A 55,676-nucleotide genomic window follows, 5' to 3' on the forward strand; every position below is an offset into this window, starting at 1 on the left:
CGCGCACCAGCTGAGGGGTCAGCCGGCCGCCGCCACGTGCGCGGCGAACAGGCGGTGGTCGGCGCCCTCCTCCGGGTGCCACTGCACGCCCAGGCAGAACCGGCGGCCGGCCGCCTCGACAGCCTCGACCACGCCGTCCTCCGCCCACGCGGACGGCGTCAGCTCCGGCGCGATCCGGTCGACCGCCTGGTGGTGGTGGCAGGCCACCGGCGCGGTCGGGCCGAGGATCCGGTGCAGCGCGGAGCCGGGCTCCGTCCGGACCTCGCGCGGGTGGTACGTGCCGGGGCCGGGGTCGTGCGTGCCGGTGTGCTCTACGTCGGGCAGGTGCTGCACGAGGTCGCCGCCCAGCGCGACGTTGAGCAGCTGCATCCCGCGGCAGATGGCCAGCAGTGGCATGTCCCGGTCGAGCGCGACCTGGAGTGCGATGAGTTCGGACTCGTCGCGCTCCGGCCGCACGACGGCGGTGTGCGGACCGGGCGACTGGCCGTAGCGGGCCGGGTCCACGTCGGCCCCGCCGGCGACGACGAGCCCGTCCAGCCGGCCGACGACCTCGGCGCTGATCGCGCCCGTGGGCAGGAGCACCGGCTCGCCGCCGGCCTCGGCGACGGCGTCCGCGTACGAGGCGGGGAGCAGGACGGCGGGCACGTGCCACGTGCCCCACTTCGCCTGCTCCCGGTAGGTGGTGATGCCGATCAGCGGGCGCATGCCGTCAGTGTGCCGGGTCGGCTACCCGGGCTCCTGCTCGCTCGTCGGGCGGGCCTCCGGGATGTCGGGGGAGAGCTCGTCGTCGTGCGGCGGCTGCTTCCACTCGACCAGGAGCAGCGAGGCGTCGTCGCTGGTGCGCCCCAGCCGGGCGTCCATGAGCGCGTGGGACAGCCGCCGGATCGTCTCCGGTGCCCGCAGCCCTTCGGCCGTGCTCTGCTCGATGAGCTCGCGCAAGCGGTGCTCGCCGAACTGCTCGCCGCCGTCGAGGCGTTCCTCCACCACGCCGTCGGTGAAGAACAGCACGCGGTCACCGGGCTCCAGCTGCACCTTCTCCACGCGGGGCTCCGCCCCGTCGCCGAGCCCGAGGGGACGCGTCGTCGGACCGGGCAGCTCGTCCACCACGCGGCAGCCGCGCACGAGCAGCGCCTCCGGGTGACCGGCGTTGACGTAGGTCAGGACACCGCTGCGGGTGTCGAGCTGCCCGAGGTGGGCGGTGGCGAACCGCCCGGGGCACGAGGTCGCGACGACCTGGTCCATGTCCGCGCACAGCCGGTCCAGGTCGGCGCCGCCGCGGCGGCCGTGGCGGTAGGCGGCGATGACGACCGTCGACATGGTCGCCGCGTCGAGGCCGTGCCCCATCGCGTCGAAGACCGCGAGGTGGAGGGTGTGGTCGTCGTAGGCGTAGTCGAAGCAGTCGCCGCCCACCTCGTACGCCGGCTCGAGGATGCCGGCGAGGTCGAGCTCCGGCGTCTTCATCGACAGCGGGGGCAGGGTCTGCCACTGCAGCTCCGCGGCCAGGCTCATCGGCCGGGTGGTGCGGGTCTGGGCGAAGGTGTCGGTGTACTCGCTCTTGGTCACGACGAGGTCCGCGACGAGCCCGGCCAGCCGCTGAGCGAGCCGGCGGTCGTGCTCGTTCACCTCGGGCAGCGTGAAGGACAGGACCCCGACGCGGTCGGAGCCGTCGAGCATCGGCAGGTGCAGCCGCACCCCGCCGTCGACGTCGGTCTCGACGGGCTCCTCCGTGGCGAAGGCCCGCCCGGTGTCGGTGCCGTCGATGGTCAGCACCTCGGCGTGGAGCCCCGGACCCCGCAGCGGCTGGAGCGTGCGCTGGTCGTAGTCCTGGAGGTGGACGGCGACGTCCCGGCAGCCCAGGCCGTTCAGCTCCTGGGCGACCAGCGGCCCGACCAGCCGGGGCGGGATGAGGTGCGCCCGGTCCAGGAGGGAGCCGAGCACCCGCTCGCCGAGGCTCTCCTCGCGGATCGCGACGTCCTCGCGGTCACGGAAGCCGACCGTCGGTCCCTGCTCCTCGGCGCGGTCCACGTCCTGCGTCTCGTCTCCCACGTTGCTTGCATGCACGGCCCGGACAGGGGCGAAACGTGACGTCGTCGGCCGGCTACCGACGGAGCAGGCGGGCCAGGCGGTGCGTGCGGCCGGCGGTCAGCTCGGCGGGCGTGGCGGGCTCCGGGTGCTCGACCAGGCCGGCGTGCCGCTCGTGCAGCCGGGCCCGGACGTCGTCGGGCGTGTAGGCCCGGCGCTGGCGTTCGTTGCGGGCCAGCACCGCACCACCAGCGGCGACACCCGCGAGACCGGCAAGTCCGAGCAGCTTCCAGAGGCGCACGGTCCGTAACGTAGCGGCTCGTGCCCGAGCTGACGCTGGACCAGGCGGTCGACCTCACGCGGACCGGCGACGTCTGGGTGTTCCGCGGCCCGTCGCTGGCCGACCGCGCGATCCGCGCGCTGACCAACGCGCCGGTGAACCACGTCGGCATGGCCGTGGTCCTCGAGGACCTCCCGCCGCTGCTCTGGCACGCGGAACTGGGGAAGTCGCTGCCCGACGCGTGGACCGGTGAGCACCAGCGCGGCGTGCAGCTGCACGACCTGCGCGACGCCGTCACCACCTGGCGCCGCCGGTACGGGCAGAAGGCGTGGCTGCGCCAGCTCGTGGGCCCGGCGGAGGACGCCGGGGTCACGCCCGCCATGGAGGACGCCGTGCTCCGCACCATCGCGCGCCTCGACGGGCGGCCGTTCCCGACCACGCGCGGCCTCGTGCGCGGCTGGGTGAACGGTCGGTTGCGCCGGCAGACCGCCGCGGAGACGGTGTTCTGCGCCGAGCTGGTCGCCGCGACCTACACCGCGATGGAACTGCTGCCGAGCGACCGGCCGCTCAACGCGTACGACCCGGGCAGCTTCTGGTCCGGTGACGACCTCGAGCTGCTCCAGGGCGCCCGGCTGGGGCCGGAGATCCCGGTGGACGTGCCGCTCAGCGACTGACCACCCGGTAGGTCGACTGCACCATGCCGCCGGGGAACGTGCGGGTGTCCGCGTGCTCGAGCGGGATGTCCGCGGCGAGCTCGCCGAACGGGGTGTGCCCGGTCCCGATGAGCACCGGCACCCGGGAGAGCGTCAGGTCGGCGACGAGCCCCGCGCGCAGGAACTGGTGCACCGTCCGGCCGCCGTCGACGTACACCCGGCGGTACCCGGCCGCGGTCGCCGCCTGCACCGCCTCGTCCAGGGTGCGGTGGACGGTGATGCGGGCGTCGGCCCCGGGTTCGAGCGTCGTGCTGAGCACGTGCACCGGCTTGCCCTGGTACGGCCACTCGCCGAAGGGCGCGATGAAGTCGTAGGTGCTGCGGCCCATCACCAGGGCGTCGATGCCGGAGACGAAGTCGTCGAACCCGAAGTCGCCGCCCGCGCCGTCGTCCGGGGCGCCGCCGCCCTCGGAGCCGCCGGTGAGCCAGGTGATGTCGCCGTCCAGACGGGCGATGAACCCGTCGACGCTCATGCCGAGGAACACGTGCGCGGTGAACGAGGCATCCATGCGGGTCAGCGTGCAGGAGGGGTACGACGTTTCTCGCCGACGCGGCGCACCCCGCGGTCGGCCACGGTGAGCGCGAGCAGAGCAGCGGACAGGCCCAGCATGAGGAACGCCAGGTCGTGCAGGCCGGCCGTGTCCGCGCGGTCGGGGTAGGCGAGCCCGATCGCCCCCGCGGCGACGATCGCGCCCAGGTAGGAGAAGGTCCGCAGGAGGCCCGCCGACGACGCCGTCCGCGCCGGATCGGCCTGCACGTACACGGCGTTCTGGTTCGCCAGACCGATCAGGCCGAGCGGGATCCCGGCCGTCAGCGGGATGGCGACGAGCAGCCAGGACGGGCTCTCCGGGCCCAGGACCAGCAGCAGCCCGGCGACCACGGCCTGGGTGGCCGCCCCGACGAGGAGCTTGCCGCGGATCGCCGCGCGGCGGCCGGTCACCGCCGACACCACGATCGCCGTGCCGAACATGGGTGCGAGCAGCAGCCCGGCGTGCGGGGCCGTCAGCCCGCGGCCGTCCTGGAGCCACTGGGGAAAGCCGAAGAAGTAGGCGTACGCGGCGCACTGGGCCAGGAACGCCCGGCCGTAGGTGGCCAGCAGCGACGGGTTCCCGGCCAGCAGCCGCAGGTCGACGAACGGGTCGGAGGCGCGCAGCTCCCGCAGGACCAGGCCCGCGGCCGCCAGCACCGACACCGCAGGCAGCCACCAGAGCCCCGGGGCGGGGTCCATGAGGAAGAGCAGCAGGGCGACGAGCGTGACCGAGAACAGGCCGATGCCCGCGAGGTCCAGCCGCGTGCGGACGGCGCCGTCGGACGGCCACCGGCGCGGCAGGAGCCACCAGCCCAGGGCCAGGCAGGCGATCGCGAGCGGCACGTTGACGGCGAACGTGGCCCGCCAGCCGCCGACGCCGATCAGCAGCCCGCCCAGCGGTGGGCCGAGGACGGCGACGGTCTGGGCGGACACCGCGAGGACCGTCAGCACGCCCTGGGGACGGTCGGTCCCGGTCCGCCGCGCTTCGCTCCGGATCAGCGCCATCGCCGCGGGGTAGCCGGCGCAGGTCCCGAACCCGATGACGACGCGGGCGGCCACGAGCACCGGCAGCGACGGGGCGACCGTTCCGAGCAGGCCGCCGGCGCCGATCAGGACGGCACCGGCGAGGTAGAGCCGCCGTGCGCCGTAGGCGTCGACGAGCCGCCCGACCACCGGCTGGCCGATCGCCGTGGCCAGGTACAGGGAGGAGACCAGCCACGCCGTCTCGGCGGGCGGGGCGCCGAGCGCCGCGCCGATCGGGATCAGCGACACCGCGATGATCGACGAGTTCACCGGGTTGAGGACCGCACCCAGCACCAGCGGGGCGACCAGCCGGCGGTCGAAGCCCGCCCGTCCCGCCGTGGTCGGCGTCGTGGTCGTCGTCGTCATCGCGACCGGGGCGCGTACCGGCGGGCCAGCTCCGCGCCCGCCGCCTCCAGCCAGCGCACCGGTTCGGCCAGCGCGGCCTCCTCCCCGCCGGCGAGGTCGACCAGCGCGACGGCGGCGGCGAAGTCGTCGGTGGGGACGGTCGTGCTCCCGGCGACGAGCAGGAGGGGCACGCCCGCCGCACGCGCGAGCGACCGCACGTGGGAGGCGACCTTGCCGGCGGCCGTCTGCGCGTCGTACCGGCCCTCGCCGGTGACGACCGCGTCGGCCCCGGCCACCAGACGGGGGAGCCCGACGGCGGCGGCGACCGACGCTGCCCCAGAGGACAGGGTGGCGCCCCACAGCCGCAGGCCGAAGCCGGCTCCGCCGGCGGCGCCGGCCCCCGGTTCCGCGGGGTCCCCGCCGGTCAGGTCCGCGAGCCTGCGCAGGCTGGCCTCGAGCCGGGGGACGTCGTCCGGCCCGGCGCCCTTCTGCGGCCCGAAGACGGCGGCGGCACCGCGGACCCCGAGCAGCGGTGCGTCCACGTCACCGAGCACGACCGCACCCCCGGCCGGCAGCGGCCGCAGGCCGCCGAGGTCGACGCGGTCCAGCAGACCCAGGCCGGCGTTGCCGAGCGGCACCGGACGTCCCGAGGCATCGAGGAACCGCGCGCCCAGCGCGGTGAGCAGGCCGGCCCCGCCGTCGGTGCTCGCGCTCCCGCCGAGGCCCAGCAGCAGCCGATGCACCCCCGCGTCGAGGGCAGCGGCGACCGCCTGGCCGAACCCGAGGCTGGAGGCGCGGAAGGGGTCGGGGGTGCCCATGAGCGTCAGGCCGCTCGCCGCCGCCAGCTCCACGACCCCCGTGCCGTCCGGGAGGAGCAGCCAGTCGCACGCCACCGGCCGCCCGTCCGGGCCGTCCACCTCGACCGGCACCCGCCGGGCACCCGCCACCGCAGTGGCGAAGGCGTCGAGGGTGCCCTCACCGCCGTCCGCCATGGGGGCGAGCAGCACCCGGTCCCGCGGTCGCTCGGTCAGCCAGCCGTCGCGGACCGCCGCGGCGACCTGGGCCGCCGCGGCCGACCCCTTGAACGAGTCCGGCGCGACGAGCACGCGCACCGGCCCCGGGGCGCTCATGCGCCGGCCGCGCCGAGCTCGCGCACGCGGTCGGCGATCGCTGCTCCCAGCTCCGCCGTCGTCCCGGTGCCCTGGAGGTCGGGGGTGAGCGGTGCGCCTGACGGACCTGCCGCCAGCACGTCCTCGACGGCCGTCAGCACGGCGGCTCCGGCCTCGGCGAAGCCGAGGTGGTCGAGCATCATCGACGCGCACCAGATCTGGCCGACCGGGTTCGCGATGCCCTTGCCCGCGATGTCCGGCGCGGATCCGTGGACGGGCTCGAACAGGCTGGGGGAGGTGCGGTCGGGGTTGATGTTCGCGCTCGGCGCGATGCCGATCGTGCCGGTGCAGGCGGGACCGAGGTCGGACAGGATGTCCCCGAACAGGTTGCTGGCGACGACGACGTCGAACCGGTCGGGGTGCAGGACGAAGCTCGCGGCGAGCGCGTCGATGTGCTGCTTGTCCCAGCGGACCTCGGGGAAGTGCGCGGCCATCGCCTCGACCCGCTCGTCCCAGTACGGCATGGAGATCGAGATCCCGTTGCTCTTGGTCGCCGACGTCAGGTGCCGCTCCGGGCGGCGGTCGGCGACCTCGAAGGCGTACCGGAGCACCCGGTCCACGCCGGTGCGGGTCATCACCGTCTCCTGGAGCACCGTCTCCCGCTCGGTGCCCTCGAAGATCCGGCCGCCGATGCTGGAGTACTCGCCCTCGGTGTTCTCGCGGACGACGAGGAAGTCCACCTCGCCCGGCTCGCGGCCGGCCAGCGGGCTGCGCACGCCGGGCATCAGCCGGCAGGGCCGCAGGTTCACGTACTGGTCGAAGGTGCGCCGGAACTGGAGCAGGCTGCCCCACAGCGACACGTGGTCGGGCACCACCTCCGGCCACCCCACGGCGCCGAAGAAGATCGCGTCGTAGATCTGGAGCGTGTCCTCCCAGTCGGCGGGCAGCATCGTGCCGTGCCGCTGCCAGTGCTCGGCGCTCGCGAAGCCGAACTCGTCGAACGACAGGTCCAGCCCGTGCGAGCCGGCGACGGCGTCGAGCACGGCGAGGCCCTGGGGGACGACCTCGGTGCCGATGCCGTCCCCGGGGACGACGGCGATCCGGTGCGCGGTCACCGCCCGGTCTCCCGGGTGCGGGCGCGCAGCGCGTCGAGCCCGCCCTGGGCGTCGGCGACGTCGATCCGCTCGGCGGCCACCGCGTCCCCGGCGCGCAGCGCCCGGACCAGTGCGCGGTGGCTGCCGTACCTGTCGAGGCCGAAGCTCTCGTCGGCGGCGATCTCCTCGAGCAGGCGGGCCCGCCGCTCGGGACGGGAGAACACCCGCGACTGCTCGAGCAGGCGGACCAGCACCGGGTTGCCGGCGCACGCCTCCACCGCGTCGTTGAACTCCTGCATGAGGTCGAGCAGGGCGGTGACGTGCCGCTCGATGTCCTCGCCGTTGCGGTAGCGGGTGGTGAGCACGATCAGCTGGTCGTCGGCCTCGTCGAGGATCGCGTCGAGCCGGTCCAGCTGCTCGGGCGTGGCGTGCCGCGCGGCGAAGCGGGCCACCAGGCCGCGGAGGGCCACCTCGACCTCGGCGAGGTCGTCGATGGCGCGGTCGTGCATGTCGGTGACGACGACGGTGCGCGGACCGAGGCGCTGGATGAGCCCGTCCTGCTCCAGCCGCCGGATGGCCTCGCGGACCGGCGTCGGGCTGACCGCCAGCTCCTCGGCCAGCCCGCGCTCGGTCACCTTCTGGCCCGGCCGCAGCTCGCCAGAGCCGATGCGCTCGCGCACGGCGCGGTACACGAGGTCGGCCCGGGTCGCCCCGGCGTCCTCGGCCTGGATCGATCGTGTCGGCACCGTCATGGGGAGAGCATAGCGATCGCATGGCAAATCTGCGATGCAACGGTTGACATCGTTGCTATAGCAACTACGGTGACCGCAGCCACACTCGAGGAGGAGCGCATGGCAACGGACACCCGGGTCGACCGATCGGCCGGCACCCGCAGGATCACCTTCTACGTCGCGCTCGCGGTGTTCGCGCAGGAGTCCACCTGGAACTTCTACGACAACCGGGTGCCCGAGCTGCTCCGCGAGCTCGTGCCCAGCGCCGCCGTCATCGGCCTGCTCATGGGCATGGACAACCTGCTGGGCATCGTCATCCAGCCGTGGATCGGCAACCGGTCGGACAACACCCGCACGCGGTGGGGGCGGCGCATCCCGTACCTGGCGGTGATGATGCCGGTGGCCGCGCTGCTGTTCCTGCTCATCCCGCACGCGCCCTCGCTGGGCTGGCTGATCGTCGTGATCTTCGCCTACGCGCTGGTCATGAACAGCTTCAAGCCGATCAGCGAGTCGCTGATGCCGGACTTCATCGAGCCGGCGCGGCGCAGCCGGGCCAACGCCGCGGTGAAGATCGCCTCGGCCCTGACGACGATCGTCGCGGCCCTGGTCAGCCTGCTCCTCGTCGACGACCACCCGAAGCTGGCCTTCGCGGTGCCGTCCGCCCTGATGCTGATCGCGGCCGCCGTCCTGGTGTGGCGGGTGCGGGACAGCCGCTCGCCGGCGTACCAGGCCGCGGTGGCCGAGGACCGGCGCGCATCCGGGGCGCAGGAGGAGCGCGACGAGCAGGCCCGCGCCGTCCAGGCGGCGGAGGAGGACGCCGCGACGCTGAGCTCGGGCGGCGCCGGGGTCGGGCTGCCGCTGCGAGCGGTCGTCGGCGAGCTGTTCCGGGCGGCCGACCGGAGCCGGGTGTTCCTGCTGCTCGCCGTCCTCGCGTTCGGCGGCGCGTGGGCGGGGGTGCGCTCGCTGATGACCCCCTACGGCGTCACCGCGCTCGACATGTCCGACGGCGCTGCGGGCGGGCTGACCCTGCCGAGCGGGATCGCCTTCATCCTGGCCGCCTACCCGGCGGCGATGTTCGCCGAGCGGATCGGACGGCTGCGGATCATGGCCGCCGGCGTCGCGGTGTTCGCCGCGGCGATGGTCGTCGGCCTCCTCGTCCGCACCCCGACGGTCACCGTGGTCGTGCTCTGCCTGGGTGCGGCCGGGGCCGCGGGATTCATCGTCAACGCGGTCGTCGTGCTGTGGAACCTGGCCCCGTCGTCCCGGGTGCTCGGCGCGTACACCGGCATCTACACCGTCGCCTGGGTCTCGGGCGGCTTCCTCGGCCCAGCTCTGATCGGCCTGCTGATCGACCTGACCGCCTGGGACTTCCTGCTGCTGCACACCGCCGTGCTCGCAACCCTGGCCCTCGTGGTGGTCCTCCGGCTGGACCGGCGGCACCGCCAGCGGGCGGCCGTGGACGCCGACGTCGTCCCGCTGTGACCGTGCCACCCCTCGTCCTGGTCACCACCGACTACCTGGAGCCGGGGGACGACGTCGACCTGCTCCTGCGGAGCGCCGGGTTCACCACCCGGCACCGCCCGCTGCGGGGGCCCCGCACCGAGGCCGACCTTCTCGCCGCCCTCGACGGCGTGGTCGGCGCGCTCATCGCCAACGAGCCGATGACCGCCGGGGTCCTCGCCCGCGCGCCCCGCCTGCGGGCCGTGGTGCGGACCGGCGTCGGCTACGACTCCGTGGACGTCGAGGCGGCCACCCGCGCCGGCGTCTCGGTCAGCAACCTGCCCGGCATCAACGCCAACGCCGTCGCCGAGTACACGATGGCCCTGCTGCTCGCCCAGGCGCGCCGGCTGGTCCCGGTGGCCACCGGCGTCGCCGCCGGCGGCTGGCCGCGGGAGGACGGGACCGAGCTGCGCGGGAAGGTGCTCGGGCTGATCGGGTACGGCGCCGCCGCGCGAGCCGTCGTCCCGCTGGCACAGGCGTTCGGCATGACCGTCCTGTGCGCCACCGCGGTGCCGCCCGACGAGCGCGGGACCTCGTCGGTCCGGTTCGTCGCGCTGGCCGAGCTGCTGGAGATGTCGGACTTCGTGTCCGTGCACACCGCCCTGACCCCGGCGACCCGCGGGCTGCTCGACGCGGCCGCGCTGGCCCGGATGAAGCCGACCGCGCACCTGGTCAACACCGCCCGCGGCGCGATCGTCGACGAGCAAGCGCTGGCCGACGCCGTGCGCTCCGGCCGGATGGCCGGGGCCGCGCTCGACGTCACCGCCACCGAACCGCTGGCGGCCGCCAGTCCGCTGCGGGGCGTCGACGGCATCACCGTGTTCTCGCACCTCGCCGGGCAGACCGCCGAGGCCCGCGCCGCCGCCGGGGTCGACGGGGCCCGGGAACTGCTCGCCGCCCTGCGCGGTGCCCCGCGGTACTCGCTCAACGCCCACCTCGTCGAGGGGAAGCCATGACCACCGAACGCACCGACGTCGTCGTGGTGGGTGCCGGCCTGGCCGGCCTCGTCGCCACAGCCGAGCTGGTCGACGCCGGGCGCCGGGTGCTGCTCGTCGACCAGGAGGGCGAGCAGAGCCTGGGCGGCCAGGCCTTCTGGTCCTTCGGCGGGCTCTTCTTCGTCGACTCGCCCGAGCAGCGCCGGATGGGGATCCGGGACTCGCGCGCGCTGGCCTGGCAGGACTGGCTCGGCACCGCCGGCTTCGACCGGCCCGAGGACCGGTGGCCCCGGGCCTGGGCCGAGGCCTACGTCGACTTCGCGGCGGGGGAGAAGCGGTCGTGGCTGCACAGGCAGGGCGTGCGGTTCTTCCCGCTCGTCGGGTGGGCCGAGCGCGGCGGGTACACCGCGACCGGCCCAGGCAACTCCGTGCCGCGCTTCCACGTGACCTGGGGGACCGGGCCCGGCGTCCTCGAGCCCTTCCTCCGCCGGGTGCGCGCCGGCGTGGCGAGCGGCGCCGTGCGGCTGGCGTGCCGGCACCGGGTCGACGAGGTCCTGGTCACCGGCGGGCGGGTGACCGGCGTCCGCGGCAGCGTGCTGGAACCCAGCGGTGCGCCGCGCGGGGCGTCGTCCTCGCGCACCGTCGTGGGTGACTTCGCGTTCGACGCCCAGGCCGTGGTCGTGACCTCCGGCGGCATCGGTGGCAACCACGACCTCGTCCGCGCGAACTGGCCCGAGCGGCTGGGTGCCCCGCCGGCGCACATGGTCACCGGCGTCCCCGCCCACGTGGACGGCCGGATGCTGGCGATCGCGCAGGCCGCCGGCGGAGCGGTGATCAACCCCGACCGGATGTGGCACTACGTCGAGGGCGTGCAGAACTGGGACCCGATCTGGCCCGGCCACGGCATCCGCATCCTGCCCGGCCCGTCGTCCCTGTGGTTCGACGGGAACGGCCGGCGGCTGCCGGTGCCCTTGTTCCCCGGCTTCGACACCCTCGGCACGCTCGCACACCTGCGGACGACGGGGCACGACCACAGCTGGTTCGTGCTCACGCAGAAGATCATCGAGAAGGAGTTCGCCCTCTCCGGGTCGGAGCAGAACCCCGACCTGACCGGGAAGAGCATCCGCCAGGTCCTCGGGCGGGTCCGGCCGGGCGCGGCCCCGCCGGTCGAGGCGTTCAAGGAGAAGGGCGCTGACTTCGTCGTCGCGGACACCCTCGAGGAGCTGGTGAAGGGCATGAACGCCCTCACGCCCGACGCGCCCCTGGACGTCGCGGACGTCCGGCGCGAGGTCGAGGCCCGCGACCGCGAGCTGGACCACGCGTTCACCAAGGACCTGCAGGTGGCCGCCATCCGCAACGCCCGCCACTACCGCGGCGACAAGCTGATGCGCACCGCCGCACCGCACAAGATCCTCGACCCGGAGGCGGGGCCGCTGATCGCCGTCCGGCTGCACGTGCTGACCCGCAAGACGCTCGGTGGCCTGCACACCGACCTGTCCGGTCGCGTGCTGGGCGCCGCCGGGGAGCCGGTCGACGGCCTGTACGCCGCCGGCGAGGCCAGCGGTTTCGGCGGCGGGGGCATGCACGGCTACCGGTCGCTCGAGGGCACGTTCCTCGGCGGCTGCCTCTTCTCCGGCCGGCAGGCCGGCCGCGCCGTCGCCCGGGCGACGGCATGACCCACCCCCTCGACAGGAACGAGCACCGCATGACCGGCACGACCCCTCCGGACGCCGTCCGGCTGCTGATCCCCTCGGGGATGCTCGGCAGCGGCTTCGACCCGGCAGCCATCGACCGGGGCCTGGCGATGGGCGCCGACGCGATCACCGTCGATGGCGGCTCCACCGACTCCGGCCCGTACTACCTCGGGTCGGGCACGGCGAAGACGACGGCCGCCGCGGTGGCCCGGGACCTGCGGTACCTGCTGCGGGCCGCGGCGGGCGCCGGGATCCCGCTGATCGTCGGCTCGTGCGGCACCAGCGGCACCGACTCGGGCGTCGACTGGGTCGCCGGGATCGCGGAGTCCGTGCTGCGGGAGGAGGGGCTGGAGCTGACCGTCGCCCGGATCTACAGCGAGCAGTCCGCCGCCGACCTCAAGGAACGCCTGAACGAGGGACGGGTCCACCCGCTGCCGCCGCTGGGGGACCTGGACGCCGACACGCTGGAGAGCTGCAGCCACGTCGTGGGTGTGATGGGCCACGAGCCCATCCTCGCGGCGCTGGAGGCCGGGGCCGACGTCGTCCTCGCCGGCCGGGCCACCGACACCGCCGTGGCCGCCGCGTACCCGCTGATGCGCGGCATGCCGGCCGGGCCCACCTGGCACGCGGCGAAGATCGTCGAGTGCGGCGGGCAGTGCACCACCAACCCGCGCGAGCGCGAGGTGTTCGTGACCATCGACGCCACCGGCTTCACCGTCGAGCCGCTGAGCCCCGGCACGGCCTGCACCCCGACGTCGGTTGCGGCGCACATGCTCTACGAGACGGTGAACCCGTTCACGATGCGCGAGCCCGACGGCACGATCGACGTCACCGACGCCGTCTACACCGCGCTCGACGACCGCCGGGTGCGGGTGGAGGGTTCCCGGTTCGAGCTCGCCGAGCAGAAGACCATCAAGCTCGAGGGCGCCCGCGTCGCCGGGTTCTCGACGATGTCGTTCACGGCGATCCGCGACCCGCTGATCCTGGCCGAGATCGACGACTGGGCGCGGTTCCTGCGCGAGGTGCTCACCGACCGGGTGCGGCAGACGCTGGGGCTGGAGCCGCCGCAGTACGACGTCGACATCCGGCTCTACGGGCACAACGCAGTCCTCGGGAACCTCGAGCCCGCCGACGGGCCGCCCCGCGAGGTCGGCGTGATGCTGCTCGTCAGCGCCGCCGACCAGGCCACCGCGACCGCCGTGGCCAAGGTCGCCAACCCGCTGATGCTGCACCTGCCCACCCGGGGCATGGAGTACCTGCCCAGCCTCGCCTTCGCGACGTCGCCGGCCGAGATCGAGCGGGGGGCCACCTACGAGTTCGTGCTGCACCACGTCGTGGACGTCGACGACCCGCTGAGCATGTTCCGCATCGAGATCGGCAGGAGCCAGGCATGAGCGTCACCCTCGGCGAGCTCGCGCTCGAGGTCCGGTCCAAGAACGCCGGGCCGTTCTGGGTCACGATGGAGGTGTTCATGCGCGACGCCGATGGCTACGCGACCGCCGCCGCCGTCGTCGACGAGCAGGTCATCGGACGGCTGTACGCCGTCGACCCCGCGGACGTGCAGCTGTTCCGGATTCCCGCCCTGAACGTGGTCAAGGTGTCGTTCCCGCGGCCGGTGCCGCAGGGCAGCCTGCGTGACCGCGACATGCACGCCGGCCAGCACCACGTGCCGCTCGCGGGGCTCCTGGCCGGGTAGTCAGCGGCGGGACAGCTCCGTCGCGGGGCGCAGCTCGACGACGGTGTCGCCGGGCTCGGCCAGGTCGTCGTCGTGGGTCACGCAGACGACCACCCGCCCGGCCAGCGCGGCGCGCAGGTCGCGCACCAGGGCCTGGGCCGTCGGCGGGTCCAGGTGCGCGGTCGGCTCGTCGAGGAGGACGACGTCCCGGTCGGCCAGCAGCGCCCGTGCCGCCGCCAGCCGGCGCCGCTCGCCGCCCGACAGCGCCGTACCGCCGGCGCCGACCGGGGTGTCGAGGCCGCCGGGGAGGCCGGCGAGCAAGGCACCCAGCCCGCTCGCGGCGAGCGCTGCCCGCATCCGGTGCTCGCCGTCGGCGCCGGTGAGCTCGGCGCGCGGCGCGGCGACGGCCAGGTTGGCGCGGATGGTCGACGCGAAGACGTGCGCCTCCTGCGGCAGCCAGGCGATGCGCGACCGCAGCTCGTCCCCGGCCAGCCGGGCGGTGTCGACGCCGTCCGCGCGGTAGGCCCCGGCCCGCGGGCGCAGTGCCGCCATGAGGACCGCCAGCAGCGTCGACTTCCCCGAGCCCGACGGACCGCGCACCACCAGCCACCCGTCGCCGGCGCGAGCCGCCGCGTCCAGGCCCCGCAGCACGTCGGGGCCGCCGGGCCAGCCGGCGCGCACGCCGTCCAGCTCCAGCTCGCGCACGGGGGAGGGAGCCGGGAGCGGCTGAGCCGGGTCCGGCGCCACCGGGGCGTCGAGGACGGCGTCGATGCGCTGCTGCGCGTCGGCCAGCGCGCCTCGGCGCTGCAGGGCCGCGACCATCCCGGCCAGCGGCTCGGCGAGAGCCAGCGGGGCGAGGGCGAGGACGGCGAGCGCCGGGCCGGCGACGCCCTCCCGGGCGCCGATCGCGGTCGCCAGCACCCCGGCCAGCCCGGTGGCCAGGACGACCACGCCGGTGCCGATCGCGGCGGCGCGGGTGCCGGTGCGGGCCGCGGCCGCCTGCTCGCCGGCCAGCCGGTCGAGGTCGCCCGCCACGCGGTCGGCGAGCCCGTGGGCGCGCAGGTCGGGCAGGCCCTGGAGGACGGTGGCTGTCTCCTGCAGTGCCGCCACCCGGAGGGTGCTCTCGGCGCGCGCGGCGCCCGCGTCCAGCCGGCGGTGCACCAGCAGGACGAGGGCGACGGCGACGCCCAGCACCAGCCCGACGGCGCCGGCCGCCGCCGCGTCGACCAGCGCGAGCGCGGCCACCGTCGCGGTCGGAACGACGGCCGCCACCCACAGCGGGGGCCGCACGCGGACGGTGAGGTCCTGCACGACGCCGACGTCGCCGACGACCCGGGCGAGGGCCGACCCCGGTGTGCGGTCGGCGGCGATGCCCTGCCGGGCCAGCGCCGCCCACACCCGGACCCGCGTGGCCGCGGCCAGGCGCAGGGCGGCGTCGTGGGCGGTCATCCGCTCGAGCCAGCGCAGCAGCGCCCGGCCCATCCCGAAGAAGCGCACGCCCACGATGGCGACCATCAGCGTGAGGATCGGTGGCATCTCGGCGGCGCGGACGATCAGCCAGCCCGAGACCGCGGTCAGCGCGATGCCGGCCCCCGACGACAGCGCGCCCGCCAGCACCGCCCTCCCCATCCCACCGCCGTCGGCGGGCTCGCTCCCGTCGTCGGAAGTCCGGGGACTTTCTGCACCGGAAGTCCGGGGACTTCCTGTACCGGAAGTCCCCGTGGGGGTGGGGCTGGGGAGGTCGACGGTGCGGTCGGCGAGGGCAGCGAGGACGGGGTCGTGGGTCACCAGCAGGGTGGTCACGGTGCCGCGCAGGCCGGCCAGGACCTCCGCCACGAGCGCGCGCGAGTCGTCGTCCAGGTGCGCGGTCGGCTCGTCGAGCAGCAGCAGCCGGGCGCCGCGCCGGATCCGCACCAGCGCCCGGGCGAACGCGACCTTCTGCAGCTCGCCGGGCGAGAGGGACTCCGGGGCCCGGCCGGCCAGCGCGGAGGCGCCGATCCGGGCGAGCGCCTCGACCACGTAGGCCTCGCCGACGATCTCGTCGACGCCGGGCTCCGAACCGGCGTGCCGGCGGAGCTCGTCGGCCACGGTCGCGCCCGTCGTCCGGGGGAACTGCGGAACGTACGCGACGGAGTCCGGCACACCGGTGACGGCGCCACCGACCTGGGCCCCCGGATCGACCAGCCCGGCGAGGACGGCGAGCAGCGTGGACTTGCCCGAGCCGCTCGTCCCGCGCACCGCCACCAGCTCGCCGGGACGCACGGCGAGGTCCACCGGGGGGAGCGCCGGCACCGGGCGGCCGGGGTGGGCGACGGACAGGCCGGAGACGGCGACGTCGGCGCCGCGGGGGTCGTCGTCCGGCGCCGGGCGACCGGGGACGGGCCCAGGGGCGGCGAGCACGGCCCGCGCCTCGGCGGCCGCCAGCGCGGCGTCCTCCGAGGCGTGGTGGGCCGAGCCGAGCGCGCGCAGCGGGGTGAACGCCTCCGGCGCCAGCAGCAGGGCGGTCAGCCCGAGGGCGAGCGCCATGTCGCCGTGCACCAGCCGGAGCCCGACGGTGACCGCGACCAGGGCGACCGACAGCGTGGCGATCAGCTCGAGCACCAGCGCGGAGAGGAAGGCGATCCGCAGGGTGGCCAGCGTGCGGGTGCGGTGCGCTTCGCCGAGGTGCGCCAGGGCGGCGACCTGGTCGGCGGCGCGGCCGAGTCCCACCAGCACCGGCAGCCCGCGGACCAGCTCGGCGACGTGCGCGGCGATCCGGTCCAGCGCGCGGGCGGAGTCGGCCGTTGCGGACTGCGTGTACTTCCCGACCAGGACCATGAACACCGGCACCAGCGGGAGGGTGACGGCGACGAGGACCGCCGACAGCAGGTCGGTCCAGGCGAGCACGAGCAGCAGCACCGGCGGGACGACGAGCGTCTGGGCCAGCGCCGGCAGGTAGGTCGCCAGGGCCGGCCCGAGGTCGTGCAGGCGCGTCGTGGCCAGCACCGCGGCCGGAGCCGGCCCCCCGGCGGCGGCGACGGCGGCGGGGGACACGGCCAGCCGGTCCAGCAGGTCGCGGCGCAGCCGGTCCTCCGCCCGCCGGGCGTCGCGGGCCGCCGTCATCTCGCCGACGGTGCCGGCGAGGGCCCGCAACGTCACACCGAGGACGGCGAGCGCCAGCGGGGTGCCCACGTCCCCGTCGGCGTGGCCGGTGGCGCGGGCGACCGCGTGCGCCAGACCGGCGGCGAGCAGAACGAGGCCCGCCGTCTGGGCGAGCGCCGCGAGCGCGGCCCGGACGAGCGCGCCGGTCAGCCCCGGGACGCCGGCCAGCGCGCCGAGGGGGCCCGTGCCGCTCATGCGTGGGCCTCGACCGGCTCCTCGTGCACCGGCTCGGCGGTCAGCCGCGTGCGGAACACCCAGTAGGTCCAGGCCTGGTAGGCGAGCACGACCGGCAGCCCGACGGCGGCCGCCCAGGTCATGACCGTGAGGGTGTAGTCGCTGACGGAGGCGTCGGCGACGGTCACGTCGAAGGCGGCGTCGATCGTCGAGGGGACGACGACCGGGTAGGCCGCACCGAAGATCGTGGCGGCCGACGCGACGAGCAGCACGGCCCACGCGGCGAAGGCCTGGCCCTCGGCGTCGACCTTCACGCGGGCCCAGGCGACGACGACGGCCAGTGCCGCCACCAGCCACAGCGCCCCGGTCACCGGCGTGCCCGAGTCCAGGTGCACCCAGCCGGCCCAGGCCAGCAGCGGAAGGGCGGCCAGGGGGGACCAGCGCAGGGCGAACGCCCGCGCCCGCAGCCGCACGTCGCCGTCGACCTTGAGCGCCAGGAAGAGCGCGCCGTGCACCAGGGAGAAGGCGAGCACCGCGACCGCGCCCAGCAGCGCCGGCCAGCCGAGGCCCGAGAGGGCCCCGCCGACCCGGGTGCCGTCGGCGTCGATCGGCAGGCCCAGCGTGGTCGCGCCGAGCGCCGCCCCGATGCCCAGGGCGGCGATCAGCGAGCCGGTGGTGATGACCCACGTCCAGCTCGAGTCCCACGCCGGCGTGTGGTGCGAGTGCCGCCACTCGAACGCCACCGCGCGGATGATCAGCCCGAAGAGCACCAGCACGAACGGCAGGTACAAGGCGGGCAGCCAGGTGGCGTACCAGCCGGGGAAGGCGGCGAACACCGCGCCGGCGGCGGTGATCAGCCAGACCTCGTTGCCGTCCCAGAGCGGTCCGATGCTGCGCAGCATGAGGTGCCGGTCCTGCGTCCGGCGGCCGAGCACCGGCAGCAGCGCCGCGACGCCGAAGTCGAACCCCTCGAGCAGCAGGAAGCCGATCCAGAGCACCGCCACGGCGACGAACCAGAGGGTCTGCAGGTCCATGTCAGCTGTCCGTTCCTAGTAGGCGAACGAGAGGACGTCGTCGTCGCGGCGGCCGCCGTCGGACCCACCGGGCAGGTCGTCGTCCGGGCCGCCGTCGGGCGTGTGCCCCGGCACCGGGGCGCCGTCCCCGGTGGTGACGCCGCGCCGGACGAACCGGGTGAGCAGCCAGAGCTCGACGACGGCGAGCGCGCCGTAGACGGCGGCCAGCGAGATCAGCGACGTCCACACCTCGGCGGCGGAGATGCCGGGGGAGACGGCCTGTGCGGTGAAGAAGTACACCTGCTCGTCGACCGGGACGTCGGGGTTCGGGTAGACGACGAAGGGCTGGCGGCCCATCTCGGTGAAGATCCAGCCGGTCGCGTTGGCGACGAACGGCGCGGCCACCGCCAGCAGCGAGCCGTAGACGCCGATCCGCGAGGTCGGCACCCGGCCCTTCCGCGTCGCCCAGAGCGCGTAGGCCGCGACGGCCGCCGAGACCGCACCCATGCCGATCATCAGCCGGAAGCTCCAGTAGGTGACCGCGAGGACCGGCGTGTAGTCGATCGGCTCGCCGGCCTTGTCGCCGAAGCTCGGGTCGTCGGGGTAGGTCTCGCCGTAGACGGCGGCGTACTCCTCCTGCAGCTCGTTCACGCCGGGGACGGCGGTGGAGAAGTCGCCGTGGGCGAGGTAGCTGAGGATGTACGGGATCGTGATCGAGTGGACGTCGTCGCACTCGTTGTTCCCGAGCTTGCCCCAGGCGAAGATCGAGAACGACGCCGGCGCCTCGGTCTCGCAGAGCGCCTCGGCCGAGCTCATCTTCAGCGGCTGCTGCTCGTACATCAGCTTGCCCTGCCAGTCGCCGGTGAGCGCCACGAGGACGAACGCGGCCAGTGACACCCAGCCGCCCAGCCGCACCGAGCGGCGCCACACGCTGTGATCGACGTCGGTCGTGGGCTGCTCGGCGAGCTTCCGCTTCCGCAGGTGCCAGAGGCCGACGCCGACGAGCAGCGCGCCCGCGACCATGAGCGCGGCGACGATGGCGTGGCTGAAGGCGGCCAGCGCGGTGTTGTTGGTCAGGACGGCGAGGAAGTCGACCTGCAGCGGGCGGCCGGTCTCGTCGTCGGTGACGACGCCGACCGGGTGCTGCATCCACGAGTTGGCCGCGATGATGAAGTACGCGCTGACGATCGAGCCGATGACGGCGGCCCACAGCGTCGCGAGGTGCACCTTCTTCGGGATGCGGCCCCAGCCGAAGATCCACAGGCCCAGGAACGTCGACTCGAGGAAGAACGCGAGCAGCGCCTCGAGGGCCAGCAGCGAGCCGAAGACGTCGCCGACGAAGCGCGAGTACTCGCTCCAGGCGAGGCCGAACTGGAACTCCTGGACCAGGCCGGTGGCGACGCCGAGGACGAAGTTGATCAGGTAGACGCGGCCCCAGAAGCGGGTCATCCGCAGCCACTCGGGCTTGTCGGTGCGCACCCACATCGTGTGCATGACCGCGACCAGGATCCCCAGCCCGATGGTCAGCGGGACCATCAGGAAGTGGTAGACGGTCGTGATCCCGAACTGCCAGCGCGCCACGTCCAGGACGTCCACGGCCACTCCTCGTCTCGGCGTCGTACGATCGACACGTTCTTTCTACGCCGAGTAGAAGAGTTCTTCTACGACACGTAGAAGAGTCGGATGTGAGACGGACGACAGGAGGGCCGATGGCCTCGCTCGGGGACCTGGAGCGCGCGGTCATGGAGCGGCTGTGGGCCGCCGACGGTCCGGTCGCCGCGACGACGCTGCGCGACGAGCTGGCCGACCGCGGGGTGGCGCTGACGACAGTGCACACGGTCCTGACCCGGCTGGAGCAGAAGGGGTTCGTCGTCCACGACGACGCCCGCCCCCGCGGGTTCTCCGCCCGCTCGAGCCGCGCGGACCACGCCGCGGAGCTGATGCGCGAGGTGCTCGGCCAGGCGGGTGACCGGCAGGCCGTGCTGGCCCGCTTCGTCGGCAGCGTCGACGAGGACGAGGCCCGGATGCTGCGCGAGCTGCTCGCCGGCGCCTGACGTCCCCACCCCCGTGCTGCCCGCGACCGCGGCCGCCCTCGCCGTCCTGGCCGCGCTGCTGGCCTGGCCGGTGCCGGCGCTGCTCGCCCGGGCGCGCTGGCCGCGCCGCGACCCGCTGGTCGCGCTGGTCTGCTGGCAGGCGATCGGGCTGGCCGGTGGCCTGTCGATCATCGGGGCGCTGCTGGTGCACGGCCTGGCGCCCTGGGGTCACTCGCTGCCCGAGGCGGTGTGGTCGGTGGTCACCGGGCACCCGGCGGCCGACCCGGTGCGCGGTGACCACTGGGTCTCGCTGACCCTCGCCGCCGTCCTGGCGTCGGAGCTGCTGGGGGTGCTCGCGCTCTCCTGGGTCCGGACCGCCCGCACCCGCCGCCGGCACCGGGACCTGCTGGAGCTGGTCGTCCAGCCGTCGGCCGACCTGCCCGACACCCGGCTGCTCGAGCACCCCGCGCCGGTCGCGTTCTGCATCCCGGGCGCGCGGCCGCTGCTGGTGCTGTCGTCGGGGATGGTGGCCGAGCTCGACGGGGACGAGGTCGCCGCGGTGGTCGCGCACGAGCGGGCGCACCTGCGCGAGCACCACCACCTGCTGCTCCTGCCGTTCGTCGCGTGGGAGGCGGCGCTGCCGGTGCTGCCCGCCGCGGCCCGGGCGCACGCGGCGGTGCGCGAGCTGGTCGAGATGCGGGCCGACGACGTCGCGCTGGCCTCGCTGTCGGGCACGGCGCCGCGGCGGACGCTGGCGAAGGCGATCGTCACCGCCGCCGGGGGAGCGGGCGGGACGGGCGTGCCGAGCGGCGCGCTCGCGGTCGCCGGGGGCGCGACCGGTGCGCGGGTGGTCCGCCTGCTCGAGCCGCCGCGTCCGCTGCCGGCGGCCGCCCGCTGGGTCGCGCTGACCGCGGCCGGGCTGCTGCTGCTCCTGCCGACCGCGCTGCTGCTCCTACCGGCGCTCTGAGCGCGGGGCGGACGCCAGCGCGACGGCGGCGTACGCCGCGGCCAGCCCGCCGCTGATCCGCGCGGCGCGGCCGTAGCGGGGCGAGGCGACGAACGGCACCATGCTCGCCGCGTGGGCGAGGTCGACCGCCGAACCGAGCCGGACGAGCGCCGGGCGTGGGGCCACGAGCACGGCACCGTGCTGGGCGAGGAGCCGCGCGCCGAGGACGCGGACCAGCCAGAGGCGTTCCCGCGGGAACGCCGGCGCGACCGCGTCCACGATCTGCTGCGGCCGCGTGAGCAGCGCGATGCCGGACCACGCGCCCGCAGCCGCCATGAGCCGGGTCAGGCCTCGTCGCCGGACGTCGTGCACTGCGCCTCCCGCGGGGGTTCTCGGATGCTCTGCCTCTGCTTACAGGACGGAGCAGAGGCAGAGCATCCGCGGGGTGCCGTCAGGCGCCCAGATGCGCCGGGTCGCGGGCGGGGCGGCCGGAGGGTGCGGCCGTCGTGGCGTCGCGGTTCTCCTCCAGCGGCGCGAAGCCGCGCAGCCGCAGGCTGTTGGTCACCACGAACACCGAGCTGAACGCCATGGCGGCGCCCGCGATCATCGGGTTGAGCAGCCCGGCCGCGGCCAGCGGGATCGCGGCCACGTTGTAGGCGAAGGCCCAGAACAGGTTGCCCTTGATCGTCGACAGCGTGCGGCGGGAGAGCCGGATCGCGTCGGCGGCCACCCGCAGGTCGCCGCGGACGAGGGTCAGATCGCTCGCCTGGATCGCCACGTCGGTGCCGGTGCCCATCGCCAGGCCGAGGTCGGCCTGGGCGAGGGCCGGGGCGTCGTTCACGCCGTCCCCGACCATCGCCACGGTGCGCCCCTCGTCCTGCAGCCGCCGGACGACGTCGACCTTGTCCTTCGGCAGGACCTCGGCGATCACCGTGCCGATGCCGACCTCCGCAGCCACCGTCCGCGCGACGGTCTCGTTGTCGCCGGTGAGCAGCACCGGCGTGAGACCGAGGTCGCGCAGCTGCCGGACGGCCGCGGCCGAGCCCGGCTTCACCGCGTCGGCGACGACCAGCACGCCGCGCGCGGCGCCGTCCCAGCCGACCGCGACGGCGGTGCGGCCGGCCGCCTCCGCGTCGGCGGCGGCGCGCTCGAGTGCGGGGGAGAGGGTCAGCGACCAGTCGGCCAGCAGGGACCGGCGACCCACGACGACCGCCGCACCGTCGACGACGCCGTGCACCCCGAGCCCCTCGACGTTGGCGAAGCCCTCGACCGGGGGCAGGGCGCCGGTGCGCTCCGCGGCCGCGCGGGCCACCGCCTGGGCGATCGGGTGCTCCGACGCCGCCTCGAGCGCGCCGGCCAGCCGCAGCACCCGGTGGGCGTCCTCGCCCTCCGCGGGGACGACGTCGAGCAGGGTCATCCGGCCGGTCGTGACGGTGCCGGTCTTGTCGAGCACGACGGTGTCCACCCGGCGGGTGTTCTCGAGGACCTCCGGGCCCTTGATCAGGATGCCGAGCTGCGCGCCGCGGCCGGTGCCCACCATGAGCGCCGTGGGCGTGGCCAGCCCGAGGGCGCAGGGGCAGGCGATGATCAGCACCGCCACGGCGGCGGTGAACGCGGCGGGCAGCCCGGCGCCGGTCCCGATCCAGAAGCCGAGCGTCGCCACGGTGAGCGTGAGGACGATCGGCACGAAGATGCCGGAGATCCGGTCGGCGAGCCGCTGGACCTCCGCCTTGCCGTTCTGGGCGTCCTCGACCAGGCGGGCCATCTGCGCCAGCTGCGTCTCCGAGCCGACGCGGGTGGCCCGGACGACCAGCCGGCCGCCGGCGTTGACGGTGGCGCCCGCGACGGTGTCGCCGGGGCCGACCTCCACCGGCACGGACTCGCCGGTGAGCATCGAGGCGTCGACGGCGGAGGAGCCCTCGGTGACCTCGCCGTCGGCGGCGATCTTCTCGCCGGGCCGGACGACGAACAGGTCGCCCACCGCCAGCTGGTCGACCGGCACCCGGCGCTCCGTGCCGCCGCGGAGGACCGAGACCTCCTTGGCCCCGAGCTCCAGCAGCGCGCGCAGGGCGGCGCCGGCCTGCCGCTTGGACCGGGCCTCGAAGTACCGGCCGGCGAGGATGAACGTCGTCACCCCTGCGGCGGCCTCCAGGTAGATGTTCCCGCTGCCCTCGGTCCGGGCGATGGTGAGCTCGAACGGGTGCGTCATCCCCGGCACCCCGGCGGTGCCGAGGAACAGCGCGTACAGCGACCAGCCGAAGGCGGCCAGCGTGCCCAGCGACACCAGGGTGTCCATGGTGGCCGCGCCGTGCCGCAGGTTCGTCCACGCCGCGCGGTGGAACGGCGCGCCGCCCCACACGACGACGGGTGCCGCCAGCGTCAGCGAGAGCCACTGCCAGTACTCGAACTGCAGCGCCGGGACCATCGCCATCGCGACGACCGGGACGCTGAGCACGGTCGAGACGAGCAGCCGGGTCCGCAGCGACCGCACCGGATCGGCGGGCGCCTCGGCCGGCTCCTCCGCCGCGGGGCGGGGCAGCTCGGCCGTGTAGCCGGTCTTCTCGACGGTCGCGATCAGGTCGTCGGGCGTGACGCCCTCGCCGAAGCTGACCTTGGCCTTCTCCGTCGCGTAGTTGACCGTGGCGGTCACGCCGTCGAGCTTGTTGAGCTTCTTCTCGATCCGGTTGGCGCACGACGCGCAGGTCATGCCGCCGATCAGCAGCTCGACATCGGTGGTGGTGGTCATCCGTGCGCCTCCTCGTCCGCTCGCGCGGCAACCGTGAAGGCCGCCGTCCGGACGACGTCGTCGTGCTTGAAGTCGAGGAACAGCCGGTAGGCGCCGGCCGAGGGGGCGGTCGTGGCGAACCGGACGTGCGGACCGGAGGTGGCCGCCGCACCGGCCGCCTCGTCGACCGGGTGGGCGTGCAGGTAGGCGAGGTCGCCGTCGCGGAGCACCACCAGGTGCCCGAAGGCGCCCAGGTAGGGCTGCAGGTCGGTGACGGGCACGCCGTCGCGGCTGACGCTCAGCGTCAGCTCCGACTCCCGGCCCGGCTCGAGGGAGCCGGTCAGGACGACGGTGAACCCGTCGACCTCCGTGGTCAGCGTCTCGGCCGGCAGCGGCGCGGGGGAGTACTCGCCGGGGACGGCGAGGTCGGCGCCCAGGGTGAGGTCCTCGCCGAGCGCGGTGGGCGTGAAGTCGGCGAACAGCCGCCAGGCACCCGGGTCCAGCGCGAGCGGCACCCGCCACACGCCGTCGTCCCCGAGCTCGGGGTGGACGTGCTGGAAGCCGGTCAGGTCGCGCCGGACGGCGATGAGGTGCAGGTCGACGTCGTGCTCGACGTCGTACGCGGTGACCGCCTCGCCGTCGGGCCCGACGATGCGGAACTCGACCGGGGCGGCCGGGCCCGCGGGGAGCTCCCGCGCACCCAGCTCCAGGGTGTAGCCGCTCCGCGAGACCGCCAGCCCGTCGGGCAGGTCGGTCGCCGCGGCCGCGTGCCCGCCGTCGTCGTGGCCGCCGGCCGGCTCGCCGCCCATGGCGTGGTCGTCCGCCGGCGCCTCCACCGAGCCCACCGGGCCGACGGCGGTGCCGACGCCGAGGGCCGCGCCGAACGCGGCCACCAGTCCGACCCCGAAGGCGGCGAGCTTCACCGGCGTGTTCACGTCAGCTGCCCGCGACCTCGTAGCCGGCTTCCTCGACGGCGGCGCGGACGGCGCCCTCCTCGACGGGCGCGTCGCTGGTGACGGTCAGCCCTCCGCTGGCGAGGTCGACGTCGACGCCGGTGACGCCGGGGACCTGGGAGACCTCCTCGGTCACCGCGCTGACGCAGTGGCCGCAGGTCATGCCGACGACGGTGTAGGTGGCGGTGCTCATGGGGGTGCCTCTCGGGGTGGGGGTGGGGATCAGGAACGGACGAGGCGGGCGATGGCCTCGGCGGCCTCGCGCACCTTCTCGTCGGCCTCGCGGCCGCCGGCACGGGCGGCGTCGACGACGCAGTGGCTCATGTGCTCCTCGAGCAGGCCGAGCGCGACCGACTGCAGCGCCTTCGTCATGGCGGAGACCTGCGTGAGGATGTCGATGCAGTACTTCTCGTCCTCGACCATGCGCTGCAGACCGCGGGCCTGGCCCTCGATGCGGCGCAGCCGCTTGAGGTAGTCGTCCTTGCGGTGGATGTAGCCGTGCTGGTGGTCGTGGTCGTGCTGCTCCTGAGGAGCCTGCTCGGCGATCTCCATGGCGGTCCCTCCTGCCGGTCGCGTCGGCCGCGACGCAGAAGGAACTATACCCCCCTAGGGTTTATGGAGCCAGGGGGTCGTCGGAACGGGGAGGGTCCGGTCGCAGCCGGGCGACGTCGGAACGGAGCTGCTCGGCGTCGGCGCGGGCGGACGCGAGCTCGTCCTGCAGACCGACGATGGTCTCCGCCGAGGCGAGGGAGTGCCCGTCGTCGAGGAGGCCGCGCATGCGTGCGGCGTAGGACAGCTGGGCGCGGGAGTAGCGGCGGTGCCCGCCGGGGGAGCGGTGCGGCTGGAGCACGCCGGAGGTGTCGAGGCTGCGCAGGAAGGCCGCCTGGACGCCGAGGAGTGCGGCCGCCTGGCTCATCGTCAGCGCCGGGTAGTCCGGGTCGTCGAGCCGGCTCAGCGGGTCGGGCTCGGGGGTGCCGGGCGTCGGTGCATCGGCGGTCATCGCCGTCCCTCCTGACGGTCGGTGGGAACGCCTCGGGGCCGGGTCCGCGGGTGGGACCCGGCCCCGAGGGCGCCGGCGATCAGCTCTCGACCGCCTTCTGCTCCTGGTGCTCGGCGGACTCGCCCTCGATGGTGCGGCCCTCCACCGCGGTCGGTACGTCCGCGCGGGTCACCGTGATCTTGCGGGCCTTGGCCTTCTCGGCCACCGGGATGCTCACGGTCAGCACGCCGTCGTGGTAGCTGGCCTCGAGCCGGTCGGTGTCCAGGCTGCGGCCGAGGACCAGCTGCCGGGTGTAGCTGCCGAAGGGGCGCTCGGCGATCGTCCACTCGGCGTTCTCCAGCTGCGGGACCGAGCGCTCGGCGCTCACCGTCAGCGTGTTGCCCTCGACCGACAGGTCGATCGAGCCCGGGTCGACACCGGGGAGGTCGAAGTGGGCGACGAAGTTGTCGCCGACGCGGTAGGCGTCCATCGGCATGCCCGAGAGCGGGCGGGCGGTGCTCGAGCCCGCGCGGCCGGTCAGCTGGTCCAGCGCACGGAAGGCGGCGGACGTGGCGGCGAACGGGTCGTAGGCGGTCAGCATCATGGCTCTGCAACCTCCTGGTCGGTCTGGCTGGTTCGCTGCCCGAGGAGTAAACCTCTAGTGGCGACTGGAGATTACCTCGCTCGGTCGTTCGAGTAAACGTCCGGCGCCCGAGAAAATTCCTCGCGAGTGAAGTCCGCCCGCCCGGGGCACTCTCGCCGACGTGGAGGAGACGAGCAGCACCGCCGGGGAGCCCCAGGTCGCCCACGAGGTCCAGGACGGCGTCGCCCGGGTGACCGTCGCCGGGGAGCTCACCGACGCCGCGCGCCGGCCCCTCGTCCGCGTGCTGACCGATCTGCTGCTGGGCCAGCCCGCGCCCGGCCGCGTGGAGCTGGACCTGTCAGGAGTGGGCTTCATGAACTCCGCGGGCATGGCGGTGCTCGTGCAGCTGCAGAAGCTCGCCGCACCGCGCGGCATCGAGGTGGCGCTGGTGCGCCCGACCCCCGCGGTCGTCCGGCCGCTCCAGCTCAGCGGGCTGTGGCACCGCTTCCCGATCGAAGGTGCGTCCGCTCCGTCCTGACCGCTCGCGGTGTCGGGCGGCGCCGGCGGTGCGTCGGCTCCTAGCCTGACCGGGTGCCGCCCAGCCACGACCACAGCCACGGACCCGACCCCGACGCCCCGCCGCCGAGCCCCGAGGCGCTGGGCAGACGCCGGCGGGCCGTCTGGCTCATGCTGCTGCTGCTCGTCCCGGTCGGGCTGGCGACGGTCATCGGCTTGATCGCGCTCTGGCCGTCCGGTGAGCCGACCCCTGCCGAACAGGCCGCCGCGGTCGCGCTCCCACCCGGCACCACGTACCCGGACGCCCGCGTGGTGTCGCTGGAGACCTTCGACTGCGGGGTCGACCCGTCCGCACCGCCGCAGACGTGCGCCACCGCTGTCATGGAGATCCTCGACGGCGAGGGGGCCGGTGACTACGAGCAGGTGGAACTCCCGCCCGAGGTGGTCTCTGCCGGCGTGGCCGAGGGCGACACCTTCGTGCTCACCCGCGACGCGGGCGCCGAGGGCGGACCCACCTACGGCTTCTACGACTACGAGCGCGACCTCCCGATCATCGTTCTCGCCGTCACCTTCGCGGTCGTCGTGGGGCTCGTGGCGCGGCTGCGAGGGCTGGCCTCACTCGTCGGGCTGGCGTTCGCGTTCTTCGTCCTGCTCCAGTTCATGCTGCCCGCGTTGCTGAGCGAGGACTCGCCGACCCTGGTCAGCCTCGTCGGCTCGGCGGCGATCATGTTCGTGGTCCTGTACCTCGCGCACGGGTTCTCCGCGCGGACGACGACGGCGCTCGTGGGGACGCTCTTCGGGCTCACCCTGGTCGCGGTCCTGGGGTCGGTCGCCGTCTCCACCGCCCGCCTCACCGGGCTCACCAGCGAGGAGACCGTGACGCTGCAGGGCTACGACCCGACGTTGAGCTTCTCCGGTCTGGTGCTCGCCGGCATCGTGGTGGCGGGACTCGGCGTCCTCAACGACGTCACGATCACCCAGGCGTCGGCCATCTGGCAGCTGAAGGAGGTCTCGCCGGAGATGTCCTGGCGCGAGCTGTACTCGCGGGGGATGGCCGTGGGTCGCGACCACATCGCCTCGACCGTCTACACGATCGTCTTCGCCTATGCCGGCGCCGCGCTGCCGCTGCTGCTGCTCTTCGAGGTCTACCCGACGCCGATCTGGACGCTGATCACCAGCTCGGCGCTCGCCGAGGAGGTCATCCGCACACTGGTGGGCGCGATCGCCCTCGTCCTGGCCGTGCCGGTGACGACGGCCGCCGGCGCGTTCTTCGCCAAGGCCGCGGACACCGAGGCGGGCGCCGCGACCGAGCGCCGGGTGACCGCGCTGCGGGCCCGCTTCGCCCGATGAGTCAGGCTGTGCCGGTGTCCGACCTGCTCGCCGCCGCCCAGGCCGCTCCCGGCTTCATGCCCGACGACGAGGGCCACGCCCTCTACGAGGCGGCCCGCGCCGTCGCCGTCCCCGGCCCGCTGCTCGAGGTGGGCAGCTGGATGGGCAAGTCGGCGCTGTACCTCGCCGCCGCGGCGCGCGAGACCGGCCGGCGGGTGGTCACCGTCGACCACCACCGCGGCTCCGAGGAGCACCAGCCCGGCTGGGAGTACCACGACCCGTCGCTGGTCGACCCCGCCGTCGGCCTCGTCGACACCCTGCCGCGGTTCCGCCGCACCATCGCCGACGCGGGGGCCGAGGACGTCGTGATCGCCGTCGTCACCAGGTCGGAGACGCTCGCCCCGCTGTGGAGCACGCCGCTGGCGCTGCTCTTCCTCGACGGCAGTCACACCGAGGAGTCCGCGCGCCGCGACCAGGACGCGTGGGTGGCGAAGCTGGCGGTCGGCGGCACGCTGGCCATCCACGACGTCTTCCCCGACCCGGCCGACGGCGGGCAGGCGCCCTACGGCGTCTACCGGCGGGTGGTGGAGTCGGGCGACTTCGCCGAGCTGCCGGGCACCGGCTCGCTCCGGCTGCTGCGCCGTGAGCGCTGACCCGCTCGGCGCCGAGCGGGCCGCGGCGCTGGCGCAGATCGAGGCGCTGACCCGCCAGTTCGACGAGATCGTGGCGGCGTCGCAGTCGTCGAACGCCGACGACGAGCACGACCCCGAGGGCGCGACCATCGCCTTCGAGCGCCAGCAGGTGGTGGCGCTGCTCGAGCAGGCCCGGCGCCGGCTGGCCGACGTCGACGCGGCGGTGGCCGCGGTCGAGGGCGGCACCTACGGGCGCTGCGAGACCTGCGGCCGGCCGATCGCCCCCGAGCGGCTGGCCGCCCGGCCCACGGCCCGCACCTGCATCGACTGCGCCAGGTAGCGCAGCACCGCGGCGTCGGTCAGCTGACGTACCGGCGGGCGGTGGAGGTGCGCTGCGCCTCCTCCAGTGCGGCGAACCGCGCCTCGGCGTGCGGCGGCAGGACGCGCCGCTCCCGCAGCACCCAGGGCAGGCCCCGCGCGGCGTCCACCAGGGCGTGCGCGGTCACCCCGTCGCGCGGAACGGTCCGAAGCAGGTGCACGGTGCGGCGGAGCGCCGGGCGCACCGGCCGCCGCAGCCAGGTGGTCCAGAGGGTGTTGCGGATGCCGTCGCGCCGGCGCCGGTGCGGGTCCCGGGCGCGGCTGGCCTGGTGGTGCACCGTGAGCGACGGCAGGTAGCACAGCTCCCAGCCGGCCGCCGCTAGGTCGCCGGCCATGAGCTCCTCCTCGCCGCCCAGCCACAGCCGTGCCGAGAACCCGCCCACCTCGCCGAACGCGTCGCGACGAAGCACCGACGCGCCGGCGAGGAAGGATCCCAGCGCGGGCCCGGGGAGCCAGTCGGCGCCGCGCACGGGGGAGTCGCGCAGCTCGGCGACGACGGGGTCCTCGGTGCCACCCGGTTCCACGACGATCCGCCCGGTGACGACGGCGAGACGCGGGTGGGCGTCGAGGACGTCGGCGGCCGTCCGCAGCGAGCCGGGTTCCCACCACGTGTCGTCGTCGCAGAAGGCGACGTAGGGCGTGCCGAGCCGCGCGACCCCGAGGTTGCGGCCCACCGCGCCGAGGTTGTCCGGGCTGGCGATCAGCTCCACGCCGGGGAACCGCTCGCGCACCGCGTCGGCGGTCCCGTCGGTGGAGCCGTTGTCGACGACCACGACGTGCGGCCGCTCGGGGAGCGCGACCAACCGGTCGAGGGCGAGCAGCAGCTCGTCCCGTCGCTGGTGGGTGATGACGACGACAGCGACCCGCGGGTCCCTCATGCCGCGTCCCGGGCGAGCACCCGCAGGTCCTCCCGCACCCGCGCCGGGAGCGAGCGCCGCCGGCTCAGCGCGGCCGGCACGTCGGGCAGCGCGCGCAGCAGGCCATGCCGCTCCGCCGCGCCCGAGCGGAGCCCCTGGACGACGACGCGGGCGACCTCCGGCGCCGATCGCCGCATGAGGGCGGTCAGGACCCGGCTGCGCCAGATGGCCGCCCGCCGCTGGTCGGGCGCGTGGCGGCGGGTCGACGGGTGGTGGTGCACCGTCACCGAGTCGACGTAGGCCATGCCCCACCCGGCCGCGGCCAGGTCGAGGGCCAGCCGCTCCTCCTCGCCGGGGAAGCGGATGACCCGGTCGAAGCCGCCGGCCCCGAGGAAGGCGTCCGTCCGCACCATCACGCCGCAGGCGACGAAGCCGAGGAGCGAGGGGCCGGGCAGATCCGGGTCGGTGCCGAGCGGGCTGGCGGCCATCTCCGCGCACACCGGGTCCAGCCGCTCCTCCGGGCCGACCAGGATCCGGGCGTTGAGCACCGCCAGCCGCGGGTGCGCCCGCATGATCTCCGCTGCCCGGGCGAGGTCGCCGGGTTCCCACCAGGAGTCGTCGTCGGCGAAGGCGACGAACGGCGTGCCGGCCCGCTCCACCCCGAGGGTGCGGGCGTAGGAACCCACGTTCTCCGCCAGGGGCAGGACGGTCACCTGGGGGAGCGCCGAGCGGACGGCCGCCACGCTGCCGTCCGTGGAGGCGTTGTCCACCAGCACGACCGGGGCCTCGTGGCGGGGCAGGGTCGCGAGCAGCTCCTCGCGCCGGTCGCGGGACATGACGACGACGGTCACGTCACCGCAAGCAGGGGCCGGTTCGTGCGGTGCGGGGGTCACGGGAGGACCGTGCCCGCTCCTCCCGTCAGCGAACCGGTCGTCGGCGAGGTCTCCGGCAGCCCGGCCGCGGGCAGCGCCTCCGGGTCGGTGAACAGCCCGGAGGCCCGGGTGGCCCCGGTGAGCGCGTCGGCGGCGAGGACGACGGCGGCCGCGGTCCAGGTCGTCCGCTCCACCGGCCAGCGCACGCCGTCGGCGAAGACCAGGCCGGTCCAGTACGAGCCGTCGTCGTCGCGCAGGTGCTGCATCGCGGTGAGCTGCTCGAGCGCGGCGTCGGGCTGGTCGGCGACGGCGAGCGCGAGCGCGAGCTCGCAGGTCTCGGCGCCGGTGACCCACGGGCGGTCGGAGACGCACCGGGCCCCGAGCCCCGGGACGACGAAGGTGTCCCAGCCGGCCGCCAGCCGGTCCCGGGCCGCCGCGCCCGTCACCGCGCCACCGAGGACGGGGTAGTACCAGTCCATCGAGTAGCGGGACCGGTCGGCGAAGTCCTGCGGCCGGGAGCGCAGCGCCGTCCCGAGGTCGGTGACGGCGACCTCCCAGTCGGGCTGGACCTCGCCGCGGAGCCCGGCGAGGGCGATCCCGCACCGCAGCGCCTGGAAGAGGCTGGCGTTGCCGGTCAGGAGGGCGGTGCCGTCGGCGGTGCCGTCGGGCCGCAGGGCCCACCCGATGGCGCCGCCGGGGAGCTGCATCCGGGTGACCAGGTCCAGCCCGCGGCGGACCACCGGCCACAGCTGCTCGACCAGCTCCTCGTCGCCGGTCGCCAGCCAGCTGTGCCAGGCGCCGACGGCAAGGTAGCCGGAGTGGTTGCTCTCGGCCGCGGGCGCGGTCTCCCTGCCCTCGCGGTACTCCGAGGCCCACGACCCGTCCGGGCGCTGCCGCCCGGCCAGCCACCGGTACGCGGCGGCTGCCCGCTCGTGCTCGCCCCCGACGTCGAGGGCCATGGCCGCCTCGACGGAGTCCCAGGGGTCGAGCTGCTCGCCGCGCGACCAGGGCAGCGCTCCGTCGGCGTCCTGCTGCGCGGCGATCCACGCGACGGTGGCGCGCACCTGGTCCCCGGTCAGGACCCCGGGCAGCTCCGGGAGCGTCCCCGTCCGGTCAGCGGGCGGCAGCGGTCTGCTCCCGCTCCGCGTGGACGGCACCGCCGGCGCCGGCCCCGGTCAGCCCGGTCACGGTGCCCGGCTTGTCGGCGTACACGACCAGGCTCTTCCCGAAGACCGGGTCGAGGAACCGCTCGGCGGTCCGGGTGAGCCACGGCCGCTTCGTGAGGTCCCAGACCAGCAGCCGGTGATAGGCCCGCACCAGGGCGGAGTCCCGGTTCACGCCGACCGCGCACTTGAGCCACCAGTAGGGCGCGTGCAGCGAGTGCGCGTGGTGGCTCTCGCCGGGCACCAGGCCCACGGAGGCGAGCCGCGTGCGGACCACGGGCTTGGTGTAGATGCGGATGTGCCCGCCCTCGTTGGCGTGGTACTCGTCCGACAGCGCCCAGCAGATCCGCTCGGGTCCGTAGCGGGGGACGGTCACCGCCACCCTGCCGCCCGGCTTGAGCACCCGGAAGATCTCGGCCATCGCCGTGACGTCGTCCGGGATGTGCTCGAGCACCTCCGAGGCCATGACCCGGTCGACGCTGGCGTCGGGGAAGGGCAGGTGCAGCAGGTCGCCGCGCACCACCTCGTAGCGCGCTCCCTCCGGCGCCTCGCCGGCCTCCGCGATCGCGCCGAGCCAGCGCTTCGTCGTCTCGACCTCGGAGACGCCCCAGTCGACGGCCACGACCTCCGCCCCGCGACGGTAGGCCTCGAAGGCGTGCCGGCCCTCGCCGCAGCCCAGGTCGAGGACCCGCATCCCCGGCCGCAGGTCGAGGAGGTCGTAGTCGACGGTCAGCACTGGGTCACTTCCCCTTGCGGTCGAGGGTCTCGGCGTACCAGCCGGCCGTCCGCTCGGCCGTGGAGCGCCAGGTGAAGGAGTCCAGCACCCGGCGGCGCCCGGCGCGGCCGAGCTGCTCGGCGAGCGAGGGGGAGTCGAGCACCAGCTTGAGGGCCGCGGTCAGCTCGCCCACGTCGCCGGCCTTCACGCGCAGCCCCGCCTTGGTGCCGACCACCTCCGGCAGCGCGCCGGCGTCGGTGGTGACCAGCGGGGTGGCGCAGGCCATCGCCTCGATCGCCGGCAGCGAGAAGCCCTCGTAGAGCGACGGGATCGCCAGGACCGTGGCGCGCTGCAGCAGGTCGACCAGCTCCGCCTCCGGCACCGGTCCGGTGAAGCGGACGGCGTCGCGCAGGCCGAGCCGGTCCAGCGCCGACTCGGCGGGCCCGCCGGGCCGGGCGGTGCCGACGACGGTCAGCCGCACCGGCCGCTCGGTGCGCAGCTTGGCCAGCGACTCCAGCAGGTGGACCAGGCCCTTGAGCGCGACGTCGGCGCTGGTGATCGCGAGGATGGAGTCCTGGTCGCGGTCCTGGCCCGCCGGCGGGGGGCGGAACTCGTCGGGGTCGATGCCGACGGGGATGACGTCGATCCCCGTGGCGGGCAGGCCCATGTGGGTGGCGATGTCGCGCCGCGAGTTCTCCGAGACGGTCGTGACGGCGTCCAGGCGGCGGGCGACCCGCGCCTGCATGCCGGTGAACCCGTACCAGCGGTGCAGCGTCAGCCGGCGGCGGAGCGAGGTGGCGGCCGCGAGCTCCAGCTGGCGGTCGATCGCGATCGGGTGGTGGACCGTCGCCACGGTCGGGAGGCCGGCGCGGACGAGCTGCAGCAGACCCCAGCCGAGCGACTGGTTGTCGTGCACCACGTCGAACTCACCGGCACGGGGGAGCAGGTGGCGGGCGGCCCGGAGGGTGAACGTCATCGGCTCGGGGAAGCCGGCGGTGCACATGGTGGCCCACTCGGCGACGTCGATCCAGTCGCGGAACTCCGAGGGCCGGGGCGTGCGGAACGGGTCCGGTTCGCGGTAGAGGTCGAGGCTGGGCAGCCGGGTGAGGGGGACGCCGGGGTCGAGCTCGGGGTAGGGCTGGCCGCTGAACACCTCGACCCGGTGGCCGAGCTCGGTCAGCTCGCGGGACAGCGCCCGGACGTAGATGCCCTGGCCGCCGCTGTGCGGTTTGCTCCGGTAGGACAGCAGTGCGATGCGCAACGACCGTCCCATGTCCCGGACTCTAACGAGCGGACGGCGGCACCCGGCTACCAGCCGGTAACCGGGGCACCCGCCCGGGCGACCCCCACGTCGGCTGGAAGGGTGACGGGCATGATCCGTCACGTCGTCCTCTTCACCTGGTCCCCGGCCGCCGACGCGGAACGCCGGGCGGCGATCGTGGCGGCCCTGCGCGGCCTCCGGCAGGACCCCGGCGGGATGACCTCGCTCGAGGTCGCCGACGACGCGGGGCTCACAGACGGCAACGCCGACGCCGTCCTGGTCGCCGACTTCCCCGACGTCGAGGCGTTCCGCCGCTACGCCCAGGACCCGGTGCACCTCGCCGTCCTCGCCGAGCACGTGCGGCCGCACCTCGCGGCCCGGAGCGCGGTCCAGTACCAGGTGTGACCGGTCCCGACGGGTTAGGTTCGGTCCATGCGCTGCACCGCCCGGGGGATCCTCGCCGTCGCCGCATCCGCCCTGCTCGTGACCGGCTGCGGCAGCGACGACGGCGGCGACGAGTCGGCGTCGTCCAGTTCGCCGTCCTCCTCCGCCGCCGAGGAGTCGCCGGAGGCGGACCTGGCATCCGGGCTGCTGCCCGCCGACGCGTTCGGTGCCGACGCCTCGGTCGTCGCGATCTCCCCGGAGCAGCTGGCGCAGGGCGCCGGGCTCGCCGCGTCGGGCGCCGAGGACCTGCAGATCACGCCGGAGGAGTGCGCCGTCGCGGTGGAGGGCACGCAGCCGGACTTCGACGACTTCGACGACATCGCTGCCCAGAGCGCGACCACCGGGTCGGGCACGACGGTGGAGGTCCTGGTGCGCGGCGGACCGACGAAGGACACCGTCGGCCAACTGGAGGAGTCGGCGGCCCGCTGCCCGCAGGCCCAGCTCACCTCCCCGGACATCGGCTCGGCGACGATCACCTTCGAGCCGCTCGAGGTCGACGACCTCGGGGACGGCGCCGCGCTGCTGCGGTACACGACCGCGGTGACCCTGCCCGACGGCACGCAGCCGACGGTCCCGGCGCTCATCGGCGCGGTGCAGGACGGCGACCGGGTGCTCATCCTCATGAACCTCGAGACCGCGGCGCTCGCCGGCGGCGGGGCCGCCGCGCCGGCCGACCCGGCGGCGTTCGCCGACCTGCTGGCGCAGGCGTACGAGGCGCAGGCCGCGGCGCTGGACTGAGCCGCCGGACCCGTCCACAGCCCGGTCGCGGTTCCACAGATCGTCCGGCCGGGGCGTCCGCGCCCCTCGGCGCGCCCAGGGTCTCGGGCATGGATGCCCGCGCCGCCCTCCCTCGTCCCGGACAGATCGACGTCCGGCTCTCCGACCCCGGTGAGCTGGCCGCGGCCGTCCCGCACCTGCTCGGCTTCCGGCCGGCCGAGTCGCTGGTCCTGCTCAGCCTCACCGGGGAGACCGGCCACCGGCTGGGGCTGACGCTCCGGGTGGACCTGCCGCCCCCCGTGCACGGGCGATCGGTGGCCCGCGAGCTGGCCCGCGCGGTGCTCACCGACGACCCGGCCGCGGTGGTGGCCGTGATCGTCTCCGAGGCCGGCGACACCGCTGACGGCCTGCCGCACCGGCAGGTGGCCTGGGACGTCGTCGTGTCCCTCGCCGAGCACGCCGTCCCGGTGACGCAGCTGCTGCTCGTCCGGGACGGGCGGTGGTGGGACTACGACTGCCCTGCGGCCTGCTGCTCACCAGGCGCCGGGACGCCGCTCCCCGACGGCGTCACCCAGCTGGAGGCCGCCGCCGTGGCGACCGGCGTGGTCGTCGAGCGGGACCGGGCCGCGCTGGCCGGGCGGATCACGCGGCCGGCCGGGGGCGCCCGCCGGGCGATGGCGGAGGCGTGCGCGCAGGTCGCGGGGGAGTGCGCGGATGCGATCGCGGTCGCCGGCTGGGACGAGGTGGCCGCGTGGTCGTGGGACGCCGTGCTCGACGCCCTGGCCCGCTGCCGGCCCGGAGCGCCGACGGAGGCGGCCCGGCTGTCGGACCGGGAGGTGGCCCGGCTGCTGTGGGGTCTGCGCGACCGTGCCGTCCGCGACCGGGCGCTGGAGCTGGCCCTCGGCGCCGACGCGGCGGCGGCCGAGCAGCTGTGGACCGAGTGCACCCGGCGAGCGCCGGCACCCCTCGACGCCGCCCCGGCGACGCTGCTCGCCGTCAGCTGCTGGCTGCGCGGCGACGGCGCCATGGCCGACATCGCCCTCACCCGGGCGCTCGCCGGCTCACCGGGCTACGCGCTGGCCGGTCTCCTCGCCGACGCGTTGCGGGCCTGCGTCCCCCCGGCGCAGTTGCGCGAGCTGATCGAGCGCGGCGCCGCCGACCGCACGGGCTGACGGCGTGCCCCGCTCACAGCAGCTCCGGACGCTCCCACTGCTCGCCCAGCACGTGCTCGGCGAGGAAGGCGAGCACCGTCGAGTACCAGACCTGGCTGTTGCCGGGGGTCAGCACCCAGTGGTTCTCGTCGGGGAAGTAGAGGAACTTCGACGGGATGCCGCGCTTCTGCAGGTCGTACCAGAGCCGCAGCGCCTCGCCGATGGGCACGCGGTAGTCCTTGTCGCCGTGGATGACCAGCATCGGCGTCCGGATGGCGTCCGCGAAGCGGTGCGGCGAGTTCTGCTCGTAGCGCTTCGGCTCGGCCAGCGGGTCGCCCCACTCCTTCTCCCAGTAGTAGGCCGCGTCGGTCGTGCCCACGAAGGAGTCGAGGTCGTAGAGGCTCGCGTGCGTGACGATGGCCCGGAACCGGTCGGTCTGCGTGGCGATCCAGTTGGCCATGTAGCCGCCGAAGGAGCCGCCCATCGCGGCGGTGCGCGACGCGTCGATGTCGGGGCGCTGCTCGGCCGCGTCGACCGCCGCCATCAGGTCGGTGAAGGGCGCGCCGCCCCACTGGCCCCAGCCGCGGCGCACGAACTCGCGGCCGAAGCCCTGCGACAGCGCCGGGTTGGGCAGCAGCACGGCGTACCCGCGGGCGGCGAGCACCCACGGGCACCAGCGCCACGACCACGAGTTCCAGCTCATCAGCGGTCCGCCGTGGATCCAGAGGACCAGGGGTGCCGGGGTCGCCGCCGAGGCCCCCTCGGGCAGGACCAACCACGCCTGCACGCGGGCGCCGTCGGCCGCGGTCGCCTCCACCTCGTGGAGGGTGCCGGGCAGCGGACCGAGGGAGCCGGGGCTGGGCAGCACGGCCGGGTCCTGGAGCGGGGCCTCCGGGTCGAGCCGGACGGGGACGGCGGGGGAGTCGTAGGCCGAGCGCAGGGCGTACAGCGCGCTGCCGTCGCGGGCGACCTGGAGGTCGCTGTAGGCGCCGTCGCCGGTCAGGCGGACGGGCTCACCGCCGTCGACGGGGACGCGGAACAGCGCGTGCCGGCCGTCGTCGTCGGCGAGGAAGTAGACGGCCGCACCGTCGGCGCTGAACTGCGGCGCGCTCGGCCACCGGTCGAAGCCCGGCGTGAGGTCGCGCGCGGTCCCGTCGGCCAGGTCGACCAGCAGCAGCGTGTAGTCCGGGGGCTCGGCGTAGGTCGACAGCGCCTCCCGCACGCAGACCAGGAACGCGCCGTCGGGGGAGAAGCGGGGGGCGTAGACGTCGGCCGCCGGGTCGTCGACGAGCGGCCGGCTGTCCCCGTCGTCGGTGCTGGTGAGCACGAGGCGGGTGCGGCGTCCCGCGGGGCCGTCCGGGACCTCCTCGGCCCGGGCGAGGAGCCGGCCGTCGGGGGAGAGGGTGAACTGCTCGCCGGCCCCGCTGGGCGGCCCGGCGTCCGGGGTGAGGTCGCGGAGCCGGACCGGGTCGGCGCCGGGCTCGTCGGCGGGCAGCCGACCGGCCCAGAACAGGTGCGGCGCGGCCGGGCCGAGGTCGTGGTCCCAGAAGCGCACGGGGTAGGCCTCGTGCAGCACCGCGGACACCCCGGCGTCCTTGCGCCGCGTGCGGCGCTCCTCGTCGGCCTCGGCCTCCGAGCCGCCGGGCATGGTGGCCGCCGAGACCACGACGTCGCCGGTGCCGGCCGCGACGCCGAACGCCGAGATGCCGCCCGGGCGGGTGAGCACGAGCCGCGCCTCACCGCCCTCACCGGGCAGGCTCCAGAGCGCCGGCTTCGGCTCGCCCTCCTCGGCCGCGTCCGGGTCGGGCCGGGCGGAGGTGAACAGGAGCGACCCGTCGGGCGCCCACGTCGGCGACGACTCGCCCGGGGCGCTGCGGGTCAGCCGCCGCGCGGGCCGCTCGCCGGCCGGGTCCACCTCCCAGAGAGCGGCCTGCCACTTCTTCTTCTGCGGGTCCAGGGTCTGCACCGAGACCGCGAGCCGCGTGCCGTCGACCGACAGCGCGAGCGCGCCGATCCGGGGCAGGGCGACGAACTGCGCCAGGTCCGCGAAGGGACCGGCCTGCCCCTCGACGGAGGAGTCGCCGGAGGCGGGGGCGGTCGGGCTCACCGAGGCCTTCTTTCGGGTGCGCAGGCGGGAGGGAGGTGCTCTCCCACAGTAGTGAGCGAGCTCTCCCGCCCGGCCGGCTCAGGACGACGGCGGCGTGGCCGACCAGCCCCGCAGGAACGCCTCGGGATCGAGCCGTTCCAGCTCGTCCCGGATCTGCCCGAGCAGCTCGCCGGCGCGCAGCGGCGGGCCCGCCGGCTCGCGGAGGACCTCGGTGCCGTCGTCGCGGCGGGTCACCACCACGTCGTGCACCGACGGTGAGGGGATCAGCTCCAGCAGGAGCTCGGAGAGGGCCGCGCCGGCGAGCCGCAGGCGCTGCAGCGCCGGACCGCCCGGACGGGGGCGGAGGTCGGCGACGAAGACGTCGGCGGCGCGGACCGTCCCGTCCGCGCCGCCGTCCGTCGGTGCCTCGTCCATCGCGCGAGCCCGGCTCAGAGGAGCGGAGCGGCCTCGAGCGGCGTGAGCGAGTCGTCGACCGCGCTCACGAACAGGTGGTGCGCCACACCCACGGGCAGCACCTGGTCGTCGAGGGCCACCGAGCCCTCCACCAGGCGGGCGGTCATCGTGACGCCGGGGCGGATGCCCTGATCGGCCAGCAGTCGCAGCAGGTCGGTGTTCTCCTGCAGCTGCTCGCTGATCCGGCGGATCACCACCGGCCGGCCCTCCGCGGTGGCCGTCGTGCTGAGCAGCGTCAGCGAGTCGAGGACCGCCGACGTCTCACCACCCAGCGTCTCCTCGCCGCGCAGCGCCTCGAGGCCCGGGATGGGGTTGCCGAACGGGGACACCGACGGGTTGCCGAGCAGGGTCAGCAGCTTGCGCTCGACCGCCTCGCTCATCACGTGCTCCCAGCGGCAGGCCTCCTCGTGGACGTCGGCGTAGTCCAGCCCGATGACGTCCACCAGCAGGCACTCGGCCAGCCGGTGCTTGCGCATGACGGCCGTCGCCAGCTGGCGGCCCTCGTCGGAGAGCTGCAGGTGCCGGTCGCCCTCGACGGTCAGCAGGCCGTCGCGCTCCATCCGCGCCACCGTCTGGCTGACCGTCGGGCCGCTCTGGTGGAGCCGCTCGGCGATGCGCGCCCGCAGGGGGACGATCCCCTCTTCCTCCAGCTCGAAGATCGTCCGGAGGTACATCTCGGTCGTGTCGATGAGGTCGTTCACAGGTACTCCTCCGTGTCGGCACCGAGTCTACGGGTGGGGAGCGGCCGCGCCGGTCAGCCGGACGGGTGGTCGGGCGGAGGCCCGGTGGACGCCCACCGGGTAGCGTCCGGGCCCGGGTGTGCGCGGAGGTCAGTGCCACAGAGGTACCTGCCGCGGGGGACGTGCTGAGGAGGGACCGTGAGCGACTCGATCGCCGTGGTCTGGGACGACGCGCTCCTGGGCTACACGATGGGCGGGGACCACCCGCTGCACCCGGTCCGGCTCGACCTCACCATGCGGCTGGCCGATCAGCTCGGCGTGCTCGCCACCGACCGGCTCGAGGTGGTGAAGCCGGCGCCGGCCGGCACGGACCTGCTGACGCTGGTCCACGACCCGGCCTACCTCGACGCGGTCCGGCGCGCGCCGTCCGAGCCCGACGTCGGCCACGGGCTCGGCACGGCGGACAACCCGATCTTCGAGGGGATGTACGACGCCGCGGCCCTGATCTCCGGTGGCAGCGTGCTCGCCGCCCAGCGGGTGCACGAGGGCTCCGCGCAGCACGCCGTGAACATCTCCGGTGGCCTCCACCACGCCATGCGCGGCGCCGCCTCCGGGTTCTGCGTGTTCAACGACGCCGCCATCGCGATCGCCTGGCTGCTCGGCCAGGGCTACGAGCGGATCGCCTACGTCGACCTCGACGTGCACCACGGCGACGGCGTGCAGGCGGCCTTCTACGACGACCCGCGGGTGCTCACGGTCAGCATCCACCAGACGCCCCTCACGCTGTTCCCGGGCACGGGCTACCCCGAGGAGACCGGCGACGCCGAGAAGGCGCTCGGCAGCGCCGTGAACCTCGCGCTGCCCAACGGCACCGACGACTCCGCCTGGCTGCGGGCGTTCACCGCGGTGGTCCCCGGCGTGCTGCGGGCCTTCCAGCCGCAGATCCTCGTCACCCAGTGCGGCTGCGACGCCCACCACGAGGACCCGCTGGCCGACCTGGCGCTCACCGTCGACGGCCAGCGGTCCAGCTACAAGGCCATGCACGAGCTGGCCCACGAGCTCTGCGACGGCCGCTGGGTGGTGCTCGGCGGGGGCGGGTACGGGCTGGTGCGCTGCGTCCCGCGCGCCTGGACCCACCTGCTCGCGGAGGTGTCGGGCAGCCCGCTGGACCCGGCGACCGAGATCCCCGAGTCGTGGCGGGAGGACGTCGTCCGCCGGGGTCTGCGAGCGCGCCCGCCCACGCACATGACCGAGGGCGGCTACACCGGCTTCTCCCGCTGGGACACCTTCACCGAGTCCCGCGTCGACCGCGCCATCATGCGCACCCGCCGCGCGGCCTTCCCCTACTTCGGCCTCGACCCGGACGACCCCCGTGACTGAGCAGACGACGACCGACCCCGCGGCCACCGAGCAGGAGGTGGCCGCCGAAGAGCGGCCGATGCCCCCTCCGCACTGGGAGGCCGACATCGTGGCCGCCGACGGCGGCACCGTGCACCTGCGCCCCATCTGCCCGGAGGATGCCGAGGGGCTGACCGGGCTCATGGACCGCAGCAGCGACCAGACCCGCTACTACCGGTTCTTCGGTCCGATGAAGCGGCTCTCCGACAAGGACCTGCACCGCTTCACCCACGTCGACCACGTCGACCGGGTGGCGTTCGTCGTCATGCTCGGCGACCAGATCATCGGCGTCGGCCGGTTCGACCGGTACCCGGGCACCGACGACGCCGAGATCGCCTTCCTGGTGGAGGACGCCCACCAGGGTCGCGGCCTCGGCTCGGTCCTGCTGGAGCACCTGGCCGCCGCCGGCCGGGAGCGGGGGATCAAGAACTTCGTGGCCGAGGTCCTGGCCCAGAACAGCAAGATGGTGCGGGTCTTCCAGGACGCCGGCTACCAGTCGGAGCGGTCCTACGAGGACGGCGTCGTCCACCTCACGTTCCCCATCGAGCAGACCGAGGACGCGCTCGCCGTCGCCTACGAACGGGAGCAGCGCAGCGAGTCGCGCTCCATCGCGCGGCTGCTGCGGCCCTCGTCCGTCGCGGTCGTCGGCGCGAGCAACGACAGCGGCAAGATCGGCAACGCGCTGCTGCGGCACCTGCTCGACTACGGCTTCTCCGGCCCGGTGTACCCGGTCAACCCCGGCGCCCGGCACGTCAACGGCGTCCCCGCCTACGCCGACATCGAGTCCATCCCGGACGACGTGGATCTGGCAGTCCTCGCCGTCCCCGCCGAGGAGGTGGCCGGCGTCGTCGAGGCCTGCCGCCGCAAGCGGGTCCGCGGCCTCGTCGTGGTGTCCGGCGGCTTCGGGGAGACCGGGCCCGACGGGCGCGACGCCGAGCGGAAGCTGGTCGCCGCCGCGCGCGCGTCCGGCATGCGGGTCGTCGGCCCGAACTGCCTCGGCATGGTCAACACCGACCCCGAGGTGCGGCTGAACGCCAGCCTCGCGCCGATGGTCCCCGGCCGCGGCCGGGTCGGGTTCTTCGCGCAGTCCGGCGCGCTGGGCGTGGCACTGCTCGAGAGCGCCCGCAGCCGCAACCTCGGCCTGTCCACGTTCGTCTCCGCCGGCAACCGGGCCGACGTCAGCGGCAACGACCTCCTCCAGTACTGGGCGACCGACCCGGCCACGGAGGTCGTGCTCCTGCACCTGGAGAGCTTCGGCAACCCGCGCAAGTTCGCCCGCCTGGCCAGGACCGTCGGCCGGACCAAGCCGGTCGTCGCGGTGAAGAGCGGGCGGCACGTCAACGTGACGCCGGGGCTGGCCGGCACGTCGGTCGCGGTGCCGGAGCAGTCGGTCGCCGCGCTGTTCGCCTCCGCCGGCGTGATCCGGGTCGAGACCGTGGCCCAGATGTTCGACGTCGGCACCCTGCTGGCCCACCAGCCGCTGCCGGAGGGGCCCCGGGTGGCGATCGTCGGCAACTCCACCGCGATCGGCGTGCTGGTGGCCGACGCCGTCCTGGAGGAGGGCCTGACGCTGGCGCACGAGGCCCCCGTGGACATCGGCGTCTCCGGCAGCCCCGAGGAGTTCCGCGCGGCGCTGCAGGCCGCCGTGGACGACGACGCGGTGGACGCCGTCGTCGCGGTGTTCCTCCCACCGTTGCGGTCGGGCTCGGAGCAGTACGGCCCCGCGCTGCGCGACGTGGCGATGACGTCCGCGAAGCCGATCGTCGCCAGCTTCCTCTCGACCGAGGGCATCCCCGACGAGCTCGCCGTCCTCGACGAGGACGGGATGCCGGGCCGGGGCTCGGTGCCGTCGTACTCGACGCCCGAGCGGGCGGTCATCGCGCTGGCGAAGGTCGCGGAGTACGCGCGCTGGCGCCGGCGCCCTGTCGGCGACCTCCCCGAGCTGCCCGACGTCGACGAGACGGCGGCGAAGGCGCTCGTGCGCACGGTGCTGGCGGAGGACCCCGCCGGCCGCGACCTCACCGACGACGAGCTGATCGGGCTGCTGGCCGGCTACGGCGTCCCGCTGCTCGGCACCAGGACCGTGACCGACGCCGACCAGGCGGTCGCGGCCGCCGAGGAGATCGGGTACCCGGTGGTGCTGAAGTCGACGGCGCCGTGGCTGCGGCACCGCTCCGACCTGGGGGGCGTCCGGCTGGACCTGGTCGACGCCGACGCCGTGCGCGCCGGCTTCGCGGCCATCCCGTCCGGCGACCCGGTGATCGTGCAGGAGATGGCCGCGCCGGGCGTGGCCACCGTGGTCGAGATCGTCGACGACCCGTCGTTCGGCGCGCTGGTCAGCTTCGGGCTCGGGGGCGTGGCCACCGACCTGCTCGGCGACCGCGCCTTCCGGACGCTGCCGCTGACCGACCTCGACGCCGCCGAGCTGGTCCGCGCGCCGCGGGCGTTCCCGCTGCTCAACGGTTACCGCGGCTCCGAGCCGGTCGACCTGGCGGCGCTGGAGGACCTGCTGCTGCGGGTGGCGCGCCTGGCCGACGACCTGCCGGAGGTGCTGCGGCTGACGCTGGAGCCGGTGATCGTCGGCCCGCCGAACCCGTGGCACGGGGGCCGGTCCCTCGTCGTCGCCGGGGCACGGGGGCACGTCGGCCCGCCGACCGCCCGCGTCGACCCGGGGCCGCGCCGGATGCGCTCGCCCGTCTAGCTCCTGGACCCCTTCTCGTGCTGCGGGAGCCCTGCAGGGCCCCAGGACCACGAGGAGAACTCCAGGAGCACGACGAGAGCCCGCCCCCTGGCGGGGACGGGCTCTCGTGGTGGGCGCTGCTTACGCCAGGTAGTCGCGCAGGGCGTCGGCCCGCTCCGGGTCGCGGAGCTTGGCCATCGTCTCGCGCTCGATCTGGCGCACCCGCTCGCGGGAGAGGCCGAACTGCTTGCCGATCTGCTCCAGCGTCCGAGGCTGCGAGCCGTCCAGGCCGAAGCGGAGGACGACGACGTCGCGCTCCCGGTCCTCGAGCGTGTTCAGCACGTTGCGGACGTCGCCCTTCATCATCTGGAAGGCGACGGCGTCCTCGGCCACCGCCGCGTCGGCGTCCTCGATGAAGTCGCCGAGCCGGGACTCCTCGTCGGTGCCGACGGTCTGGTCGAGGCTGACCAGGTCACGGCTGTACTCGAGCAGCTCGGTGATCCGGGCCTCGGGCATGTCCAGCTCGAGACCCAGCTCCTCCGCGGTGGGCTCCCGCTCCAGCTCCTGGTGCATGCGCCGGCGGGTGCGGACCACCTTGTTGACCTGCTCGGCCAGGTGGACGGGCAGCCGGATGGTGCGCCCGGAGTCGGCCATGGCGCGGGTGATCGCCTGCCGGATCCACCAGGTGGCGTACGTCGAGAACTTGAAGCCCTTGGTGTAGTCGAACTTCTCGACCGCGCGGATCAGGCCGACGTTCCCTTCCTGGATGAGGTCCAGGAACGTCATGCCGTGACCGGTGTAGCGCTTGGCGACGGACACGACGAGCCGGAGGTTGGCCTCCAGCAGGTGCGCCTTGGCGGCCTTGCCGTCGACGGCGAGGATCTTGTAGTCCCGCTTCTTGGCGGGCGACAGGTCCGGCTTCTCGGCCAGCAGACGGTCGGCGTACAGGCCGGCCTCGATCCGCTTCGCCAGCTCGACCTCCTGCTCGGCGGTCAGCAGCGCGGTCTTGCCGATGGTGTTGAGGTAGACGCGCACGAGGTCGGTCGACACCAGGCCGCTGGTGTCCGGCTCGCGCCGGGGCGAGCGCACCTCGAGTGCGTCGTTGGGGGAAGACTGCAGCAGCGTCACGATGGGTCTTCGTCCTTGCCTTCGATTCGGATGCATCCGCTGCGTCGTCGGTGGCGGTGCGGGCATCCAGGCGTCGAGTGCGGGTGGTTACCGGGTTCTCCGGACCGGTCCCTGTCTCTTCTGTCCGATGTGGTACGCCCTGCACAACGGCCCGCACGGGCCTCCGTGTTCCACGAACCGCCCGTTCACAGCAAACCGACAGGGAGTGTGTTCGGTCACCCCCCGATACCCCGGCGGGCGTCCGTCACTCACGCGGGAATCGCGGCGGTGTGATTCGTTCAGACCTCGAGCAGCAGCGTCATGGGCCCGTCGTTCACCGACGACACCTGCATCCTCGCTCCGAACACCCCGGTCGCCACCGTGCATCCCCGACGGCGCAGCTCGGCGCAGACCTCGTCCACCAGCGGCTCGGCCACCTCACCGGGGGCGGCGTCCTGCCAGGAGGGACGACGGCCCTTGCGCGTGTCGGCGTAGAGCGTGAACTGGCTGACCACCAGGACGGGGAGTCCCAGGTCCGCGGCGGAGAGCTCGCCGTGCGGGCCCGGGAAGATGCGCAGCTCGTGGATCTTGCGAGCCAGGGCGCGGGCTGTCGCCACGTCGTCGTCGTGCCCCGCTCCGACCAGTGACAGCAGTCCCCGGCCGATCTCCCCGACGACCGCGCCGTCGACGGTTACAGCCGCTGTACTCACCCTGCTGACCACCGCGCGCACCTGCCCATACTGTCGCGCGGGCGTACCGTTCTGCGCACGAGCCCGCGATGCGGGTGAGGGGGCGCACATGGACGCGCATCAGGGCCCGCGGCCTCCTGCGGGCGCCATCACGATCGTCGACGAGAGCGCGGGGCAGCGCGTGCTGTGCCTGCGCGGGGACGTCGACACGGCGGTCGCCACCAGCTTCACGACCGCCCAGGGGCGGGAGCGGCCCCCGGTCGACGCGATCGACGCCGGCGCCGTCACGTTCATCAGCTCGTCCGGGCTGGCGCTGCTGCTGCTCGTCGCCGAGGCGTCGGTGGCGGCCGGCCGGCAACCGGTGCTGCGCGCGGCGTCGGCGCAGGTCGAGCGCGCGCTGCAGCTGGCGGGGATCGGGTCCGTCTTCGCCCGGCCCTGAGCCCTCGATCACCGCGACGTTTCGAAAACGTTGACCTACGCAGTGTGATGGCCTTCACTGCGTGGAAATCGTTATCGAAGTCGCGCTCCGGCGGCTTCGGACGGCTCACACCCACGGGGGAGAAGATGAGACGACGTCGTCCCACCGCCCTGGTCCCGGTGCTCGGCCTCGCCGCAGGGATGGCCGTGCTGGCCGCCCCGTCGGCTGCCGCCGCACCCGCCACGGTGCACGAAACGAGCTTCGAGGACGGGACGAGCGGCTGGTACGGCCGGGGTTCCCAGGCGACCGTGTCCGCCGACGTGGCCCGCACGGGTGTGCAGAGCCTTTACGCCAGCGGCCGCACGCAGGCCTGGCAGGGCCCCGGGATCAACGCCCTGTCCTTCATGCCGGCCGGTACCTACACCGCCGAGGCCTGGGTCCGCCTGCCGGCAGGCTCGGGCACGGACGTGGTCACGATGAGCGCCAAGCGGGTCAGCGGCGGCGCGACCGCCTACGACACGGTCGCCTGGCAGGTGGCGGTCAGCGACAGCTCCTGGACCAAGGTGAGCGGTACCTACGAGTTCGCCACCCAGAACTCGGAGCTCGAGCTCTACCTCGAGAGCCCCGACGCCACCCAGAGCTTCTACGTCGACGACGTCACGATCGTCGGCGAGGCCGCTGCGCCGAGCGAGCCGGGCACCGTCCAGCCGGTCAGCAACGACTTCGAGGACGGCCTGCAGGGATGGGGGCCGCGCGGTGACGCGCAGGTCGCCACCACGACCTCCGACGCGCACGGCGGCACCACCAGCCTGCTCACCACCAACCGTCTGCAGGCCTGGCAGGGGCCGACCCTCGACGTCACCACGAGCCTCGCGGTGGGCACGCCCGTGCGGCTCTCGCTCTGGGCCAAGCTGGCGCCGGGTGAGGCCCCGAGCTCGCTCAAGGCCACCATCCAGCGCGACCGCGGCACGTCGACGAACTACGACGGCGTGCCGGGCGCCAGCGCCGTCGTCACCGCTGACGCGTGGACCGAGCTCACGGGCACCTACACGCTGGGCGCGCCGATCGACAAGGCGCAGCTCTACGTCGAGGGCGACGCGGACGTCGACTTCCTGATCGACGACGTCTCGCTGGCCGCGTTCACCGAGACGCCGATCGAGAACGTCCCGGGCCTGAAGGACGTCCTCGGTGAGCAGGGCTTCGAGCACGTCGGCGTGGCCATCGACCAGCGGGAGACCGTGGGCCGGGCGTCGCAGCTCCTGCAGCAGCACTTCAACGCCTTCACCCCGGAGAACGACGGCAAGCCCGCCGACATCCAGCCGACCGAGGGCACCTTCACCTTCGGTGACCTCGACGCCCTGCTCGACTACGCCGACGCCACTGGCGTGCAGGTGTACGGGCACGTGCTGGCCTGGCACTCGCAGACCCCGGACTGGTTCTTCCAGCGCAACGGCGCCTGGCTCACGAACAGCCCGGCGGACCAGGAGCTGCTGCGGTCGCGCATGGAGGCGCACATCAAGGCGATCGCGGACCACGTCAACGCCCGCTACCCGGACGGGAACAGCCCGATCTGGGCGTGGGACGTGGTCAACGAGGTCATCAACGACAGCGACAACGCCAACCCGCACGACATGCGCGACAGCCGCTGGTTCCAGGTGCTCGGTGAGACCTTCGTCGACGACGCCTTCCGCCTCGCCGACCAGTACTTCCCCGAGGCGGAGCTGTTCATCAACGACTACAACACCGAGATGCCCACCAAGCGGGCGGACTACCTCGAGCTGATCGCCGCGCTGCAGGACCGGGGCGTGCCGATCGACGGTGTGGGCCACCAGGCGCACATGGACTTCGCCCGCCCGGTGGAGTGGCTCGACGCCTCCCTCGACGCCGTCGAGGAGCTCGACCCGTCGCTGCTCCAGGTCATCACCGAGCTGGACATCAGCACCTCGGCGGAGAACTACGGCGCGGACGTCAGCGGGGGCACCACCCCGCAGCACCGCCCGGGCATGGCCGACCAGGACGAGGCGGAGACCGAGAACGGGTACTACTACCGCGACCTGTTCGCCATGCTGCGCACCCACTCCGACTCCATCGAGTCGGTGACCTTCTGGGGCATCAGCAACGCCCGCAGCTGGCTGCGGACGTGGCCGGCCGCCCGGCCGTGGGAGGCGCCGCTGCCCTTCGACGACGACCTGCAGGTGACCCCGGCCTACTGGGGCATCGTCGACCCGACGCAGCTGGCCGAGCGCCCGGCCGACCAGCTGGCCCCGCGGGTCGCGGGTCACGACGACGTCGCGGCGAGCTCGACCAGCGTGAACGGCGCGAAGGTCTCCTTCGACGTCATCGCCGGTGACACCCGGGACGGCTCGGTGCCCGCGAGCTGCACGCCGCCGTCGGGGTCGCAGTTCCCCATCGGCACGACCGAGGTGACCTGCACGGCCACCGACGCGGCGGGCAATCCGTCCAACCCGATGACCTTCGACGTCGTGGTCACCCCACCGGCGACGACGACGAAGCTCTACCAGGAGATCAACGACGGCCGGAACGTCCGGGCCAAGGTCAGGCAGCCGCAGATGGTTCTCGTCGAGTTCGGCAACGCCGGGCGCGGCACCCTCGTCGGACGGACGCTCGACTACGGCTGCGCGCGGACCGGAGGCTCGGCTGCGAGCGTCCAGTCGGTGCCGCTCCTGGAGATGCTCGCCCGCCTGCGGAACTACTCCGCCAGGCAGAGCGGCCTCCTCGCCCTGTGGGTCACGCCGACGCAGGCGGGGACGGCGACGTTCAGCTGCACCCTGTCGATGACCGACTCGTTCGGGGCGCCGGTCAGCGCCACGACGCCCGTCACCATCGACGTCCGCCGCTGAGACCCGCGGTCCGGTGCCCTCCCGCCCTGCCTCGGGACTGGCACCGGACCGGCGGGTGATCGCCCCGGCCGGCGCACGGGAACCGGCACCCGTGCGCCGGCTCCGGCGTGTGCGGGAGATCAGCCGGTACGCACGCCGACGACCGGCGGCCGGCGACCTCCTCGGCCGTGACCCCCCGGCCCTGCTGATCGGGATGCTGCTCGACCGGCACGCACGTCGACGCCGCGGCGACCTGCCCGGCCGACCGGGCCCCAGACCTGCCGACCGAGCGGTTCACCCGGCCGGGATGACGTGCGGGCCCGCGACGTGGGTTCTCCTGGCCTCCCCGTTCCTGGCCTGTCGCCGAAGCACTGGGAGTCCGCATGCCGCTGACCGAGTACGAGCCAGGATCGGTGTTCCCGGGCACGATCCGCCGCACCACGGACGAGTCGACGCCGGCCTGGCCGCAGCCTGTGCGCGCGGTCCCCGGGTCCCCGAACGTGCTGATCATCGTCCTCGACGACACCGGCTACGGTCAGCTGGGCTGCTACGGCAGCCCGATCGCCACCCCGAACTTCGACGCCCTCGCGGCGAACGGGCTGCTCTACACGAACATGCACACCACCGCGCTGTGCTCCCCGTCCCGATCGTGCATCGTGACGGGACGAAACCACCACGCCAACGCGATGGCGGCCATCAACGAGGTGGCCACGGGCTATCCCGGCTACAACGGCAACATCCCGTTCGAGAACGGGTTCCTCTCGGAGATGCTGCTGCAGCACGGGTACAACACCTACCTCGTCGGCAAGTACCACCTGATGCCGTCGGAGCAGGAGTCCGCGGCGGGACCGTACGACCGGTGGCCGCTGGGGCGGGGCTTCGAGCGGTTCTACGGCTTCCTCGGTGGTGACACCAGCCAGTGGCATCCGGAGCTCGTCCACGACAACCACCAGGTCGAGCCGCCACGGACACCGGAGGAGGGGTACCACCTCACCGAGGACCTCGCCGACCGGGCGATCTCCTTCATCGCCGACGCCAAGCAGGTGGCTCCGCACAAGCCCTTCTACCTGCACCTGTGCCCCGGGGCGACGCACGCACCGCACCACGTCCCCCGGGAGTGGGCCGACCGCTACGCCGGGGCCTTCGACGACGGTTGGGACGTCTACCGGGAACGGGTCTTCGCGCGGCAGAAGGAGCTGGGCATCGTGCCGGCCACGGCCGAGCTCTCCCGGCGCGACCCCGATGTCCCGGACTGGGACGGCCTGCCCGCTGAGGAGCGGAGGCTGTACAGCCGCATGATGGAGGTGTTCGCCGGCTTCCTGTCCCACACCGACCACCACATCGGGCGGGTGCTGGACTTCCTCCGCGAGACCGGGGAGCTGGACAACACCCTCGTCATGCTGGTCTCGGACAACGGTGCGAGCGCCGAAGGCGGCCCCACCGGCACGCCGAACGAGCTGCAGTTCTTCAACAACGCTCCGGAACCGCTCAGCGACGTCCTCGCCGTGCTCGACGAGCTCGGCAGCGAGACCACGTTCAACCACTACGCGTGGGGCTGGACCTGGGCGGGGAACACGCCCTTCCGCCGGTGGAAGCGCGAGACCTATCGCGGCGGGGTCAGCGACCCGTTCCTCGTGCACTGGCCGGGAGGGATCACAGCGAAGGGGCAGCTCCGCGGCCAGTTCGCGCACATCATCGACATCGTGCCCACCGTGCTCGAGGTGCTCGGCATCGAGCCACCCCGGAGCATCCGCGGCGTGACCCAGTCACCGCTGCACGGCACGAGCCTGGCCTACACGTTCGACGACCCGGACGCCCCCACTCGCCACCGCACGCAGTACTACGAGATGCTCGGGCACCGGGCGATCGACTCCGACGGCTGGCGCGCCGTCTGCCCCTGGCCGGGGCCCTCCTTCAGCGAGGCGGGCAAGCCGTTCGGCGTCCCCATCTCCGCGGAGGACCTGGCGGACCTCGACGCCCACCACTGGGAGCTGTACCACGTGGCGGAGGACGTCACGGAGAACCGTGACGTGGCGCGCGAGCACCCGGCCAAGCTCATCGAGCTGATCGCCCAGTGGTACGTCGAGGCGGGGAAGTACGACGTGCTGCCGATCGACGGGAGCGGGACGGCCCGGATGATGGTCGAGCGTCCCCAGGTCGCCGAGCCGCGGGACACCTACGTCTTCCGGGCCGGCACGTCGGCGGTGCCGTACTTCGCCGGGCCGCGGGTGCTGAACCGACCGCACAGCATCACGGCCGACGTGGAGGTCCCCGACGGTGCCGACGGCGTGCTCCTGGCCCAGGGCAGCGGCGTGGGCGGGTGGAGCTTCTACCTCGTCGACGGTCGGCCGCACTACGCGCACAACTACCTCGCCCGCAGCATCCACCGGGTGAGCGCCCCGGAGGCGGTTCCGCCGGGGCGGCACCGGCTCCGGTTCGAGTTCGAGCCGACCGGGCAGCCCGACCTCGCCCAGGGCCGTGGCACGCCGGGCCGGGCCCAGCTGTACGTGGACGGGGACCTCGTCGCCCAGGAGGAGTTCGCCGTGACGATCCCGATCGTCATCAACCCGGGTGCGGTCACCTGCGGCGCAGATCCCGGCTCACCGGTGAGCCCGGACTACCGCTCGCCGTTCCGCTTCGCCGGGACCCTTCACACCGTGACCGTCGACCTCTCCGGGGAGCTGATCACCGACAGCGACAGCGAGATGCGCCTGGCGATGGCCCGCCAGTAGCCGGCCGGTCGGCTCCCCGAGGTGTCCGCCCCGACTCAGGACGGCGGATGCAGGAACCAGTCCAGCTCCGCCTCGAACCAGAAGCGCTCTTCCTGCCCGGCGGCGATGGCTGCAGCCAGGCGGCGGGCGACCACGAGCGCTGGACGCCGCCGCCACTGCGGGTCGGTCCGGAGGACCCCCATCACCGACGGGACGCGCTCGTCCCGTCCGGCGAGGTCGCGTGCGCCGGCTCGGTGCACGCGCGCCCCATCGGCTGCCGTCAGTGCCATCGCCGTCACCATCTCGACGGTGAGAGCACGCCAGGGATATCGGGACAGCGACCCTCGGATCGCCTCGACGACCGGCGCCTGTCCGAACTCCGGCCGAGGGCGGGACGCTGCCGGCTCCTGCGGACGTGCCACGGACGACCTCCGGTCCCGGCAGGTGGGGGCCTGGGCTCGGCTCGGCGTCCGCCCTCTGCCCGGACGACGCCCTGGACAAACCGCAGAGGCGCATCGTGCCGCGGAGCGACCGCGGATCCACACGTGATCCGTCGCAATGCTCGTGCCGGCGCGGTCGGTCCGATCACACGACCGCGGTCATCCACCGGGGACGACGAGAGGCCCGTGCCGAGCGGCGATCCTGGCTGCAGGATCCGGATGAGAGGTCAGCCGTGAGACCGCACTCGGACGACCGTGCTCCCGCGCAGGTCATCGCGGCGGACGTCGCAGCCGACCACGAGTCGACGAGCACGGGGGGCGACGCTCGTGCCGACGGTGGCGGTGCTGTGCGGGGCATCTCCTCGTCGGCCGTGGAGTTCGTCGCCGTCCTCGTGCTCTCGATCACGACCATCCTCACCGCGTGGTCAGCTTTCGAGTCCAGCAAGTGGGGAGGGGCCATGTCGATCGCTTTCAGCCAGGCCTCCTCCTCCCGGATCGAGGCCGCCCGCCTCGACGGCGCCGGGAACGTACGCATCTCCAACCACATCGGGCTGTGGACCGAGTGGGCCGCCGCGACGGCAGCAGGGGACGCAGAGCTGGCCGACTTCTTCGTCGAGCGCTTCCCCGAGCCGCTGGCGAGCGCGCACCGTGACTGGCTCGCCGCGGGTGGTCTCACCGCGGGGGCTCCGGAGTCGCCCTTCGAGATGCCGTCGTACGTGCTTCCGGAGAAGGCCGACGCCAGGGCCGCTGACGAGCGCGCGGACGAGAGGTTCGGTGCCGCCCTGGCGAACAACCAGCGAAGCGACAACTACACGATCCTCACCGTGCTGTTCGCGGCCGTGCTGTTCTTCACCGCGATGTCGGGCCGGATGAAGAGGATCAGGTCGCAGCTGGCGCTGCTGGGTACCGGCACGTCGCTCGGTCTCGTCGGCGTCGTCTTCCTGGCTGCCTTCCCCAAGCTGGTGTGAGCGGTCAGCTCCGGAGGCGCGAGGCTGACCGCCCGTCTGCGGCTCGTTGCGGTGGCCTCGTCCCGCGATCACCCGGGTTCATCGCACCGGGAGCGCGGTACGGCACCATCTCCGACGTGCCGACACTCCGCATCGCCCAGGACCCCGCGGCCGACGAACTCCTCGGCCGCGACCCGCTCGCCCTGCTGATCGGGATGCTGCTCGACCAGCAGTTCCCCATGGAGCGCGCGTTCGGTGCCCCGCGGCTGCTCGCCGACCGCCTCGGCGTCGACGCGCTGGACGCCGCGCAGCTGGCCGGGACGGATCCCGAGGAGCTGACCCGCGTCTTCCAGGGGCCGCCCGCGCTGCACCGGTACCCGGGGTCGATGGCCGGCCGCACCCAGGAGCTCTGCCGGCTGCTGGTCGAGCGCTACGACGGCCGCGCCGAGGGCCTGTGGGCCGACGGCCCGGACGGCGCCACGCTGCTGAAGCGCCTGAACGAGCTGCCCGGCTTCGGTGCGCAGAAGTCCAAGATCTTCCTCGCGCTGCTGGGCAAGCAGTACGGCGTCGAGGCGGCCGGTTGGCGGGAGGCCGCCGGCGACTACGGGCAGGAGGGCTCGCGCCGGTCGGTCGCCGACATCACCGGTCCGGAGACCCTGGCCGAGGTGCGCGCTTTCAAGCAGGAGCAGAAGCAGGCGGCCAAGGCCGCGAAGCAGTAGGCCGGGGCACGAGCATCGGCCCCGCCGCGGTGGCACGATGGGTGCCGGACCGGGAGCAGACCGGGGCGGTCCCCGGCCGGACCGGTCCCGGAGGGGGATGGATGCCCGTGGCCACGAGTTCGCAGTTCCCGCGTCCCCGCAAGCCGGAGCCCGTCCTCATCACCGAGGCCGAGCCGAGCCTGGCCGAGCAGCACGCGTTCCGGAAGAAGCGCTACGCGATCACGATGGGCATCCGCATCGTGTTCATCGTCCTGGCGGCGTCGTTCTACCAGGTCGTCTGGCTGATGCTGATCTTCGCCGTCCTCGGCACCGTGCTGCCCTGGATCGCCGTGGTCATGGCCAACGACCGGCCGCCCAAGAAGAAGCTGCACGTCAACCGGTACGACGCCCGGCCCGACCGGGTCCTGGAGAGCCGGCCCGCGCGGGTCATCGAGGGCTGACTCAGCGCGCCCCGGGCCGGCGCACCACCTCGGCGGCGAGGGCGAGGCCCGCGTCGAGCGCCTTGCCGGGGTCGGTTCCCGGTGCGCCCAGCCACGCGGCCAGCAGGCCGGCGGCGAAGGCGTCGCCCGCGCCCGTGGTGTCGACGACGTCGGTGGGGTGCGCGGGACGGTGCACCAGGACGTCGCCGGACGCCCACAGCGCCCCGTCGGCACCCAGGCTCACCGCGACGATCCGGTGCCGGTGGACGAGGGCGCGCGCGGCGTCGGCCGGGTCCGCGCAGCCGGTGAGCACGCGTGCCTCGTCCACGTTCGGCAGCAGCAGCGTGGCGCCGGCCGTGTCCGCCAGCCACCTGTCCACGCCGTACCGCGTGAGCGGGCCGGTCGAGGCCGGGTCGAGCGAGACCGTGCAGCCGGCGTCCAGGGCGGCGCGCAAGGCCGCCAACCCGGCCGCGCGCGGGCCGTCGTCCAGCAGCGTGTAGCCGGACAGGTGAAGGTGCTGCCCGGGCTCCGGCGCGGGCACGTCCTCCGGCCGGAGGGCGAGGTTCGCGCCCCGGTCGGCCAGCATGCTGCGCTGCCCGCCCGGTTCGACCAGGCTGACGATCGTGCCGGTCGCCGTGCCGGGCACGGTCCGGAGCCGGAGGTCGACCCCGGCGGCGGTCAGCTCGGCGGCGAGCCCGGCGGCCGGGGCGTCGTCCCCGACGCAACCGACCAGGGACACACGGGCACCCAGGTGCGCCAGGTGGGCGGCGACGTTCGCCCCGGCGCCGCCGCCGCGGCTGCGGATCGTCGCCGGGCGGTCCGAGCCGGGGGCCGGTTCCCCGGACAGGACGGCGACGACGTCGGTCGCGACGTCGCCGACGACGACGACCCGGGGACCGCCGCTCAGCGGGCCACCTCGGCCAGCTCCGCGGCGATCCGCCCGGCCAGCTCGGCGTTGCGCAGCACCAGCCGGACGTTGACCGCGAGGGTGGCGCCCTCGCTGGCGCGGTGCAGGTGGTCCAGCACGAACGGCGTGACGTCCTTGCCCCGCACGCCGGCCTCCTCGGCGGCGGCGAGGGCGCCGGCGATGACCCGGTCGTGCAAGTCCGGGTCGAGCTGCTCGTCGAGCGGGAGCGGGTTGGCCACGACGACGGCGCCGGGAGCGAGCTCGCGGCGGGCGGCGAACACCCGGGCGGCGGCCGCGGCGTCGTCGACCGACCAGTCCACCGTCGAGCCCGAGTCGGCGACGTAGAACCCGGGGAAGGTCGTCGTCCGGTAGCCGACGACGGTCACCGACAGCGACTCCAGCCGCTCCAGGGTCGCCGGGACGTCGAGGATCGACTTCACGCCGGCGCACACGACGACCAGCGAGGTCCGGGCTAGCGCCGTGAGGTCGGCGGACTCGTCGAAGGTGTCCACGGCCTGACGGTGCACGCCACCCAGCCCGCCCGTCGCGAAGACGCCGATGCCGGCGGCGGCGGCCAGGAGGGCGGTGCTGGACACGGTCGTGGCGCCGCTCAGGCCGAGCGCCGAGGCCACCGGCAGGTCGCGGACGCCCAGCTTGGCCAGGTCCGGGTCGGCGCAGACGCGGTCGACCTCCGCGGCGGTCAGCCCCACGTGCGGGACGCCGTCCAGCACCGCGATCGTGGCGGGCACGGCGCCGCCGGCGCGGACGGCCGCCTCGACGTCGTCGGCTGCGGCACGGTTGTCCGGGCGGGGCAGGCCGTGCGCCAGGAGCGTGCTCTCCAGCGCGACGACGGGCCGGCCGGCGCTCAGGGCGTCGGCGACCTCGGGGGACAGGACGGTGCCGGCGGGAAGATCGCGGGTCGAGGCATGC

The 55,676-nt window shown here is 74.5% G+C and carries 55 protein-coding genes (2 of these 55 cut by a window edge); 24 read left to right on the forward strand and 31 right to left on the reverse strand.

Going from position 1 to position 55,676, the window contains the following annotated elements:
• Positions 1-14: the final stretch of an amino acid permease gene (locus ACI78T_RS14155; protein WP_456558748.1), read on the forward strand. Its footprint begins 1,522 nt before the window's first position; only the last 14 of its 1,536 coding nucleotides appear in the window; the start codon falls outside the window, past its left edge; its stop codon occupies positions 12-14.
• A 4-nt stretch (positions 15-18) separates the two neighbouring features.
• On the opposite strand, the gene ACI78T_RS14160 is transcribed toward ACI78T_RS14155, so the two are convergent.
• The 3 genes from ACI78T_RS14160 to ACI78T_RS14170 are packed head-to-tail and all read right to left on the reverse strand — an operon-like array spanning position 19 to position 2,323.
• On the reverse strand, positions 19-705 hold the full coding sequence (locus tag ACI78T_RS14160) for a gamma-glutamyl-gamma-aminobutyrate hydrolase family protein (RefSeq protein ID WP_456558749.1): 687 nt from the start codon (positions 703-705) through the stop codon (positions 19-21).
• A gap of 21 nt (positions 706-726) precedes the next feature.
• On the reverse strand, positions 727-2,046 hold the full coding sequence (locus ACI78T_RS14165) for a PP2C family protein-serine/threonine phosphatase (protein ID WP_456558750.1): 1,320 nt from the start codon (positions 2,044-2,046) through the stop codon (positions 727-729).
• Positions 2,047-2,098: 52 nt separating this feature from the next.
• On the reverse strand, positions 2,099-2,323 hold the full coding sequence (locus tag ACI78T_RS14170; RefSeq protein WP_456558751.1) for a hypothetical protein: 225 nt from the start codon (positions 2,321-2,323) through the stop codon (positions 2,099-2,101).
• A gap of 20 nt (positions 2,324-2,343) precedes the next feature.
• On the opposite strand from ACI78T_RS14170, the gene ACI78T_RS14175 reads away from it, so the two are divergent.
• Positions 2,344-2,976, forward strand: a complete 633-nt coding sequence (locus ACI78T_RS14175) for a hypothetical protein (protein WP_456558752.1) — start codon at positions 2,344-2,346, stop codon at positions 2,974-2,976.
• Here the strand turns inward: ACI78T_RS14175 and ACI78T_RS14180 are convergent.
• From ACI78T_RS14180 to ACI78T_RS14200, 5 genes are read right to left on the reverse strand one after another with little or no spacing between them, the layout of a single operon-like run.
• Positions 2,966-3,523: a dihydrofolate reductase family protein gene (locus ACI78T_RS14180; protein WP_456558753.1), complete on the reverse strand. Its 558-nt coding sequence runs from the start codon at positions 3,521-3,523 to the stop codon at positions 2,966-2,968. The two genes, ACI78T_RS14175 and ACI78T_RS14180, sit on opposite strands and share 11 nt — an antisense overlap.
• Positions 3,524-3,528: 5 nt before the next feature.
• Positions 3,529-4,932 (reverse strand): MFS transporter, encoded by a 1,404-nt coding sequence (locus ACI78T_RS14185; RefSeq protein WP_456558754.1) that lies wholly within the window; start codon positions 4,930-4,932, stop codon positions 3,529-3,531.
• The gene (locus tag ACI78T_RS14190) at positions 4,929-6,041 is read right to left on the reverse strand and encodes a glycerate kinase (RefSeq protein ID WP_456558755.1); all 1,113 of its coding nucleotides are present in this window, start codon (positions 6,039-6,041) and stop codon (positions 4,929-4,931) included. Before ACI78T_RS14190 ends, ACI78T_RS14185 begins: the two co-directional genes overlap by 4 nt.
• Positions 6,038-7,135: a tartrate dehydrogenase gene (locus ACI78T_RS14195; RefSeq protein ID WP_456558756.1), complete on the reverse strand. Its 1,098-nt coding sequence runs from the start codon at positions 7,133-7,135 to the stop codon at positions 6,038-6,040. Before ACI78T_RS14195 ends, ACI78T_RS14190 begins: the two co-directional genes overlap by 4 nt.
• Positions 7,132-7,866, reverse strand: a complete 735-nt coding sequence (locus tag ACI78T_RS14200) for a GntR family transcriptional regulator (protein WP_456558757.1) — start codon at positions 7,864-7,866, stop codon at positions 7,132-7,134. The genes ACI78T_RS14195 and ACI78T_RS14200 overlap by 4 nt, the downstream gene beginning before the upstream one ends.
• A 99-nt stretch (positions 7,867-7,965) precedes the next feature.
• Here ACI78T_RS14200 and ACI78T_RS14205 point away from each other — a divergent pair, with 99 nt between their 5' ends.
• Genes ACI78T_RS14205 through ACI78T_RS14225 form a run of 5 tightly spaced genes read left to right on the forward strand, consistent with a single transcriptional unit; the run spans position 7,966 to position 13,670 of the window.
• Positions 7,966-9,327, forward strand: a complete 1,362-nt coding sequence (locus tag ACI78T_RS14205; protein ID WP_456558758.1) for an MFS transporter — start codon at positions 7,966-7,968, stop codon at positions 9,325-9,327.
• Positions 9,324-10,301: a phosphoglycerate dehydrogenase gene (locus ACI78T_RS14210; RefSeq protein WP_456558759.1), complete on the forward strand. Its 978-nt coding sequence runs from the start codon at positions 9,324-9,326 to the stop codon at positions 10,299-10,301. Before ACI78T_RS14205 ends, ACI78T_RS14210 begins: the two co-directional genes overlap by 4 nt.
• Positions 10,298-11,956 carry an FAD-binding dehydrogenase gene (locus ACI78T_RS14215; RefSeq protein WP_456558760.1) on the forward strand — a complete coding sequence of 553 codons (1,659 nt, stop codon included), beginning with the start codon at positions 10,298-10,300 and terminating at the stop codon, positions 11,954-11,956. Before ACI78T_RS14210 ends, ACI78T_RS14215 begins: the two co-directional genes overlap by 4 nt.
• A 29-nt stretch (positions 11,957-11,985) precedes the next feature.
• The gene (locus tag ACI78T_RS14220; RefSeq protein ID WP_456558761.1) at positions 11,986-13,368 is read left to right on the forward strand and encodes an acyclic terpene utilization AtuA family protein; all 1,383 of its coding nucleotides are present in this window, start codon (positions 11,986-11,988) and stop codon (positions 13,366-13,368) included.
• Entirely contained in the window at positions 13,365-13,670 is a 306-nt protein-coding gene (locus ACI78T_RS14225) for a DUF4387 domain-containing protein (protein WP_456558762.1), read from the forward strand. Before ACI78T_RS14220 ends, ACI78T_RS14225 begins: the two co-directional genes overlap by 4 nt.
• On the opposite strand, the gene cydC is transcribed toward ACI78T_RS14225, so the two are convergent.
• Genes cydC through ACI78T_RS14240 form a run of 3 tightly spaced genes read right to left on the reverse strand, consistent with a single transcriptional unit; the run spans position 13,671 to position 19,573 of the window.
• Positions 13,671-16,985 (reverse strand): thiol reductant ABC exporter subunit CydC, encoded by a 3,315-nt coding sequence (cydC, locus tag ACI78T_RS14230; protein WP_456558763.1) that lies wholly within the window; start codon positions 16,983-16,985, stop codon positions 13,671-13,673.
• On the reverse strand, positions 16,982-17,998 hold the full coding sequence (cydB, locus tag ACI78T_RS14235) for a cytochrome d ubiquinol oxidase subunit II (protein WP_456558764.1): 1,017 nt from the start codon (positions 17,996-17,998) through the stop codon (positions 16,982-16,984). Before cydB ends, cydC begins: the two co-directional genes overlap by 4 nt.
• Before the next feature lie 15 nt (positions 17,999-18,013).
• The gene (locus tag ACI78T_RS14240; protein WP_456558765.1) at positions 18,014-19,573 is read right to left on the reverse strand and encodes a cytochrome ubiquinol oxidase subunit I; all 1,560 of its coding nucleotides are present in this window, start codon (positions 19,571-19,573) and stop codon (positions 18,014-18,016) included.
• A gap of 113 nt (positions 19,574-19,686) precedes the next feature.
• On the opposite strand from ACI78T_RS14240, the gene ACI78T_RS14245 reads away from it, so the two are divergent.
• Entirely contained in the window at positions 19,687-20,031 is a 345-nt protein-coding gene (locus ACI78T_RS14245) for a BlaI/MecI/CopY family transcriptional regulator (RefSeq protein WP_456558766.1), read from the forward strand.
• Positions 20,032-20,044: 13 nt separating this feature from the next.
• Complete coding sequence (locus ACI78T_RS14250; protein ID WP_456558767.1) at positions 20,045-20,977, forward strand: M48 family metalloprotease; 933 nt, start codon at positions 20,045-20,047, stop codon at positions 20,975-20,977.
• Here ACI78T_RS14250 and ACI78T_RS14255 read toward each other — a convergent pair.
• The 7 genes from ACI78T_RS14255 to ACI78T_RS14285 all read right to left on the reverse strand — a co-directional run bounded on the left by ACI78T_RS14255 (position 20,963) and on the right by ACI78T_RS14285 (position 26,217).
• On the reverse strand, positions 20,963-21,328 hold the full coding sequence (locus ACI78T_RS14255; protein ID WP_456558768.1) for a hypothetical protein: 366 nt from the start codon (positions 21,326-21,328) through the stop codon (positions 20,963-20,965). The two genes, ACI78T_RS14250 and ACI78T_RS14255, sit on opposite strands and share 15 nt — an antisense overlap.
• A gap of 79 nt (positions 21,329-21,407) precedes the next feature.
• Positions 21,408-23,702 (reverse strand): heavy metal translocating P-type ATPase, encoded by a 2,295-nt coding sequence (locus tag ACI78T_RS14260; RefSeq protein WP_456558769.1) that lies wholly within the window; start codon positions 23,700-23,702, stop codon positions 21,408-21,410.
• The gene (locus ACI78T_RS14265; protein WP_456558770.1) at positions 23,699-24,616 is read right to left on the reverse strand and encodes a hypothetical protein; all 918 of its coding nucleotides are present in this window, start codon (positions 24,614-24,616) and stop codon (positions 23,699-23,701) included. The genes ACI78T_RS14260 and ACI78T_RS14265 overlap by 4 nt, the downstream gene beginning before the upstream one ends.
• Position 24,617: 1 nt before the next feature.
• Positions 24,618-24,827, reverse strand: coding sequence for a heavy-metal-associated domain-containing protein (locus tag ACI78T_RS14270; protein WP_456558771.1), 210 nt, complete (start codon positions 24,825-24,827; stop codon positions 24,618-24,620).
• A 29-nt stretch (positions 24,828-24,856) separates the two neighbouring features.
• A complete protein-coding gene (locus tag ACI78T_RS14275; protein ID WP_456558772.1) occupies positions 24,857-25,186 on the reverse strand; it encodes a metal-sensitive transcriptional regulator in 330 nt (109 codons plus the stop codon).
• Positions 25,187-25,247: 61 nt separating this feature from the next.
• Positions 25,248-25,634 carry a helix-turn-helix domain-containing protein gene (locus ACI78T_RS14280; protein ID WP_456558773.1) on the reverse strand — a complete coding sequence of 129 codons (387 nt, stop codon included), beginning with the start codon at positions 25,632-25,634 and terminating at the stop codon, positions 25,248-25,250.
• Positions 25,635-25,713: 79 nt separating this feature from the next.
• Positions 25,714-26,217, reverse strand: a complete 504-nt coding sequence (locus ACI78T_RS14285) for an Hsp20/alpha crystallin family protein (RefSeq protein ID WP_456558774.1) — start codon at positions 26,215-26,217, stop codon at positions 25,714-25,716.
• Positions 26,218-26,377: 160 nt separating this feature from the next.
• Here ACI78T_RS14285 and ACI78T_RS14290 point away from each other — a divergent pair, with 160 nt between their 5' ends.
• The 4 genes from ACI78T_RS14290 to ACI78T_RS14305 are packed head-to-tail and all read left to right on the forward strand — an operon-like array spanning position 26,378 to position 29,013.
• On the forward strand, positions 26,378-26,734 hold the full coding sequence (locus ACI78T_RS14290; protein WP_456558775.1) for an STAS domain-containing protein: 357 nt from the start codon (positions 26,378-26,380) through the stop codon (positions 26,732-26,734).
• A 53-nt stretch (positions 26,735-26,787) separates the two neighbouring features.
• Complete coding sequence (locus tag ACI78T_RS14295) at positions 26,788-28,062, forward strand: YibE/F family protein (RefSeq protein ID WP_456558776.1); 1,275 nt, start codon at positions 26,788-26,790, stop codon at positions 28,060-28,062.
• 14 nt (positions 28,063-28,076) lie between these two features.
• Positions 28,077-28,694 (forward strand): class I SAM-dependent methyltransferase, encoded by a 618-nt coding sequence (locus tag ACI78T_RS14300; RefSeq protein ID WP_456558777.1) that lies wholly within the window; start codon positions 28,077-28,079, stop codon positions 28,692-28,694.
• Positions 28,684-29,013, forward strand: coding sequence for a TraR/DksA family transcriptional regulator (locus ACI78T_RS14305; protein WP_456558778.1), 330 nt, complete (start codon positions 28,684-28,686; stop codon positions 29,011-29,013). Before ACI78T_RS14300 ends, ACI78T_RS14305 begins: the two co-directional genes overlap by 11 nt.
• A gap of 19 nt (positions 29,014-29,032) precedes the next feature.
• Here the strand turns inward: ACI78T_RS14305 and ACI78T_RS14310 are convergent, their stop codons facing one another.
• From ACI78T_RS14310 to ACI78T_RS14330, 5 genes are read right to left on the reverse strand one after another with little or no spacing between them, the layout of a single operon-like run.
• The gene (locus ACI78T_RS14310; RefSeq protein ID WP_456558779.1) at positions 29,033-29,929 is read right to left on the reverse strand and encodes a glycosyltransferase family 2 protein; all 897 of its coding nucleotides are present in this window, start codon (positions 29,927-29,929) and stop codon (positions 29,033-29,035) included.
• Positions 29,926-30,801, reverse strand: coding sequence for a glycosyltransferase family 2 protein (locus tag ACI78T_RS14315; RefSeq protein WP_456558780.1), 876 nt, complete (start codon positions 30,799-30,801; stop codon positions 29,926-29,928). The genes ACI78T_RS14310 and ACI78T_RS14315 overlap by 4 nt, the downstream gene beginning before the upstream one ends.
• On the reverse strand, positions 30,798-31,844 hold the full coding sequence (locus tag ACI78T_RS14320) for a prenyltransferase (RefSeq protein WP_456558781.1): 1,047 nt from the start codon (positions 31,842-31,844) through the stop codon (positions 30,798-30,800). Before ACI78T_RS14320 ends, ACI78T_RS14315 begins: the two co-directional genes overlap by 4 nt.
• A gap of 49 nt (positions 31,845-31,893) precedes the next feature.
• The gene (locus ACI78T_RS14325) at positions 31,894-32,679 is read right to left on the reverse strand and encodes a class I SAM-dependent methyltransferase (RefSeq protein ID WP_456558782.1); all 786 of its coding nucleotides are present in this window, start codon (positions 32,677-32,679) and stop codon (positions 31,894-31,896) included.
• 4 nt (positions 32,680-32,683) lie between these two features.
• Entirely contained in the window at positions 32,684-33,931 is a 1,248-nt protein-coding gene (locus tag ACI78T_RS14330; protein ID WP_456558783.1) for a glycosyltransferase family 4 protein, read from the reverse strand.
• A gap of 99 nt (positions 33,932-34,030) precedes the next feature.
• On the opposite strand from ACI78T_RS14330, the gene ACI78T_RS14335 reads away from it, so the two are divergent.
• The 3 genes from ACI78T_RS14335 to ACI78T_RS14345 all read left to right on the forward strand — a co-directional run bounded on the left by ACI78T_RS14335 (position 34,031) and on the right by ACI78T_RS14345 (position 36,252).
• Complete coding sequence (locus ACI78T_RS14335; RefSeq protein ID WP_456558784.1) at positions 34,031-34,324, forward strand: Dabb family protein; 294 nt, start codon at positions 34,031-34,033, stop codon at positions 34,322-34,324.
• Between the two features lie 27 nt (positions 34,325-34,351).
• Positions 34,352-35,101 (forward strand): hypothetical protein, encoded by a 750-nt coding sequence (locus tag ACI78T_RS14340; protein ID WP_456558785.1) that lies wholly within the window; start codon positions 34,352-34,354, stop codon positions 35,099-35,101.
• Between the two features lie 89 nt (positions 35,102-35,190).
• The gene (locus ACI78T_RS14345) at positions 35,191-36,252 is read left to right on the forward strand and encodes a DUF4192 domain-containing protein (RefSeq protein ID WP_456558786.1); all 1,062 of its coding nucleotides are present in this window, start codon (positions 35,191-35,193) and stop codon (positions 36,250-36,252) included.
• Between the two features lie 13 nt (positions 36,253-36,265).
• Here the strand turns inward: ACI78T_RS14345 and ACI78T_RS14350 are convergent, their stop codons facing one another.
• The 3 genes from ACI78T_RS14350 to ACI78T_RS14360 all read right to left on the reverse strand — a co-directional run bounded on the left by ACI78T_RS14350 (position 36,266) and on the right by ACI78T_RS14360 (position 39,492).
• A complete protein-coding gene (locus ACI78T_RS14350) occupies positions 36,266-38,338 on the reverse strand; it encodes a S9 family peptidase (protein ID WP_456558787.1) in 2,073 nt (690 codons plus the stop codon).
• Between the two features lie 78 nt (positions 38,339-38,416).
• Positions 38,417-38,752 carry a hypothetical protein gene (locus tag ACI78T_RS14355; protein WP_456558788.1) on the reverse strand — a complete coding sequence of 112 codons (336 nt, stop codon included), beginning with the start codon at positions 38,750-38,752 and terminating at the stop codon, positions 38,417-38,419.
• A 14-nt stretch (positions 38,753-38,766) separates the two neighbouring features.
• Positions 38,767-39,492 (reverse strand): metal-dependent transcriptional regulator, encoded by a 726-nt coding sequence (locus ACI78T_RS14360; RefSeq protein WP_456558789.1) that lies wholly within the window; start codon positions 39,490-39,492, stop codon positions 38,767-38,769.
• Between the two features lie 177 nt (positions 39,493-39,669).
• On the opposite strand from ACI78T_RS14360, the gene ACI78T_RS14365 reads away from it, so the two are divergent.
• Both ACI78T_RS14365 and ACI78T_RS14370 read left to right on the forward strand, forming a co-directional pair.
• Positions 39,670-40,851, forward strand: a complete 1,182-nt coding sequence (locus ACI78T_RS14365; RefSeq protein WP_456558790.1) for an acetoin utilization protein AcuC — start codon at positions 39,670-39,672, stop codon at positions 40,849-40,851.
• The gene (locus tag ACI78T_RS14370) at positions 40,844-43,570 is read left to right on the forward strand and encodes a bifunctional acetate--CoA ligase family protein/GNAT family N-acetyltransferase (RefSeq protein ID WP_456558791.1); all 2,727 of its coding nucleotides are present in this window, start codon (positions 40,844-40,846) and stop codon (positions 43,568-43,570) included. The genes ACI78T_RS14365 and ACI78T_RS14370 overlap by 8 nt, the downstream gene beginning before the upstream one ends.
• Before the next feature lie 120 nt (positions 43,571-43,690).
• On the opposite strand, the gene sigB is transcribed toward ACI78T_RS14370, so the two are convergent.
• Together sigB and dtd are read right to left on the reverse strand one after the other, a co-directional pair.
• The gene (gene sigB, locus ACI78T_RS14375) at positions 43,691-44,677 is read right to left on the reverse strand and encodes an RNA polymerase sigma factor SigB (protein ID WP_456558792.1); all 987 of its coding nucleotides are present in this window, start codon (positions 44,675-44,677) and stop codon (positions 43,691-43,693) included.
• Between the two features lie 278 nt (positions 44,678-44,955).
• On the reverse strand, positions 44,956-45,378 hold the full coding sequence (gene dtd, locus ACI78T_RS14380; protein ID WP_456558793.1) for a D-aminoacyl-tRNA deacylase: 423 nt from the start codon (positions 45,376-45,378) through the stop codon (positions 44,956-44,958).
• 76 nt (positions 45,379-45,454) lie between these two features.
• Here dtd and ACI78T_RS14385 point away from each other — a divergent pair, with 76 nt between their 5' ends.
• From ACI78T_RS14385 to ACI78T_RS14395, 3 genes are all read left to right on the forward strand, one after another.
• Positions 45,455-45,784 carry an STAS domain-containing protein gene (locus ACI78T_RS14385; RefSeq protein WP_456558794.1) on the forward strand — a complete coding sequence of 110 codons (330 nt, stop codon included), beginning with the start codon at positions 45,455-45,457 and terminating at the stop codon, positions 45,782-45,784.
• 125 nt (positions 45,785-45,909) lie between these two features.
• Positions 45,910-48,624 carry an endo-1,4-beta-xylanase gene (locus ACI78T_RS14390; RefSeq protein WP_456558795.1) on the forward strand — a complete coding sequence of 905 codons (2,715 nt, stop codon included), beginning with the start codon at positions 45,910-45,912 and terminating at the stop codon, positions 48,622-48,624.
• Between the two features lie 362 nt (positions 48,625-48,986).
• Positions 48,987-51,335 (forward strand): arylsulfatase, encoded by a 2,349-nt coding sequence (locus tag ACI78T_RS14395; protein ID WP_456558796.1) that lies wholly within the window; start codon positions 48,987-48,989, stop codon positions 51,333-51,335.
• A gap of 35 nt (positions 51,336-51,370) precedes the next feature.
• Here the strand turns inward: ACI78T_RS14395 and ACI78T_RS14400 are convergent, their stop codons facing one another.
• On the reverse strand, positions 51,371-51,604 hold the full coding sequence (locus ACI78T_RS14400; protein WP_456558797.1) for a hypothetical protein: 234 nt from the start codon (positions 51,602-51,604) through the stop codon (positions 51,371-51,373).
• Between the two features lie 383 nt (positions 51,605-51,987).
• On the opposite strand from ACI78T_RS14400, the gene ACI78T_RS14405 reads away from it, so the two are divergent.
• The 3 genes from ACI78T_RS14405 (at position 51,988) to ACI78T_RS14415 (ending at position 53,860) form a co-directional block, all read left to right on the forward strand.
• Positions 51,988-52,722: a hypothetical protein gene (locus ACI78T_RS14405; protein ID WP_456558798.1), complete on the forward strand. Its 735-nt coding sequence runs from the start codon at positions 51,988-51,990 to the stop codon at positions 52,720-52,722.
• Positions 52,723-52,838: 116 nt separating this feature from the next.
• Complete coding sequence (locus tag ACI78T_RS14410; RefSeq protein ID WP_456558799.1) at positions 52,839-53,420, forward strand: HhH-GPD-type base excision DNA repair protein; 582 nt, start codon at positions 52,839-52,841, stop codon at positions 53,418-53,420.
• A 101-nt stretch (positions 53,421-53,521) separates the two neighbouring features.
• On the forward strand, positions 53,522-53,860 hold the full coding sequence (locus tag ACI78T_RS14415) for a DUF3099 domain-containing protein (protein ID WP_456558800.1): 339 nt from the start codon (positions 53,522-53,524) through the stop codon (positions 53,858-53,860).
• A gap of 1 nt (position 53,861) precedes the next feature.
• On the opposite strand, the gene ACI78T_RS14420 is transcribed toward ACI78T_RS14415, so the two are convergent.
• Both ACI78T_RS14420 and ACI78T_RS14425 read right to left on the reverse strand, forming a co-directional pair.
• Positions 53,862-54,746, reverse strand: a complete 885-nt coding sequence (locus ACI78T_RS14420) for a carbohydrate kinase family protein (protein WP_456558850.1) — start codon at positions 54,744-54,746, stop codon at positions 53,862-53,864.
• Positions 54,743-55,676, reverse strand: the 3' portion of a protein-coding gene (locus ACI78T_RS14425; RefSeq protein WP_456558801.1) for a pseudouridine-5'-phosphate glycosidase. The gene runs 2 nt beyond the window's last position; 934 of the gene's 936 nt are visible here — the last part of the coding sequence; its start codon straddles the right edge of the window (only 1 of its three bases is visible, at position 55,676); the stop codon is at positions 54,743-54,745. Before ACI78T_RS14425 ends, ACI78T_RS14420 begins: the two co-directional genes overlap by 4 nt.

This window comes from Blastococcus sp. SYSU D00922 (assembly GCF_054050495.1).

Bases quoted from the DNA above. Each gene is read 5' to 3' on its own strand.
- ACI78T_RS14160 (WP_456558749.1), bottom strand. From the start codon at position 705: ATGCGCCCGCTGATCGGCATCACCACCTACCGGGAGCAGGCGAAGTGG.
- ACI78T_RS14180 (WP_456558753.1), bottom strand. From the start codon at position 3,523: ATGGATGCCTCGTTCACCGCGCACGTGTTCCTCGGCATGAGCGTCGAC.
- ACI78T_RS14185 (WP_456558754.1), bottom strand. From the start codon at position 4,932: ATGACGACGACGACCACGACGCCGACCACGGCGGGACGGGCGGGCTTC.
- ACI78T_RS14190 (WP_456558755.1), bottom strand. From the start codon at position 6,041: ATGAGCGCCCCGGGGCCGGTGCGCGTGCTCGTCGCGCCGGACTCGTTC.
- ACI78T_RS14200 (WP_456558757.1), bottom strand. From the start codon at position 7,866: ATGACGGTGCCGACACGATCGATCCAGGCCGAGGACGCCGGGGCGACC.
- ACI78T_RS14205 (WP_456558758.1), top strand. From the start codon at position 7,966: ATGGCAACGGACACCCGGGTCGACCGATCGGCCGGCACCCGCAGGATC.
- ACI78T_RS14215 (WP_456558760.1), top strand. From the start codon at position 10,298: ATGACCACCGAACGCACCGACGTCGTCGTGGTGGGTGCCGGCCTGGCC.
- ACI78T_RS14220 (WP_456558761.1), top strand. From the start codon at position 11,986: ATGACCGGCACGACCCCTCCGGACGCCGTCCGGCTGCTGATCCCCTCG.
- ACI78T_RS14225 (WP_456558762.1), top strand. From the start codon at position 13,365: ATGAGCGTCACCCTCGGCGAGCTCGCGCTCGAGGTCCGGTCCAAGAAC.
- cydC (WP_456558763.1), bottom strand. From the start codon at position 16,985: ATGAGCGGCACGGGCCCCCTCGGCGCGCTGGCCGGCGTCCCGGGGCTG.
- cydB (WP_456558764.1), bottom strand. From the start codon at position 17,998: ATGGACCTGCAGACCCTCTGGTTCGTCGCCGTGGCGGTGCTCTGGATC.
- ACI78T_RS14245 (WP_456558766.1), top strand. From the start codon at position 19,687: ATGGCCTCGCTCGGGGACCTGGAGCGCGCGGTCATGGAGCGGCTGTGG.
- ACI78T_RS14260 (WP_456558769.1), bottom strand. From the start codon at position 23,702: ATGACCACCACCACCGATGTCGAGCTGCTGATCGGCGGCATGACCTGC.
- ACI78T_RS14270 (WP_456558771.1), bottom strand. From the start codon at position 24,827: ATGAGCACCGCCACCTACACCGTCGTCGGCATGACCTGCGGCCACTGC.
- ACI78T_RS14275 (WP_456558772.1), bottom strand. From the start codon at position 25,186: ATGGAGATCGCCGAGCAGGCTCCTCAGGAGCAGCACGACCACGACCAC.
- ACI78T_RS14280 (WP_456558773.1), bottom strand. From the start codon at position 25,634: ATGACCGCCGATGCACCGACGCCCGGCACCCCCGAGCCCGACCCGCTG.
- ACI78T_RS14285 (WP_456558774.1), bottom strand. From the start codon at position 26,217: ATGATGCTGACCGCCTACGACCCGTTCGCCGCCACGTCCGCCGCCTTC.
- ACI78T_RS14310 (WP_456558779.1), bottom strand. From the start codon at position 29,929: ATGAGGGACCCGCGGGTCGCTGTCGTCGTCATCACCCACCAGCGACGG.
- ACI78T_RS14330 (WP_456558783.1), bottom strand. From the start codon at position 33,931: ATGGGACGGTCGTTGCGCATCGCACTGCTGTCCTACCGGAGCAAACCG.
- ACI78T_RS14335 (WP_456558784.1), top strand. From the start codon at position 34,031: ATGATCCGTCACGTCGTCCTCTTCACCTGGTCCCCGGCCGCCGACGCG.
- ACI78T_RS14340 (WP_456558785.1), top strand. From the start codon at position 34,352: ATGCGCTGCACCGCCCGGGGGATCCTCGCCGTCGCCGCATCCGCCCTG.
- ACI78T_RS14345 (WP_456558786.1), top strand. From the start codon at position 35,191: ATGGATGCCCGCGCCGCCCTCCCTCGTCCCGGACAGATCGACGTCCGG.
- ACI78T_RS14355 (WP_456558788.1), bottom strand. From the start codon at position 38,752: ATGGACGAGGCACCGACGGACGGCGGCGCGGACGGGACGGTCCGCGCC.
- ACI78T_RS14385 (WP_456558794.1), top strand. From the start codon at position 45,455: ATGGACGCGCATCAGGGCCCGCGGCCTCCTGCGGGCGCCATCACGATC.
- ACI78T_RS14390 (WP_456558795.1), top strand. From the start codon at position 45,910: ATGAGACGACGTCGTCCCACCGCCCTGGTCCCGGTGCTCGGCCTCGCC.
- ACI78T_RS14395 (WP_456558796.1), top strand. From the start codon at position 48,987: ATGCCGCTGACCGAGTACGAGCCAGGATCGGTGTTCCCGGGCACGATC.
- ACI78T_RS14400 (WP_456558797.1), bottom strand. From the start codon at position 51,604: ATGGCACTGACGGCAGCCGATGGGGCGCGCGTGCACCGAGCCGGCGCA.
- ACI78T_RS14415 (WP_456558800.1), top strand. From the start codon at position 53,522: ATGCCCGTGGCCACGAGTTCGCAGTTCCCGCGTCCCCGCAAGCCGGAG.